This window comes from Bifidobacterium longum subsp. longum JCM 1217, assembly GCF_000196555.1.
Taxonomy (GTDB): Bacteria; Actinomycetota; Actinomycetes; order Actinomycetales; family Bifidobacteriaceae; genus Bifidobacterium; species Bifidobacterium longum.
Window position 1 is genome coordinate 1,609,336 of sequence record NC_015067.1, and the last position, 56,992, is coordinate 1,666,327.

Below are 56,992 nucleotides of genomic sequence, written 5' to 3' on the forward strand. Positions count from 1 at the left end.
GTGACCATGAATCGCGCATAAGCGGCCTTGGGCATTATCTCAAGGCCGCTTTTGTATTGCTGAATCACCGATATAGCGGAAGCACGCCGCGATGAACGATCTCTTCGACAGTGGCCTCGTCGGTGAGGTTCTCCCCCAGTTTGTTCGGTTTGCCTTTGCCATGCCAGTCAGACCCACCGGTGACCAGCAGCTGGTGCCGGCGGCAGATGGTGAGCAGCCGTTCTCGTTGCTCCGGTGAATTGCCACGGTGCCATACCTCCAGCCCGTCCAGTCCTTCGCTGATCAATGCCTCGATCTGGTCATCGGACAACAGTCTGCGGTTACGGCTCACATCACCGGCATGGGCGATCAGAATCACACCGCCCGCTCCCTTGACGGCGGCCACCACTTCATGAGAGGTCGGCGAAGGCGTGGGAATATAGTATTTGGATGAGGCGCTGACCGCATCCGCAAACGCTTCCGAACGAGTCCGATATACGCCGGCACTCACCAAAGCATCAGCGATGTGAGGCCGGCCAATGGTGGTTTTGCTACCCTCCTTGACTTGGGCGAGCACGGATTGCCAGGTAATCGGATAATCACGAGACAACAATTCGACCATGCGCTGCGTGCGTTGCAACCGTGCGGCTCGAGTATTGGCGAACAAGTCCGCGATGTGCTGATTCGTGGGATCATACTGGTAGCCGAGCATGTGCACGGAGACGTTCTCATCCGTGGCGGTGATCTCGGTGCCGCGGAGCAACGGCAAACCGACCCTATGAGCCGCGGCTTCGGCCTCCGGCCAGCCGGCGGTGGTGTCATGATCGGAAATGGCCACGCCCTTGAGTCCCAATGCCTTGGATTGTTCGGCCAACGTGGCCGGCGTTTCCGTGCCATCCGAGAAGGCGGTATGGCAGTGGATGTCCCACCCGACGGCGGGCGGTTCCAAAGGCATCACATATCCAGTCATACCTTCCATCGTAACCTCATTTCAGCATTCCCACGCAAGGCGCAGACAGGTCGTCACCTTCTGCCAACGGCCGAAACCAGACATTCGGCACCCAGCTGACAACCGCAGAGGCTAATCTGGAGCGCAGCGCTATCGAAAGGGACATGATGACTCGTAACACCGCAACCGACACATCATCCAGCACCACGAACACCACGCCGCTTGGCTTGGCGGAGGCACGACCGTTGATTGGATGGCGCCACAGTGCCACTTGGACATATCTCATCATGCTGATTGCCTCGGCAGTGGCGTTGGGGGCCTCGCTCATTCTGTCCGCTGAGACTTTGCAATTGGCTCGGCATCCGGAGTCCGCACTCGGCTGCGATCTGAACTCGGTGGTGTCCTGTTCGGCGGTGGCCCAGTCCTGGCAAGCGGAAATCGCGAAGTTCGGCGGGCTGAGCTATCCGAACGCGTTCTTCGGCATCGCCGCCGAATCGGTGTTCATTACCATCGCGGTGATCGGTTTGGCGCGTGTGAAGGTGCCGCGTTGGTTCGCGACCTGCACGTGGCTGGGCGGACTGGCCGCTTTGGCTTACTCGTACTGGCTGAGCACGCAGTCGCTGTTCGTGATTCACGCGCTGTGCCCGTGGTGCCTGACCCTGATGTTCTCCACCACCATCCAGTTCATGGCGTTGAGCCATGCGACCGTGGCCGTGCAGGGATTGCCGTCGCGTAAGGCTGTGGCGGCTGATGATAGCGACGGTGAGGCTGAGGTCGCGGCGGTGCCGGCCGGACTCAATAAGTATTACCGCCTCAACATCGACCTCATGGTCGACATACTGTGGATCGTGGCGATCGTGGTACTCATCATCGTCACCGAAGGCGCGGCCCTGTTCGCTGCCTGATTCCTTTACAACAAATCGATATCGGCGACCAGCGTGGCTGCTCCGGTCAGCTTTACGTCGCTGTCGGTGACGTCCACGCGCAGGGTGCCGCCACGTACGGTGATGTCCCAGTGGCTGATGCCGGTCTTGGCCCGCAGCACAATGCCTGTGGCGCACAGGCCGGTGCCGCAGGACAGGGTTTCGCCGCAGCCACGTTCGTTGACGCGCATCGTGGCTTCACCCACGCCGGTGCTCTGATCGATGTCGTCGACCCGCACGAATTCCACGTTCTGGTCGGATTCGATGACCGGAGCCACCACTGGTTTGGTGACCAAATCCAGTGATTCAACCACTGGCAGGGACGCGAAGGCATCCTCGATCACCGCGACCACATGCGGGTTGCCCATATCCACAAACGTACCGCGCGCCGAGCCCTCAGTGCCGGGGATGGTGACCTCGTAGGCGTCGGTTTCGCCGATCTTCCACTCCCCCATTTCGACCTGGAACACGTTGGCTCCGTACGGCCTCATATTGCCGCGTGGCGTCAGAATCTTGACGCCGGCACGGGTGCCGAGGCGGAACGGCTCGGTGGAGTCGGCCACCCCCTCACGCTGAGCGAACAAGGTGATGGCGCGTGTACCGTTGCCGCACATCTCCGCCAACGATCCATCCGCATTGCGATAGTCCATGAACCATTTCGCGCCCCCGGCCAGTACGTCCGAAAGCTGATCATCGCTTAAATCAGACACGAAATCAGGCCGTGTCAGGCGAATCAGGCCGTCACCGCCAATGCCGAAGTGACGGTCGCACAGGAATCGGACCTCATCGGCGGTAGGCTCGAATTTGCCGGACTTGTCGAGGTATACCACGAAATCATTGCCGGTTGCGTGTGTCTTGGTTACTCGTTGCGGAAGACTCATGGCTTTCAGAGTACTCTAGGGAGCGAAACAACACCGCAAAACAATCGGCTTTGTGATCGGTCGCGGCAACATACGGTTGCAGTCATGGCTATAGGGAGGATTCAGGCATGAGCTCTTCGGCTCCAATCGGCGTATTCGATTCGGGTCTTGGCGGTATTTCCGTGGCTCGCCAAATCGCCAAGGATATGCCGGCCGAGCATGTGCTGTATTTTGGTGATTCGGCCAACGCACCGTACGGCATCAAGACGCCTGAACAAGTGAGGGCCCTGAGTTTCGATATTGTCGAACGGTTCGTGCGTCAAGGCGTCAAGGCCGTGGTCATCGCATGCAACACCGCCACTTCCGCCGCGGTGAACGATTTGCGCGAACACTACGATATTCCGATCATCGGCATGGAGCCGGCCCTGAAAGTGGCGTGCGACCGTGGTGACGTGCCTTCCGACCCGCATCATATTCCCCAGAGGGTGATTGTGGCGGCCACTCCCCTGACCTTGCGTGAGCGGAAGTTCGCCAAACTGATGGATCGATTCGATTCCAACAACACGATTTTCAAGGAGCCTTGCCCCGACTTGGTGGAGATCGTGGAATCCGGGCGGCTCGGCGACCATGACCTGGTGATGCGCACGCTGCACGGCTACTTCGACCAGTACGACATGGAGCATATCGACTCGGTGGTGCTGGGCTGCACGCATTTCGTGTTCTACCGCGACTACTTCCGCGAGCTGCTGCCCGAACGGGCTGCTGTCATCGACGGCAATGAGGGTACCGTGCGCCATCTGGGCGTGGTGTTGGAGTCCCTGGGCAAACTGGCACCCGAAGACGCGACCGGCGGCGTGGAGCTCGCCAATTCCGATCCGTCCGAACGGATTGCCGAGTTGTCACGCAAATTGCTGAACGTATGAGCCGTTCTTGGCTCCCCTCTCTGAGGGAAGCCAAGGAAGAACCAGACAAATTCACAGCACACTGCCCATATCGTTGTCCGTGCAGCACGCGTAAGCTCATACCAGATTCAAGTGAACAGGGGGTTGGTATGACAAAGACGGCGATGATTGATGTCGGCGGCGGGTTCCGCGCGATTTTCGGCTGTGGTGTTATGGACCGCATGCTGGAGGACGGCATCGACGTGGATATGTGCTACGGCGTTTCCGCCGGCGCGGCCAATATGACCTCATTCATCGCACGCCAGCACGGCCGCAACCACACCTTCTACACCAAGTACGCCTTCCGCAAGGAGTACGCGAGTGCGGAAAGCTTCTTCAAGAACCACAACTTTGCCAACCTCGACTACATCTACGGCACGCTGAGCAATCACGATGGCGAGAATCCGTTGGATTTCGCGGCGTTCGAGGCCAATGAGACCGGGTTCACCGTGGTGGCCTGCAATGCCGAGGACGGCTCGACCAAGTACTTCGACAAATCGCGCGTGCGTTTTGATGATTTCGACATCATCAAGGCTTCGTCCGCCGTGCCGGTGGCCTGCGAGCCGTATGTGGTGGATGGTGTGCCGTATTTCGATGGCGGCATCGCCGATCCGGTGCCGGTGCAGAAGGCGCTGGAGGACGGCTACGATCGCGTGATTCTGATTCTGTCTCGCTTGCGTGACGAAGTGCGCAAGCAGCAGAAGGATTTGGCTCCGGCCCGCATCCTCGAACGCTCCCACCCCGCCGCGGCCGAGAAGCTGCGCATGCGCTACAAGACCTACAACGACGAACTCGAACTCGCCAAGCATTACGAGGCAGAAGGCCGCGTGCTGATTCTCGCCCCGGAAGACCTCTATGGCCTCAACACCCTAAAAAAGAACTTCGAGGGTCTGGAAATGATGTATCGCAAGGGATACGCGGCGGCCGAGGCCATTCCGGCATTCCTTCAGGCATAGCGATAGTGAAGTCCCTCGCTTGGAGGGACTTCACTATCGATGGATGGGGATTCGCAAACGGGGTGATTACTTCGTCTCGGAAGCGGTGAGCATGGCCTTGGTGACCTGCTCGTAGAGATCCTGATAACCGCCGGGCGTGGAGGCGGGCAGCACCACGGTCTTGGTGTTGTTCGATTCGGACAGCGAGCGCATCACGTCGAGGTACTGGTTGAACAGCACCACGTTGTTCACGTCGTTGATGTTCATGCCCACAGCCTGCAGACTCTTGATCTGGTCGACGATACCGTTGGCGATCTCGCGGCGGTAATTGGCCTGGCCCTCACCCTGCAAGCGAGTCTTCTCCGCATCGGCGGCGGCTTGGGTCTCGATCTGGATACGCTGGGCCTCGGCACGCTGACGGGTGGCTTCCTTTTCACGCTGGGCGGCATTGATGGAGTCCATCGCGTTCTTGACCTGTGGGCTCGGGTCGATGGCGGTGATCAGCGTCTTGACCACGGTGAAGCCGAAACGGCTCATTTCGGCGCCCACGGTCTTCTGCACGTCGAACGCCACATCGTCCTTGCGAGCAAAGGCATCATCCAAAGACAGTGCGGGGATAGCGGAACGCAGCGCGTCCTCCATGTAGGAGCGCAGCTGACCGGCCGGGTCACGCAGCTCGTAGTAGGCGGTGGCCACATCGTTCGGGTTCACGCGGAACTGGGTGGAGGCCACCACGGTGACGAACACATTGTCAAGAGTCTTGGTTTCCAGCTGCACGTTAAGCTGGTTGACACGCATGTTGGTTTTCATGGCGATGCGGTCCACGAACGGGATGCGGATATGGATGCCGGCGAACTGGACCTTAAGGAACTTGCCGAATCGCTCAATGATGTAGGCCTGCTGCTGCGGCACGACGAAGAGTGCGGCACTCAGCAGCACGATGAGTAGCACGATGATAATCAGCGGACCAGCAAAGAATACGGCCATGATGTTTTCCCTTCACCCACGTCGGAACCGCCCTCGGCCTCGACTCGTGATTTCCATCGTATCAGCGTTCAAAACAAAGCGGTAGACATCGTACGCATATGTGTACAACTGTTCACTATGTGTGCATGCTGGCTTCTTATAAAAAAGTGCGGCATCCAATCAGTATGCTGCGGCCATGCCTGAGCCGACAGCCACGGCGCCGATACCGTCCTCCAGCGCGGCAAGCCGCTTTTCCAGTGCATCGACAGTGGGATTGGCCACACGGGAGTACTCGAAGCCGTCGATGTCACCGCCCGCGAGCGCATCGCCGCGCGCCGCGTCACCCAGGTCGAATGCGGCCGAGGCATAGATTGGCGGCACAGCGGCACGGCCGTTATCCAGCGGCTCGTAGCCGGCGTGGATGGCTTGCGTTCGGAAATCAACGTCCATTAATCCTTCTTCCTCATGCCGCTCTATTGTGGCGGGCTCGACTCTATTCCCGAACTTAGCAAGTCATGGTACGCGACACCGGCACATCGGTATCGCAATTGTCAATGCGCGCTTATAAGCAATGGCTATAGAATATCCGCCGAATGCCGGAACACACCAAGCTGCCCAGCCCTCTTTCAGCACCTCGGCCGCAATATTACGCTGCCTCAAATAATTCAAAGCCGCGTCAATCCGTACCGGTTCACCATCGAAAATGGCCACGATGCCCCCTATCGGGGTATCCGCGACGATGTCGATATCTCCAAAGATTATGTTGACATCGATGCCGAACCCTTTAGTAATTTGCGACACCAACGCTTCAGAAACTTCCTTGGACACATATTGCATCCGGACCAATCGTTGACCTTCAGACAATCTCATCAAAAGGGAGTCATGGTTCTCTTTTCATATCTGGCGATAACGCATATCAAATCAGCAATCAGCGCAAAGACGCTCGGTCACTCCATCCGGATAACAACTTTGCCGTTTCGCCTAAGGTGTCGATGACATGGTCAACCGGTGCGTCAGAAAGAGCTTCAGCATAGTTCTCGATGCGATAGTCGAAATAACGATCGGCGCCCAGCGCGCTGCTCTCCGAAAGCACCGGGACGAACGCCGTCAGCATTCGTAACGCCTTGGGAGCGCTCAAACGCGCGGGGCTCATCACAGTGGCACGCGGAACCGGCGGTGCCGAACTTGCCCGCACCCCCCAAGGAAATCACTCTGCTCGATATCTATCAGGCAGTGGAATCCACGAACCTCGATGATGTGATCGGCATCCACGAGAGAGGAAATCACACATGCCCCGTGGCTCGGAATATCCACGACGTTCTCAAAGATGCGTATGCTCCAGTGGCCAAAGCCATGTCGGATTCCATGAGGGAAGTTACGCTTGCCAATATGCTTGCCGACTACCGAAATCGCATTGGGGTCAAAGCCCGGCAACTGGAACAGTAGTGGGCACCGAAGCGTAAGCCCCCTACTCTCTGATCCGCATAAACAGATAAGACGTGCGCCATCAAGACCGATCGATGACGCACGCCTTATGCAGCTCAGACCACGGATTCCTAGTCAGCCAGCAGCCCCAGCTCCTGCAGCTTGTTCCTGATATCCACTGCAGAGGGTTCCACTTGGAACGAGCCGTCATCGTACCGCACCACCGGAATGTGCATCTGGCCGCTGATCGCCACGGCACGGTCGGCGGCACCTTCCTCTTCCTCGATGTTGTGCCAAGTGTATGCCGCGCCCAGTTTGTCGAGAGTGTTCTTTGCCTGGCGGCAGTCGCCGCACCATGTGGCACCGTAGACGTCGATGGTCATATCAGGTCCTTTCTTTGTTCCGCCGCGCTTGACTTTTACGCGGTGCACTATCAAACCGTATTCATCGTAACGGGGATGCTGTGATATCGCGGTTGGCATAATGCGGGCGGTCCGCTTAACCACCCCAGTCGGCTACGCCGACAGCCCTCTGCCAGCGGAGGCGGAACCAGAGCATAAAAAAAGCGGCGCCGGTGTGGCACAACCGACGCCGCTCCCCAGGAGTAGAAAAATAGGCAGAAAAGTATTAGATCAGGCAAACACCCCCGAAGTCAGCTGTTGGAACACGTCGAAGTCGGCATGCCGATCGATGTAACGGGCGTAAGCGATATCGAACGCCTGGCCGAGATCTTCGATCAGATCGTTGGCGTCCTCGATGCCAACGGCGAGACGCACCAATTCATCGGTGATGCCGATCTTCAGACGCTCCTCGCGAGGCAGTTCGAAATGCGTCATACGACACGGCAGCTCGGCAAGAGACTCCACCGCACCCAACGACACAGCAAGACGGAACAGGTGCAGGTTGTTGAGCACGTCAGCCGGATCAACGCCAGGCACGACCTCGAAGCTCAACACGCCACCGACCCCCTTGAGACCTTTGGCAGCCAGACGCTGGTCGCCTGCGCCGGGCAGACCCGGGTAATGCACCGCCTTAACCAGCGGATGCACCAGCAGGTAGCGGGCGATGGCATTGGCATTCTCCTGCTGACGATCCATGCGAAGGGCCAGCGTCTGAATGCCGCGGCGCACCGCGTCGCACTCAGCAGGAGCCAACACACCACCCAAACGGTTCTGCGCGAAGTACACGCGGCTCGCCAGATCCTCACCGGAAACGACCACCAGACCGGCGTTCACATCAGAATGACCGGCCAGATACTTGGTGGCGGAGTGAATCACCACATCGGCACCCAAAGCAAGCGGCTTCTGCAGATACGGGGTCACGAACGTGTTATCCACAATCGAAAGCGCCCCGAAACGGTGGGCCACCGTGGAGATGGCGCGCACGTCGTTCACCTTGAGTAGAGGATTGGTCAGGGTTTCAAAGTAGACGGCTTGGGCAGGCACGATGCCGTTCGCGCGGTCGCCCTTGACGGCGGCCTCCAATGCTGCGATGTCCTGAGTGTCGACGGCCTCAACGATGATTCCCCAGCAAGTGAAGAACTCATTGAGCTGGGAATACGATCCGCCATAAATATTGTCACCGACCACGATGCGGTCGCCGGGCTTGAAAATGCTCAGCACCGCGTGGATCGCCGCGAGACCGGAGGCGAACGCAAAACCACGCGTTCCTTGCTCGAGCTGGGCGATCTGCTGTTCCAGGAAGTCACGTGTGGGATTGCCGCTGCGCGCATAGTCGTAACGGGGCATCGCGTCGACCCTCTCGAAAGCATATGTCGTTGAATTGTAGATCGGCGGGTTCACGGCTCCGGTGTTGTTGTCTCCAACCGGCAGTCCGTGGACGAGCTGAGTATTGAACCTGGTCATTGCGCACCCCCTTAAAGTGTTGCGTCATCTGCGCGAAGCCGTTCCCCGCGCGGCACGATTACGACCTTAACGCAAAACGCCGGCCCGAAGGCCGGCGTTGCTATATGTGTTGGTTATGGACGGGTATAATCAGACCTCTCCGTCCTGCAAGAATGGACGGCCTGACGACCGGCCCAACACACCTCGCCGCTGCCGCGGCTCGGCGTCGCCTACGGACAGTCCACCGGACTGTCCGTCAGACGGCTCCGCCTTCTACCACGATGTCATCGGGGTTGACTTCGTTGCCGTAGACCGGCTCCAGAGTCTCCTGGTAATCCTTGTGGAAGAAGTTGTCTTTGCCGAGCTTGACGATCTCGTCGTTCACGAAGTTCAGCAGTTCGGTGTTGCCCTTCTGCACTGCGGGCGCGATGGTGTCGTCGTCACCAAGGTGGGTGATGCCGACCTTGAAGCCCTTGTTGGACTTGGCCCAGGCGAGCACCTCGGTGTTGTCGGTGGAGAAGGCGTCACCACGGCCGTCCAGCAGCGCGTTGTAGGCATCGGCGTACTGGTCGTACTTCTGCAGCTTGACGTTCGGCGCGTTCTTCTCGAACCAGGTTTCGGCGGTGGTGCCCTTAGCGATGATCAGGGTCTTGCCGTCGAGCTGGCTGACATCGGTGATCTGGGCGCTCTCCGGGGAGACCACACCAAGCGCCACCTTCATGTACGGCTTGGCGAAGTCGACTTTCTCCTTGCGCTCATCGGTGACGGTGAAGTTAGCGAGCACCAGATCGACCTTGTTGGAGGTGAGCACGTCCACACGGGCAGCCGGGTCAACCGACGTGTATTCCGGATCCACACCCAGATCCTTGGCCAGCTGTTCGGCGAAGTAGACGTCATAGCCCTGGTACTTGCCGTCCTTGTCCACGTAGCCGAATGGCGCCTTGTCGGAGAAGACGGCAATCTTGATCTTGCCGCTCTTCTTGATCTCGTCGAGGCTGCGGGCCTTGGCATTGGCGCTGGAGCTGGTGCCAGTGTCAGAGGACTTCGCTTCGCTCGGGGTGCCTGCCGACGGACCGCATGCGGCCATGGACGCCGCCATTACCAATGCCGCGCCTGCGGCAATCAGTGCTTTGAATGATTTCCCAACCTTGATACTCATTGGGTTCTCCTTCTCTTGTTGTTATTGATATTTCTTCTCAAATACGTCGATATGACACAATCGAATCACTCGAATTCGAAGGTGTGCAGGAACTGCTGCGCACGTTCGGTTTGCGGGTGTTCGAAGAACGCCTGCGCATCATACGATTCCTCGACGATGTGCCCGCCGTCCAGCAAGATGATGTGGTCGGCGATGGCTCGCGCGAACTGCATTTCGTGGGTGACGATAAGCATCGTCTGCCCGGACTTGGCCAGTTCGAGCACCACGTCGAGCACTTCACGCACCATTTCGGGGTCGAGAGCCGCCGTAATCTCATCGAGCAGCAGTACTTCCGGGTGCAGAATCAGCGCACGGCAAATGGCCACACGCTGGCGCTGACCGCCGGACAATTCGTGCGGCCAAGAGTCCTTGCGATCGGCAAGTCCCACGCGGCCAAGCAACCGGATCGCTTCAGCCTCCACCTCGGACTTATCGCGTTTCTGCACGAGCACCGGCGCCATGGTGATGTTGCCGAGCACCGTTTTATTCGGGAACAAATCGTAGCTTTGGAACACCATGCCGATACGCGTGCGCAGTTCACTGGACCGGTCGGATCGTCCGGCTCGTTCCGTGCCAGGCTTGCCGGCATCGATCACCTGATTGTTGATGGAAATCGTGCCGCCCTGAATCGGTTCCAGACCGGCGATGGTGCGCAGCAGCGTCGACTTGCCCGAGCCGGAAGGACCCAGCACCACGAGCACCGAACCATGCTCCACCTTGAAGGAGATGTCATCCAGCACCGGCTTGTCGGCATTCGCATACTGTTTGACCAGATGATTCACCTCGAAACCCTTGCAGGTCGTTTCGGGTTCAGTCATTCGACCACCTCTTTTCCAGTCGGCGGGCCACAATGGACAGCGGCCAGCACACGATGAAGTACATAAAGAAAATCACGCCATAAATCCACAAGGTTCCGGTCGGGAACTGGAATCGGTTCGCGTCGATAATCTGCTGGCCGACCTTGATGACCTCGACCACACCGAGCAGCACGGCCAATGATGTCGTTTTGACGATACGTGTCGCCAAGTTTACGGATGCCGGCAGCATACGGCGAACAGCCTGCGGCAGAATCACCCGGGAGAAGGTCTGCCACGGGCTCAACCCCAGTACGTAGCTCGATTCGTACTGCACTTTGGGAATCGACTGCAATGCGCCACGCACCAGATCGCCCAGCTCGGCGCCTCCCCACAGGATGAACACCAGCACGCAGGCACCGGTGGCATCGAGATTCCAATCGAACCATCGAGCAAAACCGTAGTAGGCAAGGAACAGCAACGCCAGCTGAGGCATAATGCGGATGAAGTCGAGGTAGATGCGCATCGCGGCCCGGATCACGGGATTCTTCAGTGTCATCAACCAGCCCATCAACAGGCCGACCGGGATGGACGCGCCTACGGATACGCCGGCTATCCACACGGTGACCCACAGGCCTTGCAACAGACGTGGGAATACGCCTGGCTGGAGCAGTATTTCAGCGCCGCTCATAATCGAACCTCCGCTCCAACCATGTGCCGAAGATGGAAATCGGCAGCAGAATCACCAGATAGGCCACGACCAGCATGAACAACGACTCATAGGTGCTGTAATACATGCCGATCAGATCCTTGGCCATGTACATCACGTCGGCGAGCGCAATGGCGGAGACGACGCTCGATTCCTTAAACAGGAAGATCACATTGGCCACTACGCCGGGAATGGCGGTGGACACTGCTTGCGGCAGAATGACTCGGGTGATGGTTTGCGTGGAAGTCAGTCCCAGCACGTACGCGGTTTCGCGCTGCACGTTGGGCACCGCTTCCAATCCGCCGCGCATTGCCTCGGCCATGTAGGAACCGCCCAAGAATCCAAGGCCGACTATCGCGCAGGTTTCGGCGGACCATACTACGCCGAGTTTGGGCAGGCCGAAGTACAGAAAGTACAGCTGTACCAGCAATGGCGTATTGCGGCTAAGTTCGATGTAGATTCTCACGATTTGCCGGGCGACCGGGATACGCGCGATTTCCACGCCAGCGCAGACCAGACCCACCGCGATGGCAAGCAATATGCCAAACACGGATATGAATAAGGTCATCAATGTGCCGTTGACGAAGAAAGGCGCGTAACGCTGCACGAACGACCAATCGAATGTCATTGGACGCGCTCCCTCCTTTGCTTCTCGTTTCTTCTCCTGCGCATAAACGGTCTTAGCCACCCATGTACGATTTCGGGGGCCGAACATACCTGTCCCCCCTGCCGTGTCATCGTAGAGTATCAGAACACGTGGCACGGCCGCTGCGCTATACGCATTACTTATGGGACGTTACTCGATGGGCGAACATCAGGGCATTATTGTCGCCCAAACGGTGGATACACTGAGGCTATGAAGATCACCAAAGCTCTGACCCGTTTGACCGGTCCCGAAACCGCTCCGGTGTTCGTGCTGTTGCACGGCTGGGGTTCCAATGAATACGATTTGCCCGATCTGCTGAACTATTGCGGTGCCGGTTCGGCTGATTATGCCAGTTTGCAGGCACCCATCGCCTATGGCATGGGATATACATGGTTCGGTGCGTGGGCGCATGAAGGTGTGCCGGAGGGCGAATCATTAGACAAGCAGGCGACTGAAGCCGCCCAAGCCATTGATGCATGGGTTGCGGAGCATATTCCCGCCACTCGGCCGGTGGTTGCCATGGGATTCTCGCAGGGCGGCCTCTTGGCCGCGCATCTTTTGCGATGCAATCCGCAACGGTATGCGGCAGCGGTCTCCTGCTCCGGCTGGTTGGCTCCGGGGCCGGTCTCTGGAGACGCCGAGCTGGCTGCGTTGAAGCCGCCGGTGTTCTACGGGCATGGTGCTGCAGACGACATCTTCCCGAAAGCCGATGTGACGGCGATGGGTGAGTTCTGGCACGAGCACGGCACGTTGACCGAACAAGTGTATCCGGGCATGGCCCATTCCATTAATATGCCGGAAATGCGCGATATTCAACGGTTCTTGGAGACCAACGGATTCATTCGGCCGCAGATTTGGTAGTCACCACCTCACATGGCGTAGTCTACGTGGGCGAATTCAGGGACCTTATACCATTTGACGGGGTAGCCGGCACCGTGGGCGCAGAAGACCGAGTCGGGGGTGTTGTCCAGATCTGCTTCGGGATCGTAAGCGGCGGCTGCGATGATCTGTTCGGCGTCATGGCATGGCTTGTAGCCGCCGAAAGTGGCGGAGAAACGGCCATGGCCGTGCGTGTACTGGTTCACGTCCATCGCATAGTCGCGCATCTCGGACACCGGCGCCTCGCCTTCGATCACGGCGTATTCGCCATCGGTGACCGGGGATTCGAAGGTGCCGGCCATGCGCTGGATGTCGCTCATGGCACGGCCGATCATGTCTGCTGGCACTTCGAGCCGGAACCGGTACCACGGTTCCAGCAGTCGGCAGTTGCCCTCCCCTGCGGTGTCCGGACGGCTCTCGACCGGCGTCTCGGGCCGGCCACTGACTCCAGCTCTGGCTTCCATAAGCCCCTGACGAATCGCACGATAGGTGGCTTGGCGGAAGTCGCCGCCTTCGGTATGCTTCAGATGCGCGCGGCCAGCCACCAAAGTCATCTTGATATCGGTGAGCGGCGCGCCAACGAGCACACCGAGATGCTCACGCTCGGTCAGATGGGTCAGAATCAGCCGTTGCCAATTGCGGTCCAAATCGTTTTCGGACAGGGCCGAGGCCACAGTGACTCCGCTGCCCGGCTCCCCTGGTTCCAGCAGGATATGTGCTTCGGCATAATGACGGAGCGGCTCGAAATGACCTGCGCCTTCGATTGGCGCAGTGATGGTCTCACGGTACAGGATGGAGCCGGGGCCAAACGACACATCCAGACCGAACCGGTCGTGCAGGGTCTGCTGGATGATCTCCAGCTGGACTGCGCCCATCAATTGCACATGAATCTCGGCCAGCCGTTCCACCCACACCACATGCAACAACGGGTCTTCGTCTTCCAGCTCACGCAATGCGGTGATGACCTTATGCAAGGTCAGATCATCGAACTGGGGACGGGCCGGCGAGCTATTGTCCGCCGCGGTCTGGCGAGCGGTGTCGTTCTCCTCATTGCGGCCGGTTCCCGACTTGGCGGCATCATGCTCGGCATCGTCCTGATTCACGCTGTTATGGCCGGCGCCACCGCGTTTGGCCGCTCCCGAGGTGCCGGCCGTATCGGATTCCGCTCCGGCGGGCAACACCGTGTAGGTCAACACGGGTTGCAGCGACGGTGATTCGGCGTCCGGTTCCGCTCCCAGCCCTTCGCCGGGGAAGGTCCGCGTCAGTCCGGTCACCGCACACACCGATCCGGCAGGCACCTCGGTGACCGTCTCGAATTTGGCGCCATTGTAGACGCGCACCTGATCGACTTTCTCGGACCATACCGTGCCATCATCCCCCTGTACCGGCGACGGTGCTGATGACGCCGCAGCGCACGAGGATGAAGAGACGATCTCCTTGGCTTTGAGCGCACCACCGGTGACGCGCAGCCACGTCATACGGTTGTGCTGGCCGTCGTGGGCGATTTTGAACACGCGTGCGGCGAAGGCGGCCGGCCATTCACGTTCGCGGGTGAACGTCTCCAGCCCGTCCAGGAATTCCTCGACCCCTTCGAGTTTCAATGCCGAGCCGAAATATACGGGGAACAGTTCGCGTACGGCGATCATCGCTCGCAATCTGCCCACGGACAGCGCGCCATGTTCCAGATAGTCGTTCATCGCCTCCTCGTCCAGGGTGGCAATGTCTTCGGCGAACGCGTCCAACGGTACCGCGCTGCCCTCAGTGGACTGCTCCATTGCCGGCAGCGGATATATCGCATCGCTCAGGCGTTTGCGCAACTGTGCCAGAATGGCCTCGCGGTCGAATCCGGCGGCGTCGCACTTGTTGACGAAGATGAACGTCGGCACACCGTATCTGGCCAGCAGACGCCATAGTGTCTCGGTATGGCCTTGCACGCCATCCGTGCCGGAGACCACAAGAATCGCGTAATCAAGCACACGCAGCACACGTTCGGTTTCGGCTGCGAAGTCCACGTGCCCCGGCGTATCCAGCAAGGTCAGGCGCAGGTCGCCGTGTTCCACCAATGCCTGGTGCGCGAAAATCGTGATGCCTCGCGCCTTCTCCAAGGAATTGGTGTCCAGAAACGCATCGCCGTGATCCACTCGCCCCAATTTGCGGATCTCACCGGTACGGTAGAGCAGAGCCTCGGACAGCGTGGTCTTGCCCGCGTCCACATGCGCCACGATGCCTGCCACTATCTGTTTCATCAGCTGTGCTCCCTTCCCGATGCGCCGCGCAATTGCCGGCCGCCTAACCAATATATCCGAGAAAATCCGGGAGGGAAAAATTGTACCGACAGACCGGGCTGCCGGTACAATAAGTCACCGAACACCGACTGATATGAGGAGCCTCCGTGACCACTTCCGGCATTACCGTTTTCGGCCAACCATCCCAGCCCAATCATGGTGCCGGCGGGCGAATCGCCATGGACGATGCCGTCTTCCCCACCGATTATGTGGCGCTGGATTTGGAGACCACCGGCTTTTACCCGAACAGTTGCGCCATCACGGAAATCGGTGCCGTGCGCGTGCGGGAGGGGCATATCGTCGATCAATTCCAGCAGCTGGTGAATCCCTTGCGGCCGATTCCGCGTCAGATCACCACGCTGACCGGCATCACCGATGCGATGGTGGCCGATCTCGATCCGATTGACGAGGTGCTTCCCCGATTCATCGCATGGCTCGCTACCCCGGCTGCCGGTCCCGCCGTTGAGCCGATTGTCGGCCATAACGTCAGCTTCGATCTGCGATTCCTGGATTACAACACCCGGCATATCGCCGGCTGCGGCTTTGCCTGCGCGGATTATGACACGATGCAGATCAGCCGCGCCCTGTTCCCCGCGCAGCGGCATCACCGTCTGGCCGACCTGATCGTACGCTTCGGCATCGCGGACAATGAGGAGCACCGCGCATTAAGCGATGCCATCCAAACCCAGCAGTGCTTCGAATGGATGCGGCATTACGTCACCGAGCATCACGAAACCGAAGCAATCCGCTGGAAGCAGGCGCCGGCCAAAAACAGCGCCGAAATCCTCCACCAGCAGTTGGTGGTAAAGAGGTAGTTTACAGCCCGTATTCCTTGGCGATGACGGACCAGAGGTCGGCAGCGGCCTGATCGACGGTTTCGTTGACGATGGTGACGTCGAATTCGCTTTCGGCGGCGAGCTCCACCTTGGCGGTCTCCAAGCGACGGGCCTGCTGTTCGGCGGTTTCGGTGCCGCGGCCGATCAGGCGGCGCTCGAGCTCTTCGAAGCTTGGCGGCGCGATGAACACGTACACCACTTCGAGGTCGAGCTCGGCGGCGCGCTGCTTGACGCGGCGGGCACCCTGCAGGTCGATTTCCAGAATCGTGGGCACACCGGCGGCCAGATGTTCCTCCACAGGCTTGAGCAATGTACCGTAGTGGGCCATGCCGTGCACCACGGCGGTTTCCAGGAACTCACCGGCCGCTTCGCGGGCCAGGAACTCGTCTTCAGTAAGGAACCAATAGTTGACGCCATCAACCTCGCCCGGGCGCGGAGCGCGTGTGGTGGCGGAGACGGACACCCACACTTCGGGGTGGTCGGCGCGCAGCTTGGCTTCCACGGTGCCCTTACCTACTGCGGTGGGGCCAGTCAGGACGATTAGACGGCCAGCATGGGTGTTTTCAGTCATGGGTTCCTCCGGAGATGATGTGGTGTGCAGCGATTATGAATCCAATGTGGTAACGGCTCACCGGCGAGATGACCGGTAACTGCTACAGCCCCGACGAACAGGGAAGAATATGAATCGTGATGCGACGTACGCGATGAGATAGACACGTACGCATGCCGCGACATCTGATTCCGTTCTGATTACTGGTTTTCCGAGCCTTCGACAGTGGCTTCCATCAGCGCCTGACGTACGTCAAGCGCAATCGACTCGGTGGCTTGGCTCAGTGCGGCGATATCCGGCCCATGCGAGGCGATGAAGCGGGACACGGTGACCAGCACGTTGCCGCGCGTACCGCGGAACACGGTTTTCAGATCCTTGGCCTCGGCACCCTGCCAACCGTAACCGGGGGAAAGAATCGGACCGGTGAACTTGGAGGGGTCCACGCCGGAATCCTGCATCCATTGGCCGATGGTGGCACCGATGATCAGACCAACCGAGCCCATGCCTTCGATATCCACGTTATGCTTCTGCGCGGTGGAGGCGATGCCGTAGGCCACGGTACGTCCCTTGTAATCGCCGCTCTGGCGCAACGCGGTCTGCAGACTCATGCCTTCCGGGTTGGAGGTCAGGGAGGCGATGAACACGCCGCGTCCGTTTTCCAGCGCTTCGGTAATCAGGCCGTTCAACGAACGCGCGCCATAGTACGGCAGCAGCGTGATGGCGTCGGCCAGCAACGGTGCACCGGGCTTGAAATAGGCGTCTGCGATGGCGGAAATCGTGGTGGACAGGCCGCCGCGCAGGCAATCGACGATGGTGATGACGCCCATTTGTCGTGCCGCGTAGAGCACGCGCTCGAGCGCTTCGAAACCTTTGGCTCCGTAGCGCTCGAACATCGGCGTCTGGAATTTGACTGCTGCGGCGCGCCCGTTGGCGGCCTGCAGCATACGCATGGAGAAGAGTTCGGCGCCTTCGGCGTCGACGTTGTATCCCCAGTCGGTGAGGAGCTTGCGATGCGGGTCAATGCCCACACACAGCGGCCCGTATTTGGCCATTGAATTGCTTAATCGCAGACCGAAATCCGAACGTTGTGCCTGCAATTCCTCACTGCTGAGTGTAGTCATCAGAACTCCCGTCGCTCCAATTCGAACAGCTGCTTCGAATGCTCCTGAATGCTCATGATCTGATAATCATTATGCTTCACGGCCTCGATAGCGAGCAGTGCGGCCTGGAACTCGGTGATGGTGGTGAACTGCGGCAGATCGGCGGCAATGGCGGCGGCACGGATGGAGTAGCCGTCGGAACGGGAGCCGCGCGAGTTCGGCGTGTTGAGGATCATGTCGATCTTGCCTTCCTCGATGAGCTGAACCACGTTCTTGCCCACGGATCCGGCAGCGTGATGCACCTCGACCGGGGCTTCCGGATCGGTGTCCACGCGGGTGCTGATCTTGTCCACGATGTTCGACTCGATGCCGTAACGGCGAAGCACGGAGGCGGTGCCCTCGGTGGCCCAGAGCTTGAATCCAAGCTCCTCGAGACGAACGGCGATCAACGGCAGCTGACGCTTGTCGGTGTCGTTCACGGAGATGAACACGTTGCCGTGGGTCGGCAGGCCACCGTCGTAGGCGGCGAGCTGGCTCTTGGCGAAGGCGTGCGGGAAGTCACGGTCGAAGCCCATGACCTCACCGGTGGAACGCATCTCAGGTCCGAGCAGGATGTCGACGGTCTTGCCCACCGGGGTGCGGAAGCGCTTGAACGGCAGCACGGATTCCTTGACCGCGACCTGCTGGCCGGGGTGGATGTCGCCGCCGTCGCCCTTAGGCAGCAGCAGACCGTTGGCACGCTGATCGGCGATGGTTTCGCCGGCCATGATGCGGGCAGCGGCCTTGGCCAGTGCCACGCCGGTGGCCTTGGAGGCGAACGGCACGGTACGGGAGGCGCGCGGGTTGGCTTCGATCACGTACAGCGTGTTGGCCATGAAGGCGTACTGCACGTTGATCAGGCCCTGCACATGGCAGCCCTTGGCGATGGCGTAGGTGCCTTCACGCAGGCGACGAATCTGGTCGTCGGACAGGGTGGACGGAGGCAGGGTGCAGGCGGCGTCACCGGAGTGGACACCGGCCTCCTCGACGTGCTCCATAATGCCGCCGATGTATAGTTCCTCGCCGTCGAACAGTGCGTCGACATCGATTTCGATGGCGTCTTGCAGGAACTTGTCGATGAGCAGCGGGGAAGGCAGGCGGCCGGAGACCACGGTATCGGCCTTGGCCTCGGCAAGTGCGCGGTCCACGTACTTGTTGAGCTGCTTGTCATCGTAGACGATTTCCATGCCACGGCCGCCGAGCACGTAGCTCGGGCGCACGAGCACCGGGTAACCGATGCGGTGGGCGGCTTCCTTGGCCTCTTCGAGGCTCAGGGCGGTGCCGTAACGCGGGGCGTTCATCTCCGCCTTCTTGAGCACTTCGCCGAACAGCTCACGGTTCTCGGCCAAGTCGATGGATTCCGGGGTGGTGCCGAGAATCGGCACGCCGGCGGCCTTCAGACGCGCGGCCAAGGACAGCGGGGTCTGGCCGCCGAGCTGGACGATGACGCCCTTGACCGGGCCCATCTTCTTCTCGGCCTCGTAGATCTCGAGCACGTCCTCGAAGGTGAGCGGCTCGAAGTAGAGGCGATCGGACATGTCGTAATCGGTGGACACGGTCTCCGGGTTGCAGTTGACCATGATGGTGTCATAGTCCTTGCCAAGCTCCTGCACGGCGTGCACGCACGTGTAGTCGAACTCGATGCCCTGACCGATGCGGTTCGGGCCGGAGCCGAGGATGATCACAGCCTCGCGTTCGCGCGGGCGCAGCTCGGTTTCGTCGGCGTAGCAGCTGTAGTAGTACGGCGTGGCGGCGTCGAACTCGGCGGCGCAGGTGTCGACGGTCTTGTAGACCGGGCGCAGACCGTAGGTCCAGCGCAGTTCGCGGATGGTGTTCTCGCCTTCATCGCCCAAACCACGCAGGTGGGCCACCTGCACGTCGGACAGACCGGCGAGCTTGGCCTTCTTGAGCAGCCTCGGGGTGAGGGTTTCGGCCTCGCGCACCGTCATGGCGGTCTCATTGATGAGGAAGATCTGCTTCAGGAACCACGGGTCGATCTTGGTGGCCGCGAACACCTGCTCCAACGTGGCACCGCCCCAGATGGCGCGCATGAGCTGCAGGTAACGGTGTTCGGTCGGGGTGTGGATGGCCTCAAGCAGTTCGGCCACTTCTTCGGCGGACGGCTTCTCGCCATCCCAATTGAAGCCCATGTGGCGCTTGTCGATGGAGCGCATGGCCTTGCCGAGGGACTCCTGGAAGTTGCCGGCCAGGGCCATGGCCTCGCCCACGGACTTCATGGAGGTGGTCAGGGTGGGGTCGGCGCCCGGGAACTTCTCGAAAGCGAAGCGCGGCACCTTGGTGACCACGTAGTCGATGGTCGGCTCGAAGGAGGCCGGCGTGGACTGGGTGATGTCGTTGCGAATCTCGTCGAGCGTGTAGCCGAGGGCCAGCTTGGTGGCGATCTTGGCGATCGGGAAGCCGGTGGCCTTGGAGGCCAGTGCGGAGGAACGGGAGACGCGCGGGTTCATCTCGATGACGATGATGCGGCCGGTGTCCGGATGAACAGCGAACTGGATGTTGCAGCCGCCGGTGTCCACGCCCACGCCACGGATGATGGCGATGCCGATGTCACGCAGCTTCTGGTATTCGCGGTCGGTCAGGGTGAAGCAGGGGGCCACGGTGATGGAGTCACCGGTGTGCACGCCGACCGGGTCGACGTTCTCGATCGGGCAGACGACCACGACGTTGTCGTTGCGGTCGCGCATGAGCTCGAGCTCGAATTCCTTCCAACCCTCGATGCCCTCTTCGATCAGGACTTCGTCGGTGGGCGAGTAATGGATGCCGGCGCCGGCGATGCGGTGCAGCTCCTCCTCGTTGTGGGCGATGCCGGAGCCCAGGCCGCCCATGGTGAAGCTCGGGCGCACGACCAGCGGGTAGCCGAACTTCTCGGCGATCTTGTCGACTTCCTCGATGCTGTGGGCGATGTCGGAGCGGGCGGATTCGGCGCCGGCCTCGTCAACGACCTTCTTGAACAGTTCACGGTCCTCGCCACGGTCGATGGCTTCCAGGGAAGCACCGATCAGTTCGACGTTGTACTTCTCCAGGACGCCGGCCTCGCCCAGCGCCATGGCGGCGTTGAGCGCGGTCTGGCCGCCCAAGGTGGGCAGGAGCGCGTCGGGGCGTTCCTTGGCGATGATCTGCTCGAGGATCGGGGTGGCGATCGGCTCGATGTAGGTGGCGTCAGCCATCTCCGGGTCGGTCATGATGGTGGCCGGGTTGGAGTTGACGAGGATGACGCGGATGCCTTCCTCACGAAGGACGCGGCATGCCTGGGTGCCCGAGTAATCGAACTCCGCAGCCTGACCGATCACGATCGGGCCGGAGCCGATGACCATCACGGATTTGATGTCGGTGCGCTTCGGCATATCACTTACCTTCCTTGGAGTTGTTCTTCATAAGTTCGCAGAAACGGTCGAACAGGTAGGCCGCATCGTGCGGGCCTGCTGCGGCCTCCGGGTGGTACTGCACGGAGAATGCGGGGATGTCCACGCACTGCAGGCCTTCGACCACGTCGTCGTTCAGATCGATGTGGGAGACGAACACCTTGCCGTACTTGCCGTTTTCAAACGGCGCGTCGACCTGCTTGCCGATCGGGGCGTCGACCGCGAAGCCGTGGTTGTGGGCGGTGACCTCGACCTTGCCGGTGGTCAGATCCTTGACCGGCTGGTTGATGCCGCGGTGGCCGAACTTGAGCTTGTAGGTGCCGAAGCCGAGTGCGCGGCCGAGCAGCTGGTTGCCAAAGCAGATGCCGAAGAACGGGTAGCCGGCGTCAAGTACCTGGCGCAGCAGCTCGATTTCGGGACCGGCCTGTTCCGGGTCGCCCGGACCGTTGGAGAAGAAGACGCCGTCCGGGTTCAGGTTCTCGATTTCGGCGAAGGTGATGGTGGAGGGCACCACGTGCACGCGGCAGCCGCGTTCGGCCATGCGGTGCGGGGTCATGCCCTTGATACCGAGGTCCACAGCGGCCACGGTGTACAGCGGCTCCTTGCCTTCGTACTCGCCGCACGGTTCGATGGTGTAGGTCTCCTTGGTGGACACCTCGTCGTACAGGCTCAGACCCTGCATCTGCGGGGTGTTCTTGACGTCTTCGAGCAGCTGCTCGATGGTCTTGAGCGCGCCGGTGGCCTGATCGGTCAGGGCGTCGCCGGAGAAGATGCCGGCGCGCATCACGCCTGCGGAACGCAGGTGGCGCACCAGCTTGCGGGTGTCGATGTGGCTCAGGCCGACGATGCCGTTCTTGGCGAGGTCGTCGTCCAGGCTGCCTTCGGCACGCCAGTTGCTCACGTTCGGAGAGGGATCACGCACAATGTATCCGGCAACCCAGATGCGGGAGGACTCAGGGTCTTCGCTGTTGACGCCGGTATCGCCGATGTGCGGGAACGTCTGCACAACGATCTGGCGATCGTAGCTCGGATCGGTGAGCGTCTCCTGGTATCCGGTCATACCGGTGGCGAAGACGATCTCACCGGTCGTCTCGCCGAGGGCGCCGTATGGCTCCCCCACATATACCTGTCCGTCTTCCAAAACGAGGACTGCATCGTCCTTGTCATACATCGGAATTGCGATGGTCCCGGACTCGTTCTGGCTCACCAAAACCCCCTTATGTTTTTCGGGTATTCGTACCAAGGTTAACGGCCAGCGCAGACTCACACGCCGTTGGACGCAAAGTCTCACCCCCGCTGGCGGGGCTGTCGGCAAGGTGCCGACTTGAGAATGTACGGCGGCACAAGTGTCCGCCCATGAAAAAGCCTCCCGAATGGGGAGGCTGAACAACAAATGACTAATCGACCGTCGGCTGAATCTCAGCGGACGGGGCAGCAGGCTCGTCGGATGCACCGGACGAATCGGGCGAATCGGAAACATCGCCCTCATCGGTCGGCTCGGATGCGGCGGCAGCGGAATCGGACGATTCCTCATCGGCCTCTTCTGCCACGGACTCCGGTGCCGGTGCTGCATTCTTGGCGGTGCACACCGCAGACAGCAGGCCATGGATGAAAGCGGGCGAATCGTCATCGCACAGGGTCTTGGCCAATGCCAGAGCCTCGTCGATGGCGACCTTGTCCGGCACATCATCGGTGAACAGAATCTCCCAAGCGGCGATACGCAGAATGTTGCGATCGACCACGCCCATACGGCGGACCTTCCAACCCGTGGAGTGTTCGTCCAGGGTCATGTCGATCTGACGACGGTGCTCGGCCACGCCCTTGACGATTTCAATGGCATAGTCGGGAAGCGGGGTCTGGGCACCGGGATGTGCGATGCGCTCGTCAAGCAGGGAGAGAATATCCTGGCTTTTTTCGTCGGCTTCGTACAGGGTGTTCAGAGCCCTTTTGCGCGCGGTGGAACGTGCCATACTGCTGCTGTCCTAGTCCTTTATACGGTCGGTCGTCTGTTGAGGATGCGGAGATCAGTTGTTCTCGCGGCCGGTGTAGGAACCGTCCTCGGTGTTGATCTTGACGCGGTCGCCCTCATTGATGAACAGCGGGACCTGAATCTCGGCTCCGGTCTCAACGGTGGCCGGCTTGGTGCCGGCGTTGGAGCGGTTGCCCTGCAGGCCCGGCTCGGTGTGGGTGATGGTCAGGACCACGGAGCCCGGCAGATCGACGCTCAGCGGGGTGCCGTCGTGGAAGGAGACCAGGCAGTCGGTGCCTTCGAGCAGGAACTTGGCCTTGTCGCCCAGAAGGGTCTTCGGAACCATGATCTGATCGTAGGTGGTCATGTCCATGAACACGAAGTTGTCACCGTCCTCGTAGGAGTACTGGAGAGTGCGGTTGTCCACGGTCTCGAATTCCATCTTCATGCCCGCGTTGAAGGTCTTGTCGACGATCTTGCCGGAGAGCACGTTCTTGATGGTGGTGCGCACGAAGGCGGGGCCCTTGCCCGGCTTGACGTGCTGGAACTTCATGACGGTCCACAGCTGCCCGTCGAGGTTCAGGACGGATCCGTTCTTGATGTCGTTAGTAGTCTGTGCCACGTTATTCACCTATTTCAAATTCAAACTAGCTTAGGCAAAGCCCAAAAATTGCCTCGGCTATTATGCCACACCGGGTATACAGGAAGTGAACGCTGGGGTTTCCCATGTGCCCCCGGCTAGACTGGATGAATATGCGATCCTTCTTCGAAGCCATATCCGTGTCCTGCGTCATCCCCGCGCAATCGCCGGCGGACGACGAACGCACGGTGTTCGAGAACCTGTCCTTTGCTGTGGAGCGCGGCGAGATCGTCGATCTGGTGGGACCGTCCGGCTCCGGCAAGTCGAGTCTGTTGACCGCGTGCGCCCGGCTCAACCCGCATGCGCACGGCGCGTTCGCCCTTGAAGGCAAGGGCAGCGGCGAGTTCACGCCGCAGCAGTGGCGGCGGGATGTCGCCTACCTGCCGCAGAAGCCGATTCTGACGGGCAAGAACGTGGCCGAGGCGATCCGCCTGCCCTGGACGCTCGCGATTCGCGGCAAGGGCGGCAAGGGCGAGCATCTGCTGCCCGACGAGCGCATCCGCACGACGTTGGACGCGATGGGCTGCGAGGACATCGATCTGGAGCGCGCCCCGCACGACCTGTCCGGCGGCCAGGCGGCCCGCGTGGCCCTGGCCCGCACACTGCTCACCGATCCGAAGGTGCTGCTGGCCGACGAGGTAGATGCCGGTCTCGACGACGACAACGCGGCCAAGGTGGCTACAATCATGGCGGACGCGGCCGCACACGGCATGGCGATCATCCGCATCCGCCACCGTCCGCCGGACGGACGGGCCACCCGCACGCTGACACTGGACAAGGGGCGGCTGACCGAACACGAGATGACGGATCCGGCGGCGCAGGACGCGAACGCGGTGTCTGCCGGCGCCGATGAAAATGAGGAGACGCAGGCATGAGCGGCGATCTGGGCAATTCCTACAACATCGATATCTGGGGTCTGCTCATCGCGCTGGGCATGGTGGCCGTGGCGGCCATCATCAGCGAACTGATGCACATGGGCATCGGCAAGACCCTGATGTGGTCATCGTGCCGCGCATTGGTGCAGCTGTGCGCCATGGGCTTCATCATCGGCTACGTGATCCGGTCGAACAGCGTATGGATGGTGTTCGCCCTGATGGCGGTCATGCTGGTGGCGGCCGTGCAGATCGTGATGTCCCGCGCACGCGGCATCCCCAAGGGCCTTGCCGGGCCGATCTTCCTGAGCCTGGTCATCACCATGCTGCTGATGCTGGCGCTGGTCACCGAGCTCATCGTGCGCCCGCACCCGTGGTACGCGCCCCAGCTGGTGGTGCCCCTGACCGGCATGCTGCTGGGCAACACCGTAACCGCCTTGGCGGTGGGATTGAGCCGTTTCTACGAGAGCATGGAGGAGCGGCGTGACGAGGTGGATATGATGCTGGCGCTGGGAGCGACCCCATGGGAGTCGGCCCGCCCGTCCATCGTCTCGTCGATTCGCCTGGGCCTGCTGCCCACCACCGCCTCGCTGGCGTCCAGCGGCATCGTGACGATCCCGGGCATGATGGCCGGTCAGGTGATCGCCGGCGGCGACCCGCTCAACGCCGCCAAGTACCAGTTCGTGGTCCTCGACGCCATCGCCGCGCTGACCCTGCTGGCCGACGGCCTGATCATGGTCATGATCTACCGCACCTGCTTCACCGCCGACGACCAATACCGCCCGCCCGAAGCGCGCTAATCAGCTAAGCTCCCTCTGATAAGCTCCCTCTGACGAGGGAGCTGTCGAACGCAACGAGACTGAGCGAGAGACCACCCTACGCGATGGTGACCAGCGTGCCGTCCGGCACCTGGTCATAGAACCATTGCGCGTCGGCCACAGTCAGGCGCACGCAGCCGTGCGAGGCGGGCTGGCCGAGTTTGGCACCCTCCTCCGGCAGATAGTCGCCGAAGGCCTCGCCGGTCGGCACCGAGTGGAACAGGTACGAACCGTAGAACTGCACCCAATAGTCGGCGCCCATGCCTTCTTCGGCATTGTAGAAGTGTTCGCCGCGTGTATCGATGGTGTACGAGCCGTGCGGGGTGGCGTCGTCGACGCCGGTACTGGCGATCATCGTATAAATGGTCTGGCCACCGGACTTGACGTACACCCGTTGTTTGGCGAGACTGACCTCCACGCTCAGGTCGGAGTACTGGGATAGGTCGGGCTGTTTGCCGGTCGGCCCCTTCCAGTCCACGCTTTGCGCGGCTTTGTCATCGCCGTTCTGCGTGTTCTGCGTCTTCCGCGACCCGCCCTGTTTGCCGCTATCGGGAACCTGCTTGCGGGTAACGGCCGTGGGCTCGTTCGCCGCTGCGGTTGCGGCGGCGGATGCGGTGTCGGCTCGCGGCCAGCTGCGCTGCGCCGCCGCGGTCTCGACTCCGGCGCCGATCAGGCAGAACAGGATACAGCAGGCGACCACTCCGCGCCGAATCGCGTAGACCCGATCGTGACTCCAATTCACGTTCAACGTCGGCAGCCTCACCATATGCCTCTTCTCACCACAAAGACCATTCGGGTCGATTGTAAACAGGCATTGCGACGCCCTACGCCTCGGTTTCAGCCGTGATCTCGACTGCAGGAACGGCATCGTCCGGGGAATCTTCGCCCGACGCCGGCACCGTCCAGCGCCGCCGCAGCAGCATCCACAGGCCGATGAAGCACAGGAGCCCACCGGTACGGTGGTAGACACTCATCTCCTGAGTGAGTCGCTGCACGCGGTCGGCAATCTGGCGCGTACGGGTATGCGATTTGACGATGGAGAAACGTGAGACGCACAGCATCGCGTAGTACACGGCGCTCACGATGAACAGCACGGACATCGTCCACAATCCCATCGCCAGTTTGACGATGGCCATAATGCCGCCGAGCGTTGTGGAGAAGGCGACGGCCAGTGCGACTTTGTCGTTGTTTTCCATGGCGCCCAGGATGTTCAGCGTGGTGGATTTGCCGGCGCCGGATGCGCCGAGGAGACTGCCTGGCCATTCCTGCAACCGGTCCTGTTCCCCGGCGAGCCGGATATCGACTCCATCGCCGATCCGGCCGAACGTAAACGCCGCATCCTTCTGAAGCAGTTCTACGTTTCCGGCATCATCGGCACATTCCGTGCAGCGCTAAGCGGCTCGATCATGACCACCCCCACCGAGATCGGGCACTTTGTCTCCGAAGAACTGCTCCCCCGCATCGCGCCGCATATGCAAATGCCATCGCAATCGGAAACAGCGCAGCAGCCAGCGGCATCACCGCAAGCCCAGTAGCGAGGTCAACCCACAGCTGGCGGCGCGGGAAACAGGTCGCGCCGCCCAGTACGCGAATCCGGCGAGCTTCTACCGAGTCGCGAGGAAGAAGAAACGCGGGAAGGGGAAGATGATGCTGCCGTCCGACTGTGTGGGGTATTCCTCGCGGACCTGGGCGAACACTTCGCCCTCGAACTTCTTGCGGCTGGCGTCGTCAAGCGCCTGCAGATACGGACGCATGCCGGTGCCGCGATACCAGTCCATAATCGCCTCATGCGAGGGCAGCGTGTGCATGTACGTGACCTTCCACATGCGGAAGGCGCTGGCATGCGCATGCAGCAGCTCCCAGTATTCGGGCGGCGTGAGGTTGTAGAACTCGCGTTGCTGCGGCAGCTTGTCCGCGAACGCGGGCGAGTGCACGATACCACCGATGATGCGGTGAATCGGCTCCTCATAGTTCATCGGCGTCTGCACAGCCAGCACTCCCCCGACCCTGAGCCGGGCGAGCAGTCCGGGAATCAGATGCGGATGGTCCGGCACCCATTGGATGCAGGCATTGGAGAAGACCACGTCGAAGTCGGCCGGCAGCTCGTCCAGCCGCGCGGACACGTCGCACAGCTGGAAATCGATGTCGGGATAGGTTTTGCGCGCTGTCTCGATCATGACCGGCGAGCTGTCGACGCCGAGAATCTTGGCATGGGGATAGCGCTCGCGCAGCACGGCCGTGCTGTTGCCCGGCCCGCAGCCAATATCCAGCACGCGCGTGACGCTGCCGTCGTCCGGCGGCAGCTGCATCGCCAGATCACGCGCCGGCTGCGTGCGCTCCCGTTTGAATCGCAGATACTGTTCCGAATCCCAGGTAACCATGCTCCCCACGCTAATCAGCCATTCACATATCGGCCGATATTATCTCACAATTCAGCCGAGCAGGGCGTCGCGGCGGGCGATGAGCCCGTCAATCGCGGCCTCGCCTTCGATGACGGTGAAGGTCAGGGACTTGCGTTCGCTGGCCTGCGGGGCGATGGCGTGCAGGTCGCCGCGCTGCTCGTGCCAGCCTCGGCCGTGGACGCTGGAGTTCGAGGGTTCGAGGCCGACCACGTAGTCGCCCGCACCCGTCGACTTCCATTCCATGAAGTATGGGAAGAGGCTGGCGTCGAAGTCGATGACGACTCCGAGTCCGAGCTTGCGGTTGACCACGGCGGCGAAGCTGCGGCCGTTCTCGTCGGCGGCGAGCTCGTGCAGGTACACGCTTTCGGGACTGATCGTCGCGGAAGGATTCGTTGGTCACCTCATCCTCGACCGTGATCGACAGCCGGCCGTACACGCTGGTGATTGTGCGACGCAGTACGAGGTTCTCGCCGCGGTATTCGAACTGGCAGACGTCGAGGGCGCGGTCGGCCATGGACACGAAACGCAACGGACCGTTCTTCACCTCGATGGCCTTGAGGCCGTGGGCTCGGCCTTCCTAGTATTCGATCGGGCGCACGTAGGCGGCCTGCTGAAGGCTGCCCATATGGGCCAGCATGTCGGCTCGCGTGCTGTGTTCTGTGGACGTCATCGTCGTCACCGATCCTTGATATTTATGCCTCACGCCTGCGCAGCGGCGGCATCCGCGGCGTCGTTCTTCAGCGCGCGCAGCAGGGCCTTGTTGCGGGATTCGATGATGCGCTTGCCGTCCTCGCCCTGCCAGGAGAAGAAGCCCTGGCCGGTTTTGGCGCCGAGATTGCCTTCCCTGACCTTCTCGGCGAGCAGCGGGCTCGGGCCGGTGCCGTTGTCCATATCGTCGAACAGGTAAGTGCTGATGTTATAGAACACATCGAGGCCGCCGAGGTCGATGCTGGCGAGGGGGCCGACCAGATTCCAGCGACGGCCGAGACTGTACTTCATCACGTCGTCCACGGTGGCCGCGTCCGCGATGCCCTGCTGGACGATGTAGAACGCCTCACGCAGCACGGCCAGTTGCAGGCGATTGCCCACAAAGCCCAGCGATTCCTTCTTGATCTTCGCCGGCTTCTTGCCGATCTTGGCCATGAGGTCGAAGGTGATGTCCACTACCTTCGGGTCGGTCTTCTCACCCGGCACCACTTCGACCAGCGGCATCAACTGCGCGGGGTTCCAGAAGTGCGCCACCACGAAGCGCTCGGGGTGCCCCATCACCGACTGCAGCGCGGTGGGGCTCAGGCCGGAGGTGTTCGTGGACAGAATCGCGTCCTTGGGGGCGGCGTGCTCCACTTCGGTCCAGACGGACTTCTTGATGTCAAGGTTCTCGGCCACGGATTCGATGACGAAGTCCACGTCCGCCACGCCGCTTGCATAGTCGGCGTAACCGGTGATGCGGGCCAGCACCGCGTCCACGGTGTCGCCGTCCTTGAGCAGTCCGGCTTCGGCGAAGTCCTCGGCATCCGAACGAATCGCCTTCATCGCCTTCTCCAGCGAGGCCTCGCCGCGGCCGACCAGATGCACCGGATATCCGGCCAACGCGAACTGCAACGTGATCGCGTGGCCCATGGTTCCCGTGCCGACGTTCGCAATCGTCTTGATATCGTCCACTGTCTCAATCACGGAGACCCCTTCTTTCCGGCGGTTCGTCTGGCGTTGGTGTACGCATGAACAGCACCGTGCCGTTATGCGTTTGTTCGCATTCTATGCCGATTTCGCTACGTGAACATTTGCTGAACATTTCGCGGATTCGACTAGTACAAATCCCCATATCAGCACAAAAACGTGGTGCCGCAACACCGAAGTGTTACAGCACCACGCTGAAATGTTCATGTCGTTACGCTGCCGTCGCGCACCCACAGCGGAATCGATAGGAAACCTCACCGGAGTAGGTGAACACGGGGGCGACCAGCATGGACGGACCGAACATATACTGACGGTCCAGCGTGCGGCATGCCGGGTCATCGGGGAATTCCACGAACATGGAACGCATGACCGGAGTACCGTTCGCATGAGGCTGCAGGCCAAGCTGGTAGACATACGGCATGAGTTCAAGCTTGAGCTTGGTGAACTCGCGCACCACATCCACGGCGGTCTGGCCGGGCACCAATGCGACGCCGTTCTTCTCGTCTTCCTCGTCGAACAGCCACGGCACACGGTACACGGTGGAACCGTGCAGTCGCGAGTGGGAGCCGAGCATGCCGAACGCCACCCAACGCTTGTAGACGGCCGGGTCCGGGAACGCGCCCTCGAAACCGCCGATGTCGTGACTCCAGAAGCCGAAGCCGGAGGAGGTCAGCGACAGGCCGGCACGCAGGGACTGGGCCATGCCATTGAAGGTGGATTCGCAGTCACCGCCCCAGTGCACGGGCTGCTGCTGGCCGCCGACCGTCGCGGAGCGCGCATACAGGCAGGCGTTGCCCTTGCCGTAGGTTTCTTCGATGGCTTCGAACACGGCCTGGTTGTACAGCTGGGTGTACCAGTTGTGCATGGAGAGCTTCGGAGAGCCGTCATACCAGACGACGTCGCGCGGGATGCGCTCGCCGAAATCGGTCTTGATGGCGTCCACGCCCTGATTCAGCAGGGCCTTGACCTTGTCCTTGAACCATTCACGGGCGGCCGGGTTGGTGAAGTCCACCAAGCCCATGCCGGCCTGCCAGAAGTCGGTCTGCCAGACTTCGCCATTGGGCTTGCGCACCAGATAGCCCTTGTCTTCGTGCAGGCGCTTCAGCGTGGATTCGATGTCGCCGAAGAAACGCTTGTCCCACTCGAAATCGCACCAATGGAACTCGCGCATCCAGTAGCAGTCGTAGTGGAAGGCGGCCAGCGGAATATCACGCTCGGCCATACCGTCGATGAAGGAGTTGATGGTGGCCTCGGTGTTCTCGGAACCGATCTCAAAGGAGACATGGCCGCGGTTGTTGACCAGTACGCCATACCCATTGGAGGTCATGTAGAACGGGATGTCCTTGTAGCCCTGCTCGGAAGCAGTGCCGCCATCCTCATTCCAGATGTCGACGCTCTGACCATTCTTCACGTAAGCGCCGAAGCGTTCGCCCAAGCCGTATACGTCTTCGCCAACCGACAGATGCAGCTGGATGGCAATGAACACGTCGGATTCATCACGGGCGGAACCGTCCATGGTCACACCGAATTCGCTGACCGGCTGGGCGGTGACGTTCGATTCGGCACCGAGCTTGAATCGGCCCAGCGACTTGCCTGCGGACTCAGTGAGCACCTTGCCGTCCTCGCCGATGAAGGTCAGGTTCCAGGGGGCGCCCTTGACGACCTTCACGGTAAGTCCGCCAGTGGTCAGCGTGACATCCGCGCCATTGACGCCAACTTCGCCGTCGCCATTGCCGTTCGCCTGAACGGTCACGTAATCACGGTTGCCGGGTTCGTCGGCATTGAGCGGGAATCCGGGGTATTCGGTGGCGCCTTGCCAGTGTTCGGCACACACACGAATCACGCCTTCCGCAGGTGTGGTGATGTCCACATTGAATGTGGGCAGGTTCAGGGTATCGTATCGGCCGCGCACCACGGAGGTCGGGGCGAGGACGTTGAGGCTTTCGGTGGTGGCATCCGCCGCCAGTTCGTAGGCTTCACGAGCGTAGAGGGCGTCGACGCCGTCACGAATCATCCAGTAGCCGTTGGTGAACTTCATTGTTGCTGCTCCTTGGTGGAGAGGTGGTTTCGACCGCCAGGGAACAAGGCAGCCGAAACCAAAATCAATATGTGCTGCTTGTTGATTGAATTGCCTGTTGTGCGAATGACCTTACTTCACCGCGCCGGTGGTGATGCCGTACCAGTCGCCGGAGCCCATCATGCCTTGCTCATCGTACTTGCCGGTGTCGGCCAAGGAACCGGTGATAATCTTGTCCCAGCCATATTCGGACACGTAATCGTTGAGGTTGGTGAGCAGGCCTTGGCTGGCGAGCAGGCCGGACGTGGCGTTGCCCTTGTTGTATTCCGTAACGTCCGGAGCGTCGTCGGAGTTGAGGACCTGGGAGGCGTTCTGGCGAATCTGTTCGAAGGCCTTCTTCTCGAATTCGACCTTGACGCCGGTCTCACACATTTTCATGCTTTATGCAAAAAATGTGAGGCATACGCACATTTCCCATCAAACGCACAGGTGCAAGAATGGCAGCAATTCGCCATTTTTGAAATCACCATGTGCGTTTGACGGCGCGTAAGCCTCACATTGTTCTCAGCAGGACCGAATTTCTGCGAGCCCCCCTATAGCGCTCCCCTACGCAATATGTCCGCAAACGACCACACCACATGGGCGATACGCGCCAATTCGGCGTAACGGCCGATGGACAGCCACTGCACACGGTACCGTTCGAACCACAACTCCAAATCGGCGGCAAGACGGGCGCGGCGCGAGGCATCCAGCGCACGGCCGGTCACATCCTTGGTGTCACAGGCGTCCTCGCCGCCAGCCAATACCAGCAGTTCCTCACCCAGTCTATTGAACAACCGCTGCCCATCCAGCATCACCCACAGCAGCTCCGGGTTCAATCCTCCTCGTGCCGAGCCATCGAGCACCGCGACAACCGCACTGCCGCAATCAATCAACGCCCGGTCGCAATCCCGGCGTCGTTCGAGACGGGCATGGTTCCGCAGGAGCAATCGGCGGCGCGCGTCGGCGCATCCCAGCGCACGGTCAAACATGAGCTCTCCCCCGCACGACCGTTCCACATACGATGCCACATCCGTATTCAGCATGCCGGTGCCGGAACCGTATTCCAGTTCCAGCACTTGCACGGCGAGGTCCCAGGGGAACGACACTCCATCGGAGTCGATGCGAGCGAGTGAATCCATAAGCCAACCGGATTCGTCGCCATACGCCAGATTAGAAATCCGATGGTTCATTTCGCATGCGTCAATTGCAACCGGGTTCCACGCGTTTTGCGCACCGTAGCACAGTCCCGGCACGCTCAACCGCGGATCATTGACATGCCCATAGTCACCCCAATCGGTGACCACCATGCCTTCCGCACCATATTTGAGCCCAGCCACCGCCATGCGGTACGTGTTCAGCCAGGCACCGTCATAGTCGGGGAAGAACCGGCTCCACGCACGCACGGCAGGGCACACGAATTGGCGGCGGCCTTGTGATGCGATGGTCTGGATCTTGCTTTCGTCGATATCCGGCTCATACATCCAGTTGAGCATCGTGATGTCGCCGGGCAGCAAGTCCATGGTGTGCGGATTCTCGAGCGCGATATCCGCCCACAGCATCGGTTGTAGACCACGATGGGCAAGCGTGCTGCATAGGTCTTTGACGAAATCGGCATACAGCTCATCGCGACTGGCGCCCGGCGAGTCCTGTACGGACCGGCCACGGCCCAAGTCGAAAGTCTCATCGCCACCAATATTGAAGGACCGCGAGCGGAACAGCGGCGCGTATTCCTCGATTAGGCGCGAGGCGAAATCGTGCGACTTGGGGTTGGCTGCGTTCAGTGTGTGGTGTTCCATTCGTTCGATGAAACTGAACGGACGGTCGGCGTCTTCGGGGAACTCTCCCAGTCCACGATGTTCACGGGTGCGCAGGTTCATATACATGTGCCCGAAAGTGGCCAAGGACGGCACCAGTTCGATGCCGTGGTGTGCGCAGTATTCGTCCAGGAACATGATGTCGTCGGCCGTGAGCGGGTCAGTGCCGCGCCACGCTTCGCTGAGCTCGCCGAAAGCGAAGGCATGTTCCACGTACAGCTGGAATTGGTTGTACTTATACAACGCCAGCTGGTCGATGAACCAGGTGAGGAACGCCATCGTCGGCACACGCCCGCGCGTCACGTCAAGACTGTAGGCGCGCACCGCGAACGCAGGCTTGTCTTGGATATGCAGGCAGGGCAAGGTCCGCGAGGTTTGCCTGATCATCTGCCGCAGTGTCTGCATGCCGTACCGCAATCCGCTTTCGCTGCCACCACGCACGGCGATGGTATCTGAGGCGAACACATCCAGCGTGTATTCGTCATGCGCCAATCGCGCATCCACACACAGCAATATGACGGTGCCGTTCATCGCTGCCGGCGCACCCGCGCCCGCACCCGCACCCACGCCCGCATCTCGCGCTTTTTCGGCGGCATTGGCACCGGCGTCGGCTTCATCTGTGGCTGTGAGTACTCGGCGCGTACGGACGGCGACGCCGCAGTAACGCTCGAGTTCGCTGGACAGCTGCTCGATTGGCAGCGTTTCCCAGGTCTCATCGGCATCTTCGGTGACGGCATATTCGGGAATTCGTTTCTCGATCGTCACCAAGGACCCGATCATAGCCGTGCCATGCGTGTATTCCAATGTCACCGGAGCGGGAATCAGGGTGAGACACGGCGTTGCGGCATCAGCCTTATATTCGAATGTGGGCACAGCTGTTCCTTTCATACTGTTTTTATTATCGTTCATCCGCTGACGGCAGGCGACACGCGGTCACGCCGCCATCAGCGGACGAATCGTTTGGTGAGGTACGGCGGCATACGCTATTTCACGGCACCGGTCGTCACACCCTTCATGATGTTGCGCTGGATGAGCATGAAGAACACCACCACCGGCAACGAGAAGGTCACCGAAGCGGCCATCTGCCCGCCGAAATCGGTGCCCATGGTGGGTGCCGAGAAGGACGACAGCCATACCGGCAGCGTGTACTTCGACTGGTCCTTCATGAACGTATAGGCGATCATGTAGTCGTTCCAGGCGTTGATGAACGCGAACACCGAGGTCGAGACGATGCCGGGCGCGGCCAGCGGGAAGGTGATCTTCCACAGGATCTGCCAGTCGTTCGCGCCTTCCACGGCCGCGGATTCGAAGATGTCCTTCGGGATGTTCAGGAAGAACCCGCGCATGTTCCAGATCGCGAACGGCAGCACCATGGCGATGTACGCCAGGATCAGGCCGCTGTATTTGTTGAGCAGGCCGAGCTGGTTGTAGATGATGATCTGCGGGATGATGCCGCCAGAGGTCATCTGGATGGCCAGCACGAACACCATGATCGGCTTGCGCCCGCGGAAGCGGTACAGGGTCAGGGCCGTGCACGCGAAGAACGCGACAATAATCGACAGGACGATCGAGAGGTGCATGGGCCAGAACACGGGGGTCGTGGTCATGATCTCATCGCGCGGCTTTACGGCGGTGATAATCATCCAGTAGACCGGGAAGAACCATACGACGCAGAACAGCAGGGCGAGGATAGTGGTGCCGGCGCGGCGCGCGATCTTGCCGGGGTTGGTTCGGCGGCGGGGCGGTGCAGACTGCGCTGCGCCATGCGATACGGCCCGTGGATTCTCAACACATTTCATAAGGACGACCCTCTATTTCAGGGATTCGCCAATATCAGCGTGCCAGTCGCCATTTCCGGCGTCGGCTATGGCAGCGCCACCCCTTCCCCACCGTCGACATCGACAACCGACTCGCTTCACGCAAGCTCACCGAGCATATGTTGGGGCGCGGGTATCGACGAATCGCCTATATCATCGGACCGTCGTACTTGCCGACGTTGACGCCGACGCCAGCGTGCCCGCAGCTGACCACCGTGCGCCAGCCAATGGACGCATTCGGCGTCAGCTTGGCTACCCTAGTGCTTGACCAGATCGAGGACCGGCCGTTCCAGCGCACGGGGCTCCTGCCCACCGAGGTCGTAGCCAGATAGGCGCGCAGAGAACGGTTCTCAATAATGTCTGTGCACACTTCTCTACGCCCGAAGCACACATGGAATATGCCCTAATCACTGCCATGTCGCCATTTGCGATGATGTGAGATTGTTATGTTCTTGTTCATTTGAGCGCACAGATACTACTGAGAACCGTTCTCTGCGCAAATAGACAATGTGGATAACTCCATAAGCTGGAACCACATTGCCCTGCCTGGCTTGCATTCAAGTCCAAATCAGCTTTACGGTCGCACCATGAGCTCTTTTATGCATGAGGATATTGTCGGCCGACGCCGAGCAGAACGTGAACGCTGCAATGATGCTGCGCGCCGTTCGAAAGGTCCATTGCTGGTGGGATACATCAATGCGGCCAACTACTACGGCGCGCCCATCCCCCGACATTGCACGCTATCTGTTGATGCCGTGCACGCCTGTGTTTCCAGTGCCAACAAACGCAGACGAATCAAAGGCGTGGTCTTCCATGTGTTTAAGGGAAAACTGGATATCCGCAAAAAGGATTATGAACAGTTCTGGATTGCCTCGCCGGTCATGATGTGGGCTCAGATGGCCCAATACTCTACATTGGAGGAACTTGCGGCCATTGGAGCCTCTTTGATGAGCCGCGATAAACGGCGCAGAATGGCCACTCGCAAGGATTTCGATACTTACTTGGAAATCAGTCCGCGGTTCATAGGTCGTAACAAATGCCACGAGGCACTGCCCTACATGACAGAGAACACGGATTCTCCGCCGGAAAACACGCTGTTTGGGATGCTGAAGGATTCAGGCTTGGGATGCCCCACCGCCAACTATCGCGTGAATATCGGCAACTCATACGTCATATTGGATATGGCATATCCGGACTGCCGCGTCGCGTTCGAATATCAGGGAGCCTATCACGCCGATCCGGCACAAATGCGAATCGACGCGGCAAAGCGAAACGCATTGCAACTGCTCGGCTGGATCGTCATTCTCGTCACTGCGGATGACCTGAGAACAGCCGACACGCGGCATCGTTTTATCGAGATGGCCCATGTCGTGGTGTCCCGGCAACGCAATCTCGCCGATTGGAACCGCTCATGGGCCATTACCTCTTAGCATCGCACCGACAATGCGCTATGCCGTTATTTACTGCGAGGCACCCGCCAGATATCGGGCTCAACGTAGATCTCCCATTCATACCAAGGCAGCGCGGCACGGCGTCCTCGTCCATGTGAATGGCCTGCAGGTTAATGAGCCTATCCACGCCGGCAGTGCGCTCCATTGCCTCGACCACCAGGTCGCAGGTGCTGTGGTCAAGCGATTCGCCCACCAGCAGCGAACCGGACTTAAACGCCAGCGCCGCCTACAAAAGTGTGAGGCTGCGCAGGCTCACACTGCCAACAGCCGTTCAGCCAACCCTCGGAAGGTCTGGCCAATGCCATCCGTACGCAAAGCGCCGTCGGCGTCCAGCACCGCCGGCCGGCCGGCCTCGCCGGTCTCGCGCACTTCGGGTTCCAGCGGCAGCTGGGCCATCAGCGGCACGTCATAGCCCAGCGCCTGAGTGAGCTGTTCAGACACGCGCTGACCGCCGCCGGCACCGAAAATCTCCAGCTTCTCGCCCTTGTGCTCGTAGTAGCTCATGTTCTCCACCACGCCACGCACCTTCATCGGCACCTGCAGGGCCACGAGTCCGGAGCGCACGGCGATGTCAGAAGCGGAGGGCTGCGGGGTGGTGACCACCACGAGTTCGGCGTTGGGCAGCGCCTGGGCCACGGAAATCGCCATGTCGCCGGTGCCGGGAGCCAAGTCGAGCAAGAGGACGTCCGGCTCGCCCCACCATACGTCAGACAGGAACTGTTCCAAGGAGCGCTGCAGTCGCGGCCCACGCCACAGAATCGCCCGGTCAGCACCGGCGAACATGCCGATGGAGATCAGTTTCACGCCCCACGCGGTGACCGGCATGAGCATGCCATTCAGATTGGTGGGCTGTGTATGCACGCCGAACAGGCGCGGCAGTGAGAAGCCATAAATGTCCGCGTCGATGGCGGCCGTGTCGAAGCCGAGGGCCGCAAACGTGGCGGCCAGGTTCGCGGTAACCGAGGACTTGCCGACGCCGCCCTTACCGGAGGCGATGGCGAAGATGCGGGTCTTGACACCCGGTTTGCTGAAGGGGTTCTGCTTGCGTTCGGCCTTGAGGTCGGCGACCAGATCGGCCAGCTTGTCACGGCTCATCGAACCGACTTCGATATGAGGCAGCAGCTGTGCGCCCGGATAGGAGCTGACCGCGCCATTGATCTGGCTGGTGATGGTCTCGCTCAGTGGGCATCCGGGAACCGTCAGCTCAACGTGCACGGTGACGTCGTAAGTGCCGGCGTCCGACGATGCGGGCGCGGCTTCGATGGCGGCAATCATGCCGAGGTCGGTGACCGAACGACCGAGCTCGGGGTCGATGACCTTGCTCAGGCGTTCGTAGATGTCGGCTTCGATCTGACGTGCGTCGCTCATAAATCCGTATCCTCCTTTAGGGCCTGTTCTACCCTAGCGTGTGATGCGGCGGCATGCCAGAGGGAGTGGAGTAAGTCACACTGGGGCGGGATTCGCTTTTTCTCTCCCCCAGTCAGCCTAAAGGCTGACAGCCCCCTCATCAGAGGGGGTTAATGAAGCGTCTGAGGGGGCTATTTTAGATGGTGCCGGTGGCTAGGAGCTGGGCGAATTGGGTTTCGCTCAGCATGGGGATGCCGAGTTCCTCGGCCTTGGCGGCCTTGGAGCCGGCGTTTGCGCCAATCACCACGTAATCGGTCTTCTTGCTCACCGAACCGGCCGCCTTGCCGCCGCGCTCGATAATCGCCTCTTTGGCGGAATCACGCGAATAGCCCTCCAATGAACCGGTGACCACCACGGTTTTGCCGGCCAGCGTCTGCGGCAACGAACTGGTCTCGGCCTCGTCGACGCCCACGCCGGCGGCCTGCCAAGCACGCAAAGTCGCGCCGCGCCAGTCGCCGGGTTCGCGGGTGGCGGCGAACCAGTTCACCACCGATTCGGCGATTTCCGGGCCCACCCCGTCGATGGCCGTCAGATCTTCAATCGTGGCGTTTTCGATGGCTGCCAGCGAGCCCATCGCCGAGGCAATCAGGCGTGCGGTAGGCGGACCGAGCCGGCGAATCGACAACGCGACCAGCACACGCCACAGGTCGGCGTGACGGGCCTTGTCCATTTCGTCGAACATCTTGCGCGTGTTTTCGCCGGGCCGAATGATCACCGGTACATCCGTGACGCCAGTGCGCGTGGTCTTGTGATCCACGCGCACGATAACCGCGTCGGCCGGCACGTCATACTCAGGATAGGAGGCTGCGGCAAAGCCCGGCATAGTACCAAGTGGCGCCTCAGCCCCGGTAGGTGCGCCGGTCGTCTCGCTGGCGGTACCTCCCTGTGTTTCGGCAGATTCGATTGCGGCCTCCCCTTGCGCGCGTTCGGCCAGCTGCTTGGCCGTGAGCTTTTTGGCCGGCGTGGGCGCGGTCCAGAAAGCAGGCACCTGATGCCACAGGCCAGAGCCGCCGACACGCTTACGCACCTTTTTCTTCTTACCGTTCGCACCGACCGTCTCATGCACCTCGACGATTGCGGCCTCACGCCACACGCGCACGTCGCGCAGATCGGCGGCGGTCAGGTTGAACAACCCGGATTCGTTGGACAACACCGGCTTCTGCGCGGCCGGCAATTCCAGCCCTTCCACCGGCTCGTACGGGTCAGGCTCTTCGCCGGGGGCGACCAGAACCTCGGTGATGTTCGGCGCGTAGGTCGCCACCGAATCAGGCCGGTTCTCCTCCGGGTTGGTCAGAGCGATGGCCGATTGTTCGCCCAAGTGCTCGATGTCGAACGCCTTGCGTGAGGCCAGCGAAATCACGCGCTCGGTCAACTGGGCCGGGCAGCTCTCCACATTCGGGCAGCGAATGTCCTTGTCCCCCTCCTTGGCGGGTGACAGTTTCGCGCCGCATGAAGGGCAGAACTCGGGCATGACGAATTCGCGCAGCTGGTCCTCACGCCCTTTGCGCCGTTCAAGCACCGGGCCGACCAGTTCGGGAATCACATCGCCGGCCTTGCGCACCACCACGGTGTCGCCGATCAGAATGCCCTTGCGTTTGACTTCAAATCCATTGTGCAGCGTGGTACGAGCCACGGTGGAGCCGGCCACGTAGACAGGTTTGAGCACGGCGACCGGCGTCACGCGGCCAGTACGCCCCACCTGCACGGTGATGTTGAGCAGTTCGGTGTTGACCTCTTCGGGCGGGTATTTGTAGGCGATGGCCCAGCGCGGCGCGCGCGAAGTGGCGCCGAGGGTACGCTGCAGGCCCAGGTCATCGACCTTGACGACGATGCCGTCAAGTGCATGCTCGATGTCGCCACGATGCTCGCCGTAGTACTCGATCATGTCCAGGATCTCCTGGAATGAGGTCACCGCACGATTGTGCGGGGAGACCGGCACGCCCCACTTGGTGTATAGATCGTAGGCCTGCGACTGGTCGGCGACCACATCATGGGTGCCGCGCGGATGGTCCGGCCCCCAAGTGAGCTGCCCCAGACCATGCGCATAGAAGCTCAGGCGACGGGTGGCGGTGATGCGAGGGTCTTTTTGACGCAGCGAGCCGGCGGCGGCGTTGCGTGGGTTGGCGAAGGGCGCTCGTCCGGCGTCCTCCTGCTCGTTGTTCAGGGTGTGGAAATCATCCCAACGCATGAACACTTCGCCTCGGATTTCCACGAAGTCCGGAACGTCTTCCTTGGGGCCGCCGAGGTTTGCGGGAATGGAGCCGATGGTTCGCACATTCAGGGTGATGTCTTCGCCTGTAACGCCGTCGCCGCGCGTCAGTCCCTGTTCAAGCACGCCGTTGCGATAGATGAGGTTCAGGGCGAGGCCGTCGATTTTGACCTCGCAACTCATGGGCAGGGGCTTGGATTCAGGCCAATCGAGGTCGCGAATCACCGAGTCGTACCAATCCTTGAGTTCTTCGATGGAGAAGACGTCGTCAAGGCTCATCATGCGGCTGGGGTGGCGCACGGAGGCGAAGTCGTTGGAGAAGGAACCGCCGACGCGATGGGTGGGCGACTGCGGATTGTCCAGTGAGGGGAACGCCGCTTCGAGTCGTTCGAGGCAACGCATGCGCGCATCGTAAGCGGCGTCGGAGCTGACGGGTGAGTCGTCGATGTAGTAGGCGATCTGATCGGATTCCACCCATGCGGCCACGCGAGCCCACAGGCGGGCGGCGGCCTCAGCGGTCATCGTGTTCACGTCGAAACGGTCGAGGCGTATCGCGTCGTCGTCAGTGGGCTGCAGTGCGGCTATCCATTGTTCGGAGCCAGGGGCAAAACGTGCAATACCGGTATCAGGCCGGACCTCGGCCACATCCCCATCGTCGAAATCCCATGCCAGTTGTTCGTTCGTGCTCATGGTTGTCTATCCTAGCGGGCTCGGCTCCCCTCGGCCGGCTATACCGTCAACTCCCCTCAGGCGGCTACGCGGATAGCGAGCGCAGGAACTGGGCTTGGATGATGTCGATGTTATCGCCTTCGCCGTCATTCATGCGGGCCACAGCCACCGAGAGCGTGCGGGCCGGCACGAACATGCCCTCATCCACGCACACGCGAGCGGCGTCACGCACGATGTCAGCCACTTCGATATGCGGCCAGACCGGCAGATCATGCGTGGCAAGCACATGGGCGGCGGCCTCCACCGATTCAGGCACCGGTATGCACTGCGAGTCCGCACGGGAAACCAGTTCCTGCAGTTCGCTTTCCAGCGAACCAATGGCCCCGGGAGCGATGTGATCGCTCATAATGTAGGCTGCGGCGGCTGTGTCGAACCGGTCAAGCATCCATTCGGCGTACGCGAACCGGTAATAGGCGAACGCGGCATCGTCGCGGTCCAAGGCCACGCGCAGAGCATTCAGGCAGGCGGCGCGTGCCGAATCCCAATCCTCATTGCGGGCCAGTTGAATGGCGAGCTTCAGATGTGAGAGCGGGTAGGCGGGCGCGTACGCCACCATACGGTTGAGATGCGGGATGGCCGCCTCGGCACCCTTGATCTGACTCAACACGTCAGCCAGCTCCATGTGCGCGTAGAACAGATTGTCCGGGATAAGCACCGTACGCTCGTCCAATGTGGCGAACAGCCGATTGTAGACCACGCGCTCGGCATAGGAGTTGAAGTATCGAGGTACGCCATGGCCTGCCGCATACACCTGGTCCAAATGGGCCACGGCCGCTTCGGCCGCTTCGATGGCCTGATCGGCTTGGCCCGAGAACAGCATATCTCGGGCGCGCAGACGCTCCTTGTCAAGATCGTCGGCAAGCGTGAACGTGAAGTCCGGCGTGTCCTTGCCATCGATCAACGCACTGGTGACCTGAGAGGCCAAACCGGTCAGTTCGGGATCGCATATCGATTCGATGACCTGCATGGCTCGCTGGGCCTTTTCCACGGAGCCGAGCGACGTGTTCCTGGCGATATCGTGGAATTCGTTGACGCCATGCTGCAGCAGGTCCACTCGCTGGATAGCCAGTCCGGCACTATTCTGTGCGCCCAGCACGTGAGCGGTCGCCGGACTGAATTGACGGTCGGCCAGTTCGGGCTCCTCCTGGGATCCGGTGGGAGAGAACCGGCTGTCCGCCAAGTCGAAGTCGGCGCTGATGGGTTTCAGACCACCTTCGCCGTCCACGTCCATCACGGCACCGAACATGCGGTAGGTTTCCTCGGGATTGTCAAGCCCAGCGGTGTCCAGTCGCTTGAGGAAGGCATCACGGGTGAAGGTGACGGTGACCATATTGCGCACGGTGGGATTGCGGCGCAGCACACTCATCGGATCATCGTCCATGCCGGCGGCCCCATCAGCACCGTCAGTGCCGACGCCCTCGCCGCCGATACCGCCCAGGTCGTCGCCTGCGCCGGTATCGTCCGGCATGCCGAACGCCATTTCGTCGATATCGATGCCCTTCATCAGGTCTTCGAACTGCGAATCGATGGACGCAGCGCCATCGGCGTCAGCAGATTCGGCCGCGGCCTGATCCGTAGCATCCGCAGACGGTCCGGTACCGTTGCCTGCTCCCCCGGCCGTGCCGCGTTCGTCACCGGACGCCGTCTGCCCGAACGTCTCCTCATGGGTGATGGGGCGGGTCGGGTCGCCATGGAAATCACCATCTTTGGGGTCGGCTTTGGAACCCACACGCCCCAAATCGCCACTGCGTAGATGTTCGAAGGCGCTTAGGGCCTCGCTCATCATCGCCTCGATGGCGGAATCCTGTTCGGCAATCGCCTCTTCAAGACCAATGGAATCGATGTGCAACGACACCTGGCGCACGGATTCGCTGGTGCCGAAACTTAGCGCGGCCATCATCAGGCCGACACGCAGGTTGTAGGCGGCGCTCATCGACGCGCGTTCGGCGCTACTCAGCGCACGCCACGTACGTCGAGTGGTGTCATACCGGCTATCGGGCATCATCGAGGTGCCGGCGGTGGTGAAGCCAATGGCCACTTCACCCGAATCCAAGCGCGACCGGAACTCCACGTCAAACCGATACGGCAACCGTAACCGGCGCAACAGTGAAGAGAGGGTCTGACGATACACCCATTCGTCGCTCCTCGCCGGCGAATACGAAGGACGAGCGGCTTGAGTGTTGGTGTCGCTCTTATCGGTCCGTTCTACAGCGCCCTCAGCACTCTCAGTACTTTCAGCGCCCGCAGCATTCGTCACACCCGAATCCGGCACGTTCTGCTGGGTCAGCACATCTCGAGGATCGGGGAATTCACTGCGAATCTGTCCAGCCGTGCGTGCGGCGATATCGATCAGGCTCAGCACGGCCCGACGCTCCTGCTCGCCATCATACGGGTCAAGCGCCATAATCGCAGGGTTTTCGATGAGTTTCATGTCGATTTGCGCGGCCTCGGCACGGGTCACCGTATCTTCCGTAGGGTTGCGTCCCAAGGAAGCGTTGCGCTCCAACCAAGCGCTCACCGCAGCGAATCGGTTGAGGTTGCCTTCGATCTTCAAGGATTTCAGCGCCTGCCCGAATGCCAAGGACTTATCCCACGTAAAGAAATAGCCGCTCGAATACGTCGAGGTGTACAGGTGCAACGGTTCGGCGCCATGCACCGCTTCCAGTCCCGGCGTGGTGTCGAGAGCGCCGGCTTCGCGCATCAGATCGGCGAAATGATCCTCCAGACCGGAGGCCCGCATGCCGTGGGCACGTGCCGCCAAAGTGTCACGCACCGAACGGCGAATCGCACCGATTGGCGCCTCACGGTTGAGACGGCGGAAGATATTGCCGGAACCGAATCCGATGAGCAGACCATTGATCTGCGGCAACATATACGTGGCGAAGAACGCGATGGTAATGGCATCGCGGTATTCCAAATCATGACGCATCGCAGGCGGCAGATTGGCACGCATCTGCTCAAGCGTGTACCGGTTGCCGGCCTTGAGCCATGAGGCGAGCCACGTCATGCGTCCGGTGTCGTCACGCCCCACCACGCCACCGGTAATGGCCTTCACACCGTCAGCACCATGACCAAGGCCACGTCCCAAACCACGCCCATGATGCAGCGCACTTCCCAGGCCACGGTCTGTACGGGAGAAACCGGAACGTGAACGAGGCTCGTCGCTTTCGCCCAGCCGCTCACCGTCCGGCAATGTCACTTCTTTTTCCTTGCCGAACATAAATCGCGCCTGCATATCCTGCACGTCCATGTTGGGGTCGGTGCCCACGAATACGCGGCCATGCGTATCGGCGAACGCCACCTGCGCAAAATGATCGCGGTCGGGGAAAATGCCAAGCGAAAAGCCACGGCCTCTGGTGGAGGGCAGCTGCGCCCATCCAAGCACCAGCCCTTCCGGCACGTTCTCCAATTCGGGGAAGGTGCGCCGCTTGATTACAGGACTCAGCGCCACTGCATGGCGAGTCAGTTCGTCGATAATGCCGCCTTTACGCTCACTGGTCTCCCGCAAGGCATCGCCGAACGGATTCGTATCGTGCTTCTTCGGCTTGGACAGTCCCAGATCGGCCGCGAGCGCGTTCATCGAATCCTTCAGCCCGCCCAGCAGTGGCGTGCGGTTGTGCTTCCCATGGTCCGATGTACGTTTTGGCATGATTCACATTGTCTCTTGTTTGCCCGACATCAAGCCCGAATAAAGCCTATAGAATAAATGCGTGCATTCCATAGACCACACTCGCGCAGACCGTCCGATGCCGTCGAATCATGAACGGCACCTGCCCAGCCGCCCGGATACCCGGCACCGGCTGCGTTTGGTGCGCCTGCTGATCGCCTTGCTGGCCGCCGTCGCCGCCATCGCCGCCATGGAGTGCATCGTGTTCAACCTGCCGTTCTGGCGTACGCTCGGAGCGAGCACGGATACGAACGCCGTGCATAACACGCTGGGTTCGGGTCTCACGCGCCGGAATGATGGCATGTTGACCGTCACCGATCCGACCAAGGCCTATCTTGAACTGACCGCGGACGGCACGTCGGATTACCTACGCATCGATACCGAGAGCAGCAAGGTCATCGATAAGGCCCGCGAGCAGGCCGAGGCCGAATCCAAAGCGAACGACGATAAGGAAGTCTTCAAACCGCTGGCGACCATTCATGTGCGCGCGGATGTCGATGGCATCACCGGCAAGGCCCAGTCGATGAATCCCGACGCTATTCGCAGCCATTATGTCAAGGCGCCGGGTGCCGGCATCGTGCGTATTTGGATTCAGGAAGAGCGCGGCGCGATCGTACCGGTCACCGACGCCCGCGCCAACGTGCGCGTACCGTTCGTCATCAATTGGATGCGCGTGCTCGCCATGGCCTTGGTGTTGCTGATGATTGCCGTCTGGAGGCCGGGATCGCGCCTGTGGCGTATCACGCTTGACCCGTCCAGCACTCGGCAACGACTTGCTTTCGTGGGGCTTCTGGCGATTCCTACCCTGCTTATCGGCGTATCCATCATCCACGAACTGTGGTACACGTCTTCGCTCGTCTTCCACGTTTCCGGCGATTACACCTATGATTTCGACCAGTATGGGCATGTGGCCGATGCGCTGGTCGCCGGCCGGCCCTGGCTCGACTTGCCGGTTCCCGAACAGCTGGCCGCCACCGAGCACCCCTATGACGTAGCCACACGTGCCCAGCTACTCGCCAATGGAGCCAGTCCGCTCTACTGGGATTACGCGTATTATGACGGTCACTGGTATTCCTATTTTGGCGTGTTGCCCGCAGTGCTGCTGTTCGTCCCCTATCGTCTGCTGGCCGGTCATAATCTGCCGACATCCGCCGCCGAGTATATTCTCGTGCTGCTGTTCATCATCTTCTTCTCCTTGCTGGTGCTGCGCGTCATCCATCGTGTGATGCCGAAGACTTCGGTGGCGGCCGCGTCGTTAGTAGTGGTCTCATCGTTGGTGAGCGCGCAAATGGGGTATTTGCTGTATCGCACGAACTTCTATCAGATACCGTTCGCCGCATCGCTGACGTTGACGTCGCTGGGACTATGGCTATGGCTCGGCGCGGACACGTCCCGCCGTCCGCTGAGACCATCGGACCGATGGCAGGCGGGCGATGCCAAGCCTCTCTCCCTGCCACGACTGGCCTTGGGCGCCTTGTGCATTGCGGCGAATTTCGGATGCCGACCGACGTTCACCTTGGCCGCATTGCTTGCGTTCCCCCTGTTCTGGCCGCAGATTCGCGCGCTGGGCACCGGTCTGCGCACACGCCGCATCAAGCCGTTGCAGGCGTTGCGCGCGCCGCTGGCGGTAATCATTCCCGCCATTCTCGTCGTGACGCCTCTGATGGCGTGGAACATGGTTCGGTTCGATTCCCCGTTCAATTTCGGCAATGCGTATCAGTTCTCCATATCCGATATGACCCGGTATACCACCCCGTCCGCGGATATGCCCGCCAACATCTGGTATTACCTGTTCCTGCCGCTGCGCTTCATGGATCGTTTCCCGTGGCTGGCGGGCTCTCCCGCCCCGATGCCGCAATGGGGTTATTACGAGGTGATGGTCGGCGCGATTTTCACGGCCACGCCACTGACCTTGATGGCTTTGGCGCTGCCCCTGCTGCGCAGATTGGAAACACACGGCATGCGGCCATGGCTGATGTCTTGCTTGGCCGTGGCGGCGGTGCTGGTCGTATTCGACAGCCGCGTCGGCGGTTTGGGATGGCGGTATTCCGCCGATTTCGGCTGGCTGATCTCGCTGGCGTCCATACCGGGGCTACTGTGGCTGGTCAATGGGCGCGAACCGAGCCGCTCATTGGCGGGGGCCAACGACGCCGCTTCAGGCGATGGCATCGCCCGCGTCACTCCGTGGCGTTGGCTGATGCGCTGGGTCGTGATGCTGGCCGTATTGTGGGCGCTGGGCATAGCCATACTAAGTTGCTTCGTGCAGTCGCGCAGCGATTCGATGATCGCCAACAATCCGACGCTCTGGCATCAGGTTCAGTCTTGGTTCACCCTGCTATAGGACCGGACCGCTCGGCGACCCGCCAAGCTTCAGTATTCTCCCAGCATTCCGGCCGGTGTTTTCCAAGACCTGCGGCATAATGTATGTGACGTAATTCACTAATCGTTTACCCATACTGTCGTGAGGGTTTCCCCGTGTCCACTGCCGTCCGTAGTCGCGTCTTCCAGCTACACCGTTTCCGCTGAGGGGTACCCGGATTACACGGCCAACGCCATCACCAGCGATGAGGCGGCCGCCGCATACCGTGAGGCCGCCGCCGGCGACGCCGACGGTTCCGGCAATGTCGGCGGTACCAGCACGGCGAGTCAGACGACCACGGTATCGAGCAATGACATCGCCTCCACCGAGCACGAGTTTCTGGTGTTGGGACTGATCCCCAAGGTCAAGAACACCATTACCCTGACCATCACCGACACCGACGGCAACCTCAAGGCACAGTACAAGATGGTGCTCAGTTCGGGATGCATCTGCCGCGTCTACCAGTACGGCTTCCGCGGCTTCTACTTCGCGTGAGCCTCGGCATCGGACTCACGGCCGATGCCAATCCTCCAACGGCCGATTCCTATCTGCTACCGCTTCGCAGCCTCATACTTGCGGCGAATCAGATCCTCATAAAACGCCACAGCCTCAGCCGGCGCTCCGTCAAACGCGACCGCGTGCTCGTCCAGCACCAGTACGCGGTCGATGGCGTATTCGGGCCGGCGGATCATATCCGTGTCATGCGTGGCGAAAATCACCTGCTTGTTGTAGCTGAACAACGCCTTGGCCACATGCGCGGCGCCAATCTCATCCAATCCCTTGCTCGGCTCATCCGCCACAATCGCACTCGGCTCAAAGCTCAGCGCGGCCGCAATAGCCAGCAGGTGCCGTTTCTCGGAGTCCAGTTCGCTGGCCTTGGCCTTGGAGACCTGCGCCAAATCAAAATGCGCGAACAGATTGCCGATGCGCGCATGACGTTCTGACTCGGGCACCTTGTGCTTTTTCAGCGCTTCGGAAACAGCCTCGGAAATATTCGCCGCTTGGTAAAAGCTGTTCGGAATCTCCTCGCGGCGAACTTCGCCGACCAGATTATCGATGCGCTTCGCGTCCTTCTTCACAGCCGGGTCAAGACGTTCCTCACCGCCCGCAATGGTCACCGTGCCGGCGTTGGCCTTCAACGAACCGTCCAGCAGACCCAGCAATGTGGATTTGCCTGCGCCGTTCAGTCCGATCACAGCCACCCGCAGCTCGCTGATGGTGATGTCCGTGGGAGCAAGTCCCACGTGCCCATCATCATACGTATGCCCGGCCTGATCCAAAGTGAACGTCAGCGACGCCAGGCGTGGCAGTTCTTTCGGTCTAAACAAGAATCCCATGCCGCTATTGTACGTGGAGTACAGGCGTGGTGCCGGCAAACACCGGCCTATCGCAGCAAAGCGGCGACGGTATTGAGCACGGCGCGGATGCCACGCTCGAATTCGTCCGGTTCGGGTAGCAGGGAAACGGCCAGGTATCCATTGGAAGTCATGTCGAAGAAGTAGCCGGGCTGTCCGGTCAGTTTGTGCTCGTCAATCAACCGCAGCACCAGCTCGTTCTCATCGATGACTGAAGGCACTCGTAGCAGCACGTTCCAGCCGCCTTCGGCCCGTAGCACGCTGACCAGCCCGTTGGGATCGGCGTCAAGCAACTCGTGCAACTTGGCCAGGTTATTGCGCACGCGCTCCCCCACCCGTCTGGTCTGTGCGGGCGCGGCGTTCAATAATGCGGGAATCCGTTCGGCGATGATGTCACTCATCGGCAGATAATCATCGGCGATGACGTCCAGTCGACGCTGTGCCTCGGCAACGTCCTCGGCAGGTCCGGACACCTGAATCCACCCGACTTTGGCGTGCGGCGCGGCCAGCATTTTGGAGAATCCGTCTAGGGCGAAGGTGAGCACGCCGCGCTCCCCCGCGAGCCGTGCGTTGCCGGGGAAAGGTTCGAGAGAGTAATCGAAGAACACTTCATCGGCGATAAGGGCGATGCCATGCTCACGGCACAATGTCACGATACGTGCACGCTCGGTTGGTTTTACGTACGAACCGGTCGGATTGTTCGGGTTGATGAGCACCAATGCTCTGATGCGTTCGCCACCGGGCTCGCTGAGCAGCCGCTCGAGTTCGGCGATGTCGATGAACCAGGAGCCGTCGAATTGCAACTGGTATTCGACCGTGTCAACGCATTCAAGCCGTGCAATCGACTCAATCAGCGGATAGCCGGGTTTGGGTGCCAGCACCGCGTCGCCGGCATCGCAAAGTAACTTAATCAGCCACGAATACGCCTCGGACGTGGAGCTCAGCAAGTACAGGGCGTCCGGGTCAACGCCCTCGATGGCGGTATTCGCATTGTTGAAAGCGGCATGGCGCTCGTTCCCGCCCTCGCTGGCGGCGGGCGAAGTCGACTGAGGGCTGCTTGCGTCTACCGCCTTTGCCGTATTGAGGAATGCGGCCAATGCTTCTCGCGCCGCACGCGGTCCACGCGGGTCGGCCGTATACACGCTCGGCACCAATTCAGGTGCCAGCCCGTGGCGGGTCGGATTGGAATCGTTGAGTTTGCTGAGTGCGATGCCGTTTGCCTTGGCTGCCGCCTCGGCCGCCGCAATGGGATTCGGCGCAGAAATATCCACACGAGAAGAGAAATGCACGCTCATACCCTCCCACGATAGAGCGTGGTGCCCCCTGCCCCGCTCTCAAACGCGCAACATTCCCGGAAATGCGTCGCTCTGGACCCGAATCACACCCTCAAACGCGACACATTCCCGGGAACGCGTCGCCACAGACCTCCATACACACGCCCACTTTGCGCAACATTCCCGGGAACGCGTCGCATACCTTTCCTATGCAATGCAAAAGGCCGCCCGACTAGTCGGACGGCCTGAAGCATATTCGCGGGTCAGCGCTGCACACCCACGCTCACTGGCTCACTGCTGCTTGGTGCTGGCATAGTAGGCGGCACCGACGATGCCGGCCTGGTTACGCAGCTTGGCGGGCACGATCGGGGTCTTGATATCCACGTACGGCAGGAACTTTTCGCTCTGACGGCTCACGCCGCCGCCGACGGTGAACAGGTCCGGGTTGAAGTACTTCTCCATAAGGCCGTAGTACTTGGTCAGACGCTTGGCCCACTTCTTGTAGCCCAGTTCCTCATTCTCGCGAATCGCGGAGGAGGCATACTTCTCGGCGTCCAGATGCTTGGCGCTCAGGATGATGTGTCCGAGTTCGGTGTTCGGGATGAGCACGCCGTTGTAAATCAAGGCGGTGCCGATGCCGGTGCCCAGTGTGGTGGCGATGACCAGACCATCCTGGCCCTTGGCGGCACCGAACTGGACTTCGGCCAGGCCGGCGGCGTCGGCGTCGTTTACCACGACGACCGGGCGGCCGCAGGCTTCGGAGAACACTTCAGTAACGTCCACGCCAATCCAAGACTGGTCAAGGTTGGCCATGAAGTCGAGCTTCTGGCCGGGCTTGATCGGCGCGGGGAAAGCGATGCCAACGGGTGCGGATTCAGGCACTTCGAAGTGGTCGAGCTGCTGCTTGACGATTTTGGCCACGGCCTGAGGAGTGGAGACCTCGGGAGTGAGAATCTTCAATCGTGGCTCGGCGAAATCGCCCTTGGTCAGATCGACAGGTGCGGCCTTGATGCCGGAACCGCCAATGTCAACACCGAAAGCCTGTGCAGTTTCAATCATCGTTGACCTTCCTTTCCATACGTTTTCATCAGTTCGTAAGGTTGCGCCCAGTTTAACGCGAATTACGCTCAACACGAAACCATTACACACCAATTGTGCAAACGTGTGCATCGTCGCCGGTCACTACGTACCCTATTCGTATCGTTTTTCAAGCCTGACAATGGGCAATGCATGCGATTTCGCATACTAGGAAAAATCGGCGTCTATGGTGGCCTGACTCTGTGTCGCGCGCGATAATGGGAGGTATGGCAGAACATACCCAACTTATTGATGCAATTAACATCCGCACCGCCGTACGCGCCTACGATGATGAGCCGATCGACGACGATACGGCCCGCCAGCTCGAGATGGCGCTTCAGCCGATCAACTTACTCGGCGATCTCAACATTCAGCTGGTGCGCGACCAGCCCAAGGTGTTCGCCGAAGCCAATGCTTCAGGTCATCTGACCAATGCGGCGAATTATCTGGCCATCGTCGGCCCCGCGAACGATGAGGAAGCCAAAGAGCGTGCCGGCTTCTATGCCGAACGCATGGTGCTCACGGCCACGTTGCGCGGCCTCGGCACCTTATGGGTCGCCGGCTCATGGGACAAGGCGGAGGCGGCCAAGCATTGCCGCGTCACCTCTGGCCAGGAGCTGTATCTCGGTGTGGTGATCGGGCATCCGAAGAATCATCTGGATTATCAGGCGAAATCCTATGAGGAGCTATGCGAAGCGCAACGCACGCACCGCGCCACCAAGACCTATGAGCAGTTCACCGCCACAATGAGCGATGAGGGGCGCGAGGCCGCTCCGGATTGGTTCAAGTCCGGCGTCGAGGCTGCGATGAAGGCGCCGAGCGCGATGAACCGTCAGCCAATCACCTTCTCGTATAATCCGGCCGACGATACCGCCGCCGCGCATATCGATCAGAGTGCGGAAGATGAGCATCACGCGTTCAATGACATGGGCATCGCCAAGCTGCACTTCCAGATCGGTGCCGGCCAAGGCCAGTGGGCTTGGGGCGACGGTGGCCTGTTCATCCATAAGTAACCTGTAGTGACCCCCCTCATAGAGGGGAGCCACTACTACGGCTACTTCAGCGACGGCATGAGCTTCCAGGTGGGGTCGTGCATCAGCTTGCGCGAGTCCCACCAGCCCTTGGCAATCTGTACCAAACCGGTCTTGAGGTGCTCGCGATCCACCATCACCAGGCGAATGACTTCCTTGGCCGCGGTGAGCACGGTACCCAGTCCAAACACCAGCGGACGGAAGTCACCATAGGTCATGAAGTACCGGGCCATGTATCCGCGGTTGCGCATGATGTGATACCGGTTCATGTCGGATGTGGAGTTGAGCTGGCGCACGCCGGCGATATCCCAATTGCCGATTTCGCGCGTACGGCGCAGGATCACGTCGGGCACCACAATCGGGTTGGTGACCTTGCTGGCGCGGTAGCCATACATCGTGTCATCCCAGTAGATGAAGAAGCGCGGGTCCGGCAGACCGATTTCCGTAACCACACGGCGGTTGAACAGGCCGCCTTCGAAGCACAGCGTGTCCATCACTCGGTATCCGGCCGGGCCGAATGCGGCGGGCGCAATCGGGTTCGGGATGCCCAGCGGCACAATGAAGTCGTACTGCCAGTAGAACGGGCCGCCATCGTAGTCGAATCGGGAGCCCTGAATCACCTCGTGCTTGTCGGTCCACTTGGACAGCTTGGCAATGGCGTCCGGCAGCACGGCCACATCGTCATCCATCACCCAGAACCATGCGGCACCCAGCTCGTAGGCTTTGGCCACGCCGGCGGAGAAACCGCCCGCACCACCCAGGTTCTCGGTCTGCGGCGCATAGACCACACGTTCTTCGTTACCGGACTGGTCGGCCACGGTGGTGCCCCATTGGCCGGTCACCTTGCCGGCAAACGCAGCGACCATGTCCGCCGTCTGATCGGACTGCTCATTGTCCACGATGACAATGCGCCACGGTGCCTGTTCAAGCGCCAGAATCGAATCGAACAGTGTCTCAAGCAACTGCTGACGTTTGTAGGTGGTGACGATCAGGGCAAGCTTGTCGATGGTGTTGTTGGGTTTCTTCACTTCAGCCATGGCTCCCATTGTTGCACTTGACCGGCACAAGACGAATTTCTGCACAGTGAAACGCGGGTTGCATACGTCCGGCGCATGGCGTATGAATAAGCCTGTCAGTTTCAGGGAAGGTGCAATTCCTTACTGGCGGTAACCTGCACCCCGGGTTTCATAACGGGGATGGCAGGAAGCCCGCGACCCGCGCAAGCGGCTGATCCGGTGAGATTCCGGAGCCAACGGTATAGTCCGGATGGAAGAAACGAGGGCTCATTATGAGTGTATCTTCGCGTATTCGCATGCAAGTTGTTCGTTCTGTGGCACCCGAGGCCGAGGGTTCGGCCAGCACGTCCACCGCCAGCACCAGCGCCAAACTTGGCTCACACACCACTGGTGTGGCCGATTCTGGCCGCTGGTCCACGCGCCGTATCGCCATGTATGCACTGTTCGTGGCGCTGGCGATGGTCACCAGCTTCATTGAATTCCCGATTACGCCGGTCACTTGGCTGAAGTACGACCCGTCCGGCATCGTCTGCCTGATTGCCGGCTTTGCGTATGGCCCGGCCGCCGCCGCAATCGTGTCTGTGCTCGGCTTTGTGCCGCACATGTTCGCCAATCCGTGGGGTTCGCTGATGGCTGTGCTGGTGGCGCTGTTCCTGTCTGTGCCGGCCGCGTTCATCTACCGTAAGATCCGTACGCGCAAGGGTGCCGCCATCGGCATTCTGGTGGGTGCGGTGCTGGCCATCGTGGTGGCGCTGGTGAGCAACCTGATTGTCACGCCGATTTACGCGCACATGACCTACCAAGCTGTGGCCGCGATGATTCTGCCGATTCTGCTGCCGTTCAACGTGGCTAAGATGGCGATTCACGCCGTGATCACCTTCCTGATCTACAAGCCGATCTCCAACCTGCTGTCCAAGCAGCAGTGACTGGCCTGAGACGGGCCGATGCCCGCCACGACTAACGACCACTCAAAGACCACTCAAAGAACCAGAACGCAGAATCCCGGCACGGGCCGGGATTCTGCGTTTTCGCCTATCAGTTACGGATTGCTGTTTCATGACCGTTGCACCCCATTCCTTCGACGCCGACGAGTTCCACGATTCTGCCGAACCTCACGCTTCCGCCGAGCCTGCCTCCCCCGCCGCCGTGCTCAAGGACATTCGTTTCAGCTATGACCGCGGCACCTCATGGGCTTTGGATGGCGTTTCACTCACGGTCCATGCCGGCGAGCGCCTATGCTTGGTCGGTCCGAACGGGTCGGGCAAATCCACGTTAGCCCGTCTGATTGCGGGATTGACCGCGCCGGACGGTGGTGAAGTGACGTTACTGGGGCAACGCGTGTACGCAGCCGGCCCGAATGCCGATGCCTATCGTGCTGCCCGCCACGGCATCGGTATGGTGTTCCAGAATCCCGAGGATCAGCTGGTCACCACCGTGTTGGAGGATGACGTGGCCTTTGGCCCGGAGAATCTCGGGCTGGAGCGCGAGCTCATCGGCGAGCGTATCGTTGATTCATTGCAGGCCGTGGGGTTGGCGAACTTACGCCAGTCCGACCCGACCCGTATGAGCGGCGGGCAGCAGCAACGCGCCTCCATCGCCGGCATGCTGGCCATGAACCCGGCAATGCTGGTATTGGATGAGCCGACCGCCATGCTGGACGAATCCGCACGCGCCGAAGTTATGCGCATTTTGGATGATTTGCAGGCGCGCGGCACCACTATTGTGCATGTCACGCATCATCCAGATGAAACCGTTCATGCCGATCGCATCGTGCACATGGAGGCCGGGCGAATCATTGGTATCACTGCAGCCGTCGATAATCGATCCCCGCTAGCGGAGGCTGTCTCGCAAAGCGAGACTGAGGGTAGTATCGGCACAGAAGCCGCCCCCAGTCGCCCTACGAACGACAGCCCCCGCCAGCGGGAGCGCGAAGACGGCTCCGAACTGCCGCTGCTCTCCGATGGCATCGGTGATATGACGAACCCCATTATTCGCGTCTCGCATCTGACCTATCGCTATCCTTCGGCCAAACGGGCGGTTATCGATGACCTGTCGTTCACCATCGCGCGCGGTGAAACCGTGGCACTGATGGGCGTGAATGGTTCGGGCAAGTCGACGCTGGTGCGCATGTTGTGCGCACTGACTGCGCCGACCGCCGGCAGCATCGAAGTGGCCGGTGTTCCGGTGGCCTCGACCGGCAAGCGCGGTCGCAACGTGCGCCCGAAGTCGGCGAATCGCAAGCAATTAGCGCAATTGCGCCGGCATGTGGGTTACGTGATGCAGCATCCAGAGCATCAGCTGTTCGCTGACACGGTAGCCGAGGACGTGGCGTACGGCCCACGCAACCAAGGGCTTGGCGAGACCGAGGTAGCCGACCGCGTGCGCGAATCACTGGAACTGCTGCATATCGGGCATCTTGCCGACCGCTCCCCCTTCGACCTGTCCGGCGGGCAACAACGATTGGCAGCCATTGCCGGCGTGCTGGCTTGCAATCCTGACGTGCTCATCATGGACGAGCCGACCGCGAGTCTGGACGCCCAAGCCAAGAAGCGTATCCATGAGCTGTTGCGCACGCTCAAATCGCGTGGCGTGACCGTGCTCATCATCACCCATGACCGGGAGGAGGCCGAGCAAATCGCCGACCGCGTGGTCCGTATGCCGATTGCCGCCCCCGCATCCGGCGGCCCCGTCACGGCCACCGTCACCGAGCCGGCCGTATCCTCCAACGGCCCTGCGCACTCAGTGATACACCGACTTGACCCGCGCGTGAAGATGGTGGGCTTCCTGGCCGCCATGTTCACGATGTTCGCGGTGAACACGCCAACCCAGCTCGCGCTGGGCATCGCCATCACTCTGGCCGTTATCGCGGCGGCACGCCTGAACCCGTTACGGGTGCTTGAATCCATTCATCCGATTCTGATCCTGCTGGTGCTGATGGGCGTGGTCAATCTGTTTGTGGTACGCACCGGCACGCCGGTGGTGGCGCTTGGCCCGCTAAGCATCACCGATCAGGGCGTGACCATAGCCGTGCTGTACGCCTGCCGTTTCGCATTGGTAATCATTCTGGGCGCGGTGTTCCTCACTACCACCACGCCTACCGCCATGACCGACGCCTTCGCCACCTTGATCAGTCCGCTCAACCGGCTCGGTATCCATGCCCAAGAAATCGCGCTGGTCATGAGTCTGGCATTACGATTCATTCCAACGCTGACCGACGAAACCCGCGCCATCGTCGACGCCCAATCCGCGCGTGGCGGTTCCATCGAAACCGGTTCACTGGCCCAGCGCATCAAGGCGATGAGCGCGATTATCGTGCCGATTTTCGCCGGCACGTTGCGTCACGCGGACAACCTGAGCCTCGCACTTGACGCCCGCTGCTACGAGGAGGGCATCCGCCGCACCCACTGGCGTGCCCTGACCATCGCCGCGCGAGATCTCATATTCGCCGCTGCCGTCATCATCTACATCGCGGCCATCATCGCGCTGTAGGGCGGCAAACAGCGCAGACAGCACCGGTTGCTATGCTGGTGTGGTTATACGAAAGATGTAAGGAAATTCCCATGGCATTGACCAAGAAGCAAATCAAGCAGCTGCGCGCGATGGCGAACTCGCTGAAGCCCCTGTTCTATGTGGGCAAGAACGATTTGACCGAGTCGGCCGTCAATCAGGCCGATGAGACCATTGAGAAGCACGAGCTCATCAAGTGCGCCGTGCAGGACGGTTCTGGCCTGACCGCCAAGGAAGCCGCCGCCGAGCTTGCCGAGCAGCTGAACGCCGAAGTGGTGCAGTCCATCGGCAATCGTTTCGTGCTGTTCCGTCGCTCCCGGCGCGACGATGTGGAGCATATCCGCTTGGTGCGCGAGTAATGTTCGCCCCGCTCGATCCCGTAGCTTGATATGAGTAATGGCGGTTGGAATCAGTCCGATTCCAACCGCCATTACTCATATTCGCCCAGCGAGCACCGTCACTGATCCAAGATGGACCCGACGATTCCCGCAACAATGGTCAGGACCAAGGACCCCAGTACCGACCACCAGAAACCGTGTACGAAGACGCCCACGCCGAACAGACTGACCGCCAGCCAGCTGGCGAGTCGCATGAACAGCCA

55 protein-coding genes and 1 riboswitch (2 of these 56 running past the window's edge) are annotated in these 56,992 nt (G+C 60.8%); of the genes, 18 read left to right on the forward strand and 37 right to left on the reverse strand.

Features of this window, described 5'->3' with window-relative positions:
* A protein-coding gene (locus tag BLLJ_RS07005; RefSeq protein WP_007054042.1) for a DUF3107 domain-containing protein crosses the window boundary here: on the forward strand, positions 1–4 show its 3' portion. 221 nt of this gene lie to the left of the window's left edge; the window shows 4 of its 225 coding nt (coding positions 222–225); its start codon lies off the left edge, out of view; its stop codon occupies positions 2–4.
* 60 nt (positions 5–64) lie between these two features.
* Here BLLJ_RS07005 and BLLJ_RS07010 read toward each other — a convergent pair whose 3' ends face one another.
* The gene (locus tag BLLJ_RS07010; protein WP_013582841.1) at positions 65–958 is read right to left on the reverse strand and encodes a PHP domain-containing protein; all 894 of its coding nucleotides are present in this window, start codon (positions 956–958) and stop codon (positions 65–67) included.
* A 137-nt stretch (positions 959–1,095) separates the two neighbouring features.
* Here BLLJ_RS07010 and BLLJ_RS07015 point away from each other — a divergent pair, with 137 nt between their 5' ends.
* Entirely contained in the window at positions 1,096–1,833 is a 738-nt protein-coding gene (locus tag BLLJ_RS07015; protein WP_007054040.1) for a vitamin K epoxide reductase family protein, read from the forward strand.
* 5 nt (positions 1,834–1,838) lie between these two features.
* Here BLLJ_RS07015 and dapF read toward each other — a convergent pair whose 3' ends face one another.
* The gene (gene dapF / locus BLLJ_RS07020; protein WP_007054039.1) at positions 1,839–2,732 is read right to left on the reverse strand and encodes a diaminopimelate epimerase; all 894 of its coding nucleotides are present in this window, start codon (positions 2,730–2,732) and stop codon (positions 1,839–1,841) included.
* 107 nt (positions 2,733–2,839) lie between these two features.
* Here dapF and murI point away from each other — a divergent pair, with 107 nt between their 5' ends.
* Positions 2,840–3,634 carry a glutamate racemase gene (murI, locus tag BLLJ_RS07025; RefSeq protein WP_007053283.1) on the forward strand — a complete coding sequence of 265 codons (795 nt, stop codon included), beginning with the start codon at positions 2,840–2,842 and terminating at the stop codon, positions 3,632–3,634.
* A 128-nt stretch (positions 3,635–3,762) separates the two neighbouring features.
* On the forward strand, positions 3,763–4,608 hold the full coding sequence (locus BLLJ_RS07030; protein ID WP_008782662.1) for a patatin family protein: 846 nt from the start codon (positions 3,763–3,765) through the stop codon (positions 4,606–4,608).
* 66 nt (positions 4,609–4,674) lie between these two features.
* Here the strand turns inward: BLLJ_RS07030 and BLLJ_RS07035 are convergent, their stop codons facing one another.
* From BLLJ_RS07035 to BLLJ_RS07050, 4 genes are all read right to left on the reverse strand, one after another.
* On the reverse strand, positions 4,675–5,574 hold the full coding sequence (locus tag BLLJ_RS07035) for an SPFH domain-containing protein (RefSeq protein WP_007053281.1): 900 nt from the start codon (positions 5,572–5,574) through the stop codon (positions 4,675–4,677).
* A gap of 159 nt (positions 5,575–5,733) precedes the next feature.
* Complete coding sequence (locus tag BLLJ_RS07040; protein ID WP_013582842.1) at positions 5,734–6,003, reverse strand: PLP-dependent transferase; 270 nt, start codon at positions 6,001–6,003, stop codon at positions 5,734–5,736.
* A gap of 63 nt (positions 6,004–6,066) precedes the next feature.
* The gene (locus tag BLLJ_RS07045; protein WP_226784190.1) at positions 6,067–6,423 is read right to left on the reverse strand and encodes an NIL domain-containing protein; all 357 of its coding nucleotides are present in this window, start codon (positions 6,421–6,423) and stop codon (positions 6,067–6,069) included.
* 58 nt (positions 6,424–6,481) lie between these two features.
* Positions 6,482–6,667, reverse strand: a complete 186-nt coding sequence (locus BLLJ_RS07050) for a hypothetical protein (RefSeq protein ID WP_007054035.1) — start codon at positions 6,665–6,667, stop codon at positions 6,482–6,484.
* On the opposite strand from BLLJ_RS07050, the gene BLLJ_RS11530 reads away from it, so the two are divergent.
* A complete protein-coding gene (locus BLLJ_RS11530) occupies positions 6,666–6,809 on the forward strand; it encodes a hypothetical protein (RefSeq protein WP_286112699.1) in 144 nt (47 codons plus the stop codon). The two genes, BLLJ_RS07050 and BLLJ_RS11530, sit on opposite strands and share 2 nt — an antisense overlap.
* Complete coding sequence (locus BLLJ_RS07055; protein ID WP_007053277.1) at positions 6,787–6,999, forward strand: helix-turn-helix domain-containing protein; 213 nt, start codon at positions 6,787–6,789, stop codon at positions 6,997–6,999. The genes BLLJ_RS11530 and BLLJ_RS07055 overlap by 23 nt, the downstream gene beginning before the upstream one ends.
* A gap of 110 nt (positions 7,000–7,109) precedes the next feature.
* Here the strand turns inward: BLLJ_RS07055 and BLLJ_RS07060 are convergent, their stop codons facing one another.
* From BLLJ_RS07060 to BLLJ_RS07085, 6 genes are all read right to left on the reverse strand, one after another.
* Positions 7,110–7,361, reverse strand: a complete 252-nt coding sequence (locus BLLJ_RS07060; protein ID WP_007054033.1) for a mycoredoxin — start codon at positions 7,359–7,361, stop codon at positions 7,110–7,112.
* 249 nt (positions 7,362–7,610) lie between these two features.
* Positions 7,611–8,843: a trans-sulfuration enzyme family protein gene (locus tag BLLJ_RS07065; RefSeq protein ID WP_013582844.1), complete on the reverse strand. Its 1,233-nt coding sequence runs from the start codon at positions 8,841–8,843 to the stop codon at positions 7,611–7,613.
* A 235-nt stretch (positions 8,844–9,078) separates the two neighbouring features.
* Complete coding sequence (locus BLLJ_RS07070) at positions 9,079–9,981, reverse strand: cysteine ABC transporter substrate-binding protein (protein ID WP_007054029.1); 903 nt, start codon at positions 9,979–9,981, stop codon at positions 9,079–9,081.
* 65 nt (positions 9,982–10,046) lie between these two features.
* Positions 10,047–10,838, reverse strand: a complete 792-nt coding sequence (locus tag BLLJ_RS07075) for an amino acid ABC transporter ATP-binding protein (protein ID WP_007054028.1) — start codon at positions 10,836–10,838, stop codon at positions 10,047–10,049.
* Positions 10,831–11,505, reverse strand: coding sequence for an amino acid ABC transporter permease (locus BLLJ_RS07080; RefSeq protein WP_007053272.1), 675 nt, complete (start codon positions 11,503–11,505; stop codon positions 10,831–10,833). Before BLLJ_RS07080 ends, BLLJ_RS07075 begins: the two co-directional genes overlap by 8 nt.
* The gene (locus BLLJ_RS07085; RefSeq protein ID WP_007058318.1) at positions 11,492–12,151 is read right to left on the reverse strand and encodes an amino acid ABC transporter permease; all 660 of its coding nucleotides are present in this window, start codon (positions 12,149–12,151) and stop codon (positions 11,492–11,494) included. The genes BLLJ_RS07080 and BLLJ_RS07085 overlap by 14 nt, the downstream gene beginning before the upstream one ends.
* A 228-nt stretch (positions 12,152–12,379) precedes the next feature.
* On the opposite strand from BLLJ_RS07085, the gene BLLJ_RS07090 reads away from it, so the two are divergent.
* Complete coding sequence (locus tag BLLJ_RS07090; RefSeq protein ID WP_007053270.1) at positions 12,380–13,030, forward strand: alpha/beta hydrolase; 651 nt, start codon at positions 12,380–12,382, stop codon at positions 13,028–13,030.
* Positions 13,031–13,038: 8 nt separating this feature from the next.
* Here the strand turns inward: BLLJ_RS07090 and BLLJ_RS07095 are convergent, their stop codons facing one another.
* Positions 13,039–15,294, reverse strand: a complete 2,256-nt coding sequence (locus tag BLLJ_RS07095; RefSeq protein WP_013582845.1) for an elongation factor G — start codon at positions 15,292–15,294, stop codon at positions 13,039–13,041.
* Positions 15,295–15,440: 146 nt separating this feature from the next.
* On the opposite strand from BLLJ_RS07095, the gene BLLJ_RS07100 reads away from it, so the two are divergent.
* Positions 15,441–16,148 (forward strand): 3'-5' exonuclease, encoded by a 708-nt coding sequence (locus BLLJ_RS07100; RefSeq protein ID WP_007054025.1) that lies wholly within the window; start codon positions 15,441–15,443, stop codon positions 16,146–16,148.
* A gap of 1 nt (position 16,149) precedes the next feature.
* Here the strand turns inward: BLLJ_RS07100 and gmk are convergent, their stop codons facing one another.
* From gmk to efp, 6 genes are all read right to left on the reverse strand, one after another.
* Positions 16,150–16,740, reverse strand: a complete 591-nt coding sequence (gene gmk / locus BLLJ_RS07105) for a guanylate kinase (RefSeq protein ID WP_007053267.1) — start codon at positions 16,738–16,740, stop codon at positions 16,150–16,152.
* A gap of 179 nt (positions 16,741–16,919) precedes the next feature.
* Positions 16,920–17,840, reverse strand: a complete 921-nt coding sequence (pyrF, locus tag BLLJ_RS07110) for an orotidine-5'-phosphate decarboxylase (RefSeq protein WP_007053266.1) — start codon at positions 17,838–17,840, stop codon at positions 16,920–16,922.
* A complete protein-coding gene (gene carB, locus BLLJ_RS07115) occupies positions 17,840–21,223 on the reverse strand; it encodes a carbamoyl-phosphate synthase large subunit (protein ID WP_007056955.1) in 3,384 nt (1,127 codons plus the stop codon). Before carB ends, pyrF begins: the two co-directional genes overlap by 1 nt.
* Position 21,224: 1 nt before the next feature.
* The gene (carA, locus tag BLLJ_RS07120; protein WP_044581069.1) at positions 21,225–22,412 is read right to left on the reverse strand and encodes a glutamine-hydrolyzing carbamoyl-phosphate synthase small subunit; all 1,188 of its coding nucleotides are present in this window, start codon (positions 22,410–22,412) and stop codon (positions 21,225–21,227) included.
* A 226-nt stretch (positions 22,413–22,638) separates the two neighbouring features.
* Positions 22,639–23,211 (reverse strand): transcription antitermination factor NusB, encoded by a 573-nt coding sequence (nusB, locus tag BLLJ_RS07125; RefSeq protein ID WP_007053263.1) that lies wholly within the window; start codon positions 23,209–23,211, stop codon positions 22,639–22,641.
* Between the two features lie 54 nt (positions 23,212–23,265).
* Positions 23,266–23,832 carry an elongation factor P gene (efp, locus tag BLLJ_RS07130; RefSeq protein WP_007056944.1) on the reverse strand — a complete coding sequence of 189 codons (567 nt, stop codon included), beginning with the start codon at positions 23,830–23,832 and terminating at the stop codon, positions 23,266–23,268.
* Positions 23,833–23,957: 125 nt separating this feature from the next.
* Here efp and BLLJ_RS07135 point away from each other — a divergent pair, with 125 nt between their 5' ends.
* Both BLLJ_RS07135 and BLLJ_RS07140 read left to right on the forward strand, forming a co-directional pair.
* Entirely contained in the window at positions 23,958–24,725 is a 768-nt protein-coding gene (locus BLLJ_RS07135; RefSeq protein WP_007054022.1) for an ABC transporter ATP-binding protein, read from the forward strand.
* On the forward strand, positions 24,722–25,522 hold the full coding sequence (locus tag BLLJ_RS07140; RefSeq protein ID WP_007054021.1) for an ABC transporter permease: 801 nt from the start codon (positions 24,722–24,724) through the stop codon (positions 25,520–25,522). Before BLLJ_RS07135 ends, BLLJ_RS07140 begins: the two co-directional genes overlap by 4 nt.
* A gap of 76 nt (positions 25,523–25,598) precedes the next feature.
* On the opposite strand, the gene BLLJ_RS07145 is transcribed toward BLLJ_RS07140, so the two are convergent.
* From BLLJ_RS07145 to BLLJ_RS07190, 10 genes are all read right to left on the reverse strand, one after another.
* Complete coding sequence (locus BLLJ_RS07145) at positions 25,599–26,306, reverse strand: L,D-transpeptidase (protein ID WP_032740866.1); 708 nt, start codon at positions 26,304–26,306, stop codon at positions 25,599–25,601.
* Positions 26,307–26,364: 58 nt separating this feature from the next.
* Positions 26,365–26,811 carry a hypothetical protein gene (locus tag BLLJ_RS07150; protein WP_007056919.1) on the reverse strand — a complete coding sequence of 149 codons (447 nt, stop codon included), beginning with the start codon at positions 26,809–26,811 and terminating at the stop codon, positions 26,365–26,367.
* Positions 26,812–27,144: 333 nt separating this feature from the next.
* Complete coding sequence (locus BLLJ_RS07155) at positions 27,145–27,921, reverse strand: methyltransferase domain-containing protein (protein ID WP_007054018.1); 777 nt, start codon at positions 27,919–27,921, stop codon at positions 27,145–27,147.
* Positions 27,922–27,972: 51 nt separating this feature from the next.
* Positions 27,973–28,302 carry a DUF4432 family protein gene (locus BLLJ_RS07160; RefSeq protein WP_007053254.1) on the reverse strand — a complete coding sequence of 110 codons (330 nt, stop codon included), beginning with the start codon at positions 28,300–28,302 and terminating at the stop codon, positions 27,973–27,975.
* Between the two features lie 217 nt (positions 28,303–28,519).
* A complete protein-coding gene (locus tag BLLJ_RS07165; protein WP_012471763.1) occupies positions 28,520–28,612 on the reverse strand; it encodes a hypothetical protein in 93 nt (30 codons plus the stop codon).
* Positions 28,613–28,641: 29 nt separating this feature from the next.
* A complete protein-coding gene (locus tag BLLJ_RS07170; protein ID WP_013582847.1) occupies positions 28,642–29,616 on the reverse strand; it encodes a 3-hydroxyacyl-CoA dehydrogenase family protein in 975 nt (324 codons plus the stop codon).
* A gap of 214 nt (positions 29,617–29,830) precedes the next feature.
* Complete coding sequence (locus BLLJ_RS07175; protein WP_013582848.1) at positions 29,831–31,657, reverse strand: TIM-barrel domain-containing protein; 1,827 nt, start codon at positions 31,655–31,657, stop codon at positions 29,831–29,833.
* Positions 31,658–31,768: 111 nt separating this feature from the next.
* A complete protein-coding gene (locus BLLJ_RS07180) occupies positions 31,769–32,068 on the reverse strand; it encodes an extracellular solute-binding protein (protein ID WP_007055628.1) in 300 nt (99 codons plus the stop codon).
* 161 nt (positions 32,069–32,229) lie between these two features.
* A complete protein-coding gene (locus BLLJ_RS07185; RefSeq protein ID WP_007055634.1) occupies positions 32,230–34,365 on the reverse strand; it encodes a beta-N-acetylhexosaminidase in 2,136 nt (711 codons plus the stop codon).
* A 110-nt stretch (positions 34,366–34,475) separates the two neighbouring features.
* Positions 34,476–35,291, reverse strand: a complete 816-nt coding sequence (locus BLLJ_RS07190) for a carbohydrate ABC transporter permease (protein ID WP_007053248.1) — start codon at positions 35,289–35,291, stop codon at positions 34,476–34,478.
* A 197-nt stretch (positions 35,292–35,488) separates the two neighbouring features.
* On the opposite strand from BLLJ_RS07190, the gene BLLJ_RS07195 reads away from it, so the two are divergent.
* Both BLLJ_RS07195 and BLLJ_RS07200 read left to right on the forward strand, forming a co-directional pair.
* Positions 35,489–35,641, forward strand: a complete 153-nt coding sequence (locus tag BLLJ_RS07195) for a substrate-binding domain-containing protein (RefSeq protein WP_230473331.1) — start codon at positions 35,489–35,491, stop codon at positions 35,639–35,641.
* A gap of 267 nt (positions 35,642–35,908) precedes the next feature.
* Positions 35,909–36,739, forward strand: coding sequence for a hypothetical protein (locus BLLJ_RS07200; protein WP_007054011.1), 831 nt, complete (start codon positions 35,909–35,911; stop codon positions 36,737–36,739).
* 273 nt (positions 36,740–37,012) lie between these two features.
* Here BLLJ_RS07200 and BLLJ_RS07205 read toward each other — a convergent pair whose 3' ends face one another.
* From BLLJ_RS07205 to BLLJ_RS07215, 3 genes are all read right to left on the reverse strand, one after another.
* Positions 37,013–38,128: an Mrp/NBP35 family ATP-binding protein gene (locus BLLJ_RS07205; RefSeq protein ID WP_007054010.1), complete on the reverse strand. Its 1,116-nt coding sequence runs from the start codon at positions 38,126–38,128 to the stop codon at positions 37,013–37,015.
* A gap of 175 nt (positions 38,129–38,303) precedes the next feature.
* Positions 38,304–41,066 carry an NAD-dependent DNA ligase LigA gene (gene ligA / locus BLLJ_RS07210; RefSeq protein WP_007058309.1) on the reverse strand — a complete coding sequence of 921 codons (2,763 nt, stop codon included), beginning with the start codon at positions 41,064–41,066 and terminating at the stop codon, positions 38,304–38,306.
* Between the two features lie 64 nt (positions 41,067–41,130).
* Positions 41,131–44,754 (reverse strand): tetratricopeptide repeat protein, encoded by a 3,624-nt coding sequence (locus tag BLLJ_RS07215; RefSeq protein ID WP_013582850.1) that lies wholly within the window; start codon positions 44,752–44,754, stop codon positions 41,131–41,133.
* Between the two features lie 97 nt (positions 44,755–44,851).
* On the opposite strand from BLLJ_RS07215, the gene BLLJ_RS07220 reads away from it, so the two are divergent.
* Together BLLJ_RS07220 and BLLJ_RS07225 are read left to right on the forward strand one after the other, a co-directional pair.
* The gene (locus tag BLLJ_RS07220) at positions 44,852–47,113 is read left to right on the forward strand and encodes a hypothetical protein (RefSeq protein WP_013410302.1); all 2,262 of its coding nucleotides are present in this window, start codon (positions 44,852–44,854) and stop codon (positions 47,111–47,113) included.
* A gap of 120 nt (positions 47,114–47,233) precedes the next feature.
* Positions 47,234–47,626, forward strand: a complete 393-nt coding sequence (locus tag BLLJ_RS07225; protein ID WP_013410299.1) for an aryl-sulfate sulfotransferase N-terminal domain-containing protein — start codon at positions 47,234–47,236, stop codon at positions 47,624–47,626.
* A 56-nt stretch (positions 47,627–47,682) separates the two neighbouring features.
* Here the strand turns inward: BLLJ_RS07225 and BLLJ_RS07230 are convergent, their stop codons facing one another.
* The 3 genes from BLLJ_RS07230 to ppgK form a co-directional block, all read right to left on the reverse strand.
* Positions 47,683–48,468: an ATP-binding cassette domain-containing protein gene (locus tag BLLJ_RS07230; RefSeq protein ID WP_013582851.1), complete on the reverse strand. Its 786-nt coding sequence runs from the start codon at positions 48,466–48,468 to the stop codon at positions 47,683–47,685.
* A gap of 47 nt (positions 48,469–48,515) precedes the next feature.
* Positions 48,516–49,781 (reverse strand): pyridoxal phosphate-dependent aminotransferase, encoded by a 1,266-nt coding sequence (locus tag BLLJ_RS07235; RefSeq protein ID WP_007054004.1) that lies wholly within the window; start codon positions 49,779–49,781, stop codon positions 48,516–48,518.
* 270 nt (positions 49,782–50,051) lie between these two features.
* Positions 50,052–50,819 carry a polyphosphate--glucose phosphotransferase gene (gene ppgK / locus BLLJ_RS07240; RefSeq protein ID WP_007053237.1) on the reverse strand — a complete coding sequence of 256 codons (768 nt, stop codon included), beginning with the start codon at positions 50,817–50,819 and terminating at the stop codon, positions 50,052–50,054.
* A 245-nt stretch (positions 50,820–51,064) separates the two neighbouring features.
* Between ppgK and BLLJ_RS07245 the strand changes: the two genes are divergently transcribed.
* Complete coding sequence (locus BLLJ_RS07245; protein WP_007053236.1) at positions 51,065–51,850, forward strand: nitroreductase family protein; 786 nt, start codon at positions 51,065–51,067, stop codon at positions 51,848–51,850.
* A gap of 41 nt (positions 51,851–51,891) precedes the next feature.
* On the opposite strand, the gene BLLJ_RS07250 is transcribed toward BLLJ_RS07245, so the two are convergent.
* Complete coding sequence (locus tag BLLJ_RS07250; RefSeq protein WP_012471758.1) at positions 51,892–52,905, reverse strand: glycosyltransferase family 2 protein; 1,014 nt, start codon at positions 52,903–52,905, stop codon at positions 51,892–51,894.
* Positions 52,906–52,998: 93 nt separating this feature from the next.
* Positions 52,999–53,150, forward strand: a riboswitch (FMN riboswitch).
* A gap of 6 nt (positions 53,151–53,156) precedes the next feature.
* On the opposite strand from BLLJ_RS07250, the gene BLLJ_RS07255 reads away from it, so the two are divergent.
* The 3 genes from BLLJ_RS07255 (at position 53,157) to BLLJ_RS07265 (ending at position 56,750) form a co-directional block, all read left to right on the forward strand.
* Entirely contained in the window at positions 53,157–53,810 is a 654-nt protein-coding gene (locus BLLJ_RS07255; RefSeq protein ID WP_007053234.1) for an ECF transporter S component, read from the forward strand.
* A 130-nt stretch (positions 53,811–53,940) separates the two neighbouring features.
* A complete protein-coding gene (locus BLLJ_RS07260; RefSeq protein ID WP_007054001.1) occupies positions 53,941–56,373 on the forward strand; it encodes an energy-coupling factor transporter ATPase in 2,433 nt (810 codons plus the stop codon).
* Positions 56,374–56,444: 71 nt separating this feature from the next.
* Complete coding sequence (locus BLLJ_RS07265) at positions 56,445–56,750, forward strand: YhbY family RNA-binding protein (RefSeq protein WP_007053232.1); 306 nt, start codon at positions 56,445–56,447, stop codon at positions 56,748–56,750.
* Positions 56,751–56,848: 98 nt separating this feature from the next.
* On the opposite strand, the gene BLLJ_RS07270 is transcribed toward BLLJ_RS07265, so the two are convergent.
* Positions 56,849–56,992: the final stretch of a phage holin family protein gene (locus BLLJ_RS07270; protein WP_007053231.1), read on the reverse strand. 222 nt of this gene lie beyond the right edge of the window; 144 of the gene's 366 nt are visible here — the last part of the coding sequence; its start codon lies beyond the right edge, outside the window; it ends in the stop codon at positions 56,849–56,851.

Excerpts from the sequence above, each read along its gene's own strand:
- BLLJ_RS07145 (WP_032740866.1), bottom strand. The coding sequence starts at position 26,306 with ATGGTGAGGCTGCCGACGTTGAACGTGAATTGGAGTCACGATCGGGTC.
- BLLJ_RS07205 (WP_007054010.1), bottom strand. The coding sequence starts at position 38,128 with ATGAGCGACGCACGTCAGATCGAAGCCGACATCTACGAACGCCTGAGC.
- BLLJ_RS07155 (WP_007054018.1), bottom strand. The coding sequence starts at position 27,921 with ATGGTTACCTGGGATTCGGAACAGTATCTGCGATTCAAACGGGAGCGC.
- BLLJ_RS07255 (WP_007053234.1), top strand. The coding sequence starts at position 53,157 with ATGAGTGTATCTTCGCGTATTCGCATGCAAGTTGTTCGTTCTGTGGCA.
- BLLJ_RS07220 (WP_013410302.1), top strand. The coding sequence starts at position 44,852 with ATGCCGTCGAATCATGAACGGCACCTGCCCAGCCGCCCGGATACCCGG.
- BLLJ_RS07165 (WP_012471763.1), bottom strand. The coding sequence starts at position 28,612 with ATGACGTCCACAGAACACAGCACGCGAGCCGACATGCTGGCCCATATG.
- BLLJ_RS07090 (WP_007053270.1), top strand. The coding sequence starts at position 12,380 with ATGAAGATCACCAAAGCTCTGACCCGTTTGACCGGTCCCGAAACCGCT.
- carA (WP_044581069.1), bottom strand. The coding sequence starts at position 22,412 with ATGTATGACAAGGACGATGCAGTCCTCGTTTTGGAAGACGGACAGGTA.
- BLLJ_RS07060 (WP_007054033.1), bottom strand. The coding sequence starts at position 7,361 with ATGACCATCGACGTCTACGGTGCCACATGGTGCGGCGACTGCCGCCAG.
- BLLJ_RS07260 (WP_007054001.1), top strand. The coding sequence starts at position 53,941 with ATGACCGTTGCACCCCATTCCTTCGACGCCGACGAGTTCCACGATTCT.
- BLLJ_RS07010 (WP_013582841.1), bottom strand. The coding sequence starts at position 958 with ATGGAAGGTATGACTGGATATGTGATGCCTTTGGAACCGCCCGCCGTC.
- murI (WP_007053283.1), top strand. The coding sequence starts at position 2,840 with ATGAGCTCTTCGGCTCCAATCGGCGTATTCGATTCGGGTCTTGGCGGT.
- BLLJ_RS07085 (WP_007058318.1), bottom strand. The coding sequence starts at position 12,151 with ATGACATTCGATTGGTCGTTCGTGCAGCGTTACGCGCCTTTCTTCGTC.
- nusB (WP_007053263.1), bottom strand. The coding sequence starts at position 23,211 with ATGGCACGTTCCACCGCGCGCAAAAGGGCTCTGAACACCCTGTACGAA.
- BLLJ_RS07065 (WP_013582844.1), bottom strand. The coding sequence starts at position 8,843 with ATGACCAGGTTCAATACTCAGCTCGTCCACGGACTGCCGGTTGGAGAC.
- BLLJ_RS07245 (WP_007053236.1), top strand. The coding sequence starts at position 51,065 with ATGGCAGAACATACCCAACTTATTGATGCAATTAACATCCGCACCGCC.
- ppgK (WP_007053237.1), bottom strand. The coding sequence starts at position 50,819 with ATGATTGAAACTGCACAGGCTTTCGGTGTTGACATTGGCGGTTCCGGC.
- BLLJ_RS07250 (WP_012471758.1), bottom strand. The coding sequence starts at position 52,905 with ATGGCTGAAGTGAAGAAACCCAACAACACCATCGACAAGCTTGCCCTG.
- gmk (WP_007053267.1), bottom strand. The coding sequence starts at position 16,740 with ATGACTGAAAACACCCATGCTGGCCGTCTAATCGTCCTGACTGGCCCC.
- pyrF (WP_007053266.1), bottom strand. The coding sequence starts at position 17,840 with ATGACTACACTCAGCAGTGAGGAATTGCAGGCACAACGTTCGGATTTC.
- BLLJ_RS07040 (WP_013582842.1), bottom strand. The coding sequence starts at position 6,003 with ATGGACGTTGATTTCCGAACGCAAGCCATCCACGCCGGCTACGAGCCG.
- BLLJ_RS07175 (WP_013582848.1), bottom strand. The coding sequence starts at position 31,657 with ATGAAGTTCACCAACGGCTACTGGATGATTCGTGACGGCGTCGACGCC.
- BLLJ_RS07180 (WP_007055628.1), bottom strand. The coding sequence starts at position 32,068 with ATGTGTGAGACCGGCGTCAAGGTCGAATTCGAGAAGAAGGCCTTCGAA.
- BLLJ_RS07075 (WP_007054028.1), bottom strand. The coding sequence starts at position 10,838 with ATGACTGAACCCGAAACGACCTGCAAGGGTTTCGAGGTGAATCATCTG.
- BLLJ_RS07095 (WP_013582845.1), bottom strand. The coding sequence starts at position 15,294 with ATGAAACAGATAGTGGCAGGCATCGTGGCGCATGTGGACGCGGGCAAG.
- carB (WP_007056955.1), bottom strand. The coding sequence starts at position 21,223 with ATGCCGAAGCGCACCGACATCAAATCCGTGATGGTCATCGGCTCCGGC.
- BLLJ_RS07230 (WP_013582851.1), bottom strand. The coding sequence starts at position 48,468 with ATGGGATTCTTGTTTAGACCGAAAGAACTGCCACGCCTGGCGTCGCTG.
- BLLJ_RS07215 (WP_013582850.1), bottom strand. The coding sequence starts at position 44,754 with ATGCCAAAACGTACATCGGACCATGGGAAGCACAACCGCACGCCACTG.
- BLLJ_RS07080 (WP_007053272.1), bottom strand. The coding sequence starts at position 11,505 with ATGAGCGGCGCTGAAATACTGCTCCAGCCAGGCGTATTCCCACGTCTG.
- BLLJ_RS07135 (WP_007054022.1), top strand. The coding sequence starts at position 23,958 with ATGAATATGCGATCCTTCTTCGAAGCCATATCCGTGTCCTGCGTCATC.
- BLLJ_RS07015 (WP_007054040.1), top strand. The coding sequence starts at position 1,096 with ATGACTCGTAACACCGCAACCGACACATCATCCAGCACCACGAACACC.
- BLLJ_RS07030 (WP_008782662.1), top strand. The coding sequence starts at position 3,763 with ATGACAAAGACGGCGATGATTGATGTCGGCGGCGGGTTCCGCGCGATT.
- BLLJ_RS07235 (WP_007054004.1), bottom strand. The coding sequence starts at position 49,781 with ATGAGCGTGCATTTCTCTTCTCGTGTGGATATTTCTGCGCCGAATCCC.
- BLLJ_RS07035 (WP_007053281.1), bottom strand. The coding sequence starts at position 5,574 with ATGGCCGTATTCTTTGCTGGTCCGCTGATTATCATCGTGCTACTCATC.
- ligA (WP_007058309.1), bottom strand. The coding sequence starts at position 41,066 with ATGAGCACGAACGAACAACTGGCATGGGATTTCGACGATGGGGATGTG.
- BLLJ_RS07050 (WP_007054035.1), bottom strand. The coding sequence starts at position 6,667 with ATGCTGACGGCGTTCGTCCCGGTGCTTTCGGAGAGCAGCGCGCTGGGC.
- BLLJ_RS07045 (WP_226784190.1), bottom strand. The coding sequence starts at position 6,423 with ATGAGATTGTCTGAAGGTCAACGATTGGTCCGGATGCAATATGTGTCC.
- BLLJ_RS07190 (WP_007053248.1), bottom strand. The coding sequence starts at position 35,291 with ATGAAATGTGTTGAGAATCCACGGGCCGTATCGCATGGCGCAGCGCAG.
- BLLJ_RS07140 (WP_007054021.1), top strand. The coding sequence starts at position 24,722 with ATGAGCGGCGATCTGGGCAATTCCTACAACATCGATATCTGGGGTCTG.
- BLLJ_RS07070 (WP_007054029.1), bottom strand. The coding sequence starts at position 9,981 with ATGAGTATCAAGGTTGGGAAATCATTCAAAGCACTGATTGCCGCAGGC.
- BLLJ_RS07200 (WP_007054011.1), top strand. The coding sequence starts at position 35,909 with ATGCATGAGGATATTGTCGGCCGACGCCGAGCAGAACGTGAACGCTGC.
- dapF (WP_007054039.1), bottom strand. The coding sequence starts at position 2,732 with ATGAGTCTTCCGCAACGAGTAACCAAGACACACGCAACCGGCAATGAT.
- BLLJ_RS07265 (WP_007053232.1), top strand. The coding sequence starts at position 56,445 with ATGGCATTGACCAAGAAGCAAATCAAGCAGCTGCGCGCGATGGCGAAC.